Annotated in this window: 52 protein-coding genes and 4 tRNA genes; 12 read left to right on the top strand and 44 right to left on the bottom strand. The window is 35.6% G+C overall.

Going from position 1 to position 57,671, the window contains the following annotated elements; translation table 11 throughout:
- Positions 1 to 86: 86 nt before the first annotated feature.
- Both MKO96_RS27765 and lytS read right to left on the bottom strand, forming a co-directional pair.
- Entirely contained in the window at positions 87 to 827 is a 741-nt protein-coding gene (locus MKO96_RS27765) for a LytR/AlgR family response regulator transcription factor (RefSeq protein ID WP_048560483.1), read from the bottom strand.
- Complete coding sequence (gene lytS, locus MKO96_RS27760; protein ID WP_240589263.1) at positions 805 to 2,574, bottom strand: two-component system sensor histidine kinase LytS; 1,770 nt, start codon at positions 2,572 to 2,574, stop codon at positions 805 to 807. The genes MKO96_RS27765 and lytS overlap by 23 nt, the downstream gene beginning before the upstream one ends.
- Before the next feature lie 328 nt (positions 2,575 to 2,902).
- On the opposite strand from lytS, the gene MKO96_RS27755 reads away from it, so the two are divergent.
- A complete protein-coding gene (locus tag MKO96_RS27755) occupies positions 2,903 to 4,201 on the top strand; it encodes an MFS transporter (RefSeq protein ID WP_002166376.1) in 1,299 nt (432 codons plus the stop codon).
- 108 nt (positions 4,202 to 4,309) lie between these two features.
- Here MKO96_RS27755 and MKO96_RS27750 read toward each other — a convergent pair whose 3' ends face one another.
- Together MKO96_RS27750 and MKO96_RS27745 are read right to left on the bottom strand one after the other, a co-directional pair.
- The gene (locus MKO96_RS27750) at positions 4,310 to 5,878 is read right to left on the bottom strand and encodes a BCCT family transporter (protein WP_240589262.1); all 1,569 of its coding nucleotides are present in this window, start codon (positions 5,876 to 5,878) and stop codon (positions 4,310 to 4,312) included.
- 361 nt (positions 5,879 to 6,239) lie between these two features.
- Complete coding sequence (locus MKO96_RS27745) at positions 6,240 to 7,310, bottom strand: nitric oxide synthase oxygenase (RefSeq protein WP_087983454.1); 1,071 nt, start codon at positions 7,308 to 7,310, stop codon at positions 6,240 to 6,242.
- Between the two features lie 219 nt (positions 7,311 to 7,529).
- Between MKO96_RS27745 and sodA the strand changes: the two genes are divergently transcribed.
- On the top strand, positions 7,530 to 8,156 hold the full coding sequence (gene sodA, locus MKO96_RS27740) for a superoxide dismutase (RefSeq protein ID WP_240589261.1): 627 nt from the start codon (positions 7,530 to 7,532) through the stop codon (positions 8,154 to 8,156).
- Between the two features lie 88 nt (positions 8,157 to 8,244).
- On the opposite strand, the gene MKO96_RS27735 is transcribed toward sodA, so the two are convergent.
- The 4 genes from MKO96_RS27735 to trhA all read right to left on the bottom strand — a co-directional run bounded on the left by MKO96_RS27735 (position 8,245) and on the right by trhA (position 12,174).
- Positions 8,245 to 9,126, bottom strand: a complete 882-nt coding sequence (locus MKO96_RS27735; RefSeq protein WP_087983480.1) for an NAD-dependent epimerase/dehydratase family protein — start codon at positions 9,124 to 9,126, stop codon at positions 8,245 to 8,247.
- A 105-nt stretch (positions 9,127 to 9,231) separates the two neighbouring features.
- Positions 9,232 to 9,822: an AmiS/UreI family transporter gene (locus MKO96_RS27730; protein ID WP_000542569.1), complete on the bottom strand. Its 591-nt coding sequence runs from the start codon at positions 9,820 to 9,822 to the stop codon at positions 9,232 to 9,234.
- Between the two features lie 465 nt (positions 9,823 to 10,287).
- Positions 10,288 to 11,304 carry a UDP-glucose 4-epimerase GalE gene (gene galE, locus MKO96_RS27725; RefSeq protein ID WP_240589260.1) on the bottom strand — a complete coding sequence of 339 codons (1,017 nt, stop codon included), beginning with the start codon at positions 11,302 to 11,304 and terminating at the stop codon, positions 10,288 to 10,290.
- A 222-nt stretch (positions 11,305 to 11,526) separates the two neighbouring features.
- The gene (gene trhA / locus MKO96_RS27720; protein WP_000995376.1) at positions 11,527 to 12,174 is read right to left on the bottom strand and encodes a PAQR family membrane homeostasis protein TrhA; all 648 of its coding nucleotides are present in this window, start codon (positions 12,172 to 12,174) and stop codon (positions 11,527 to 11,529) included.
- 164 nt (positions 12,175 to 12,338) lie between these two features.
- Between trhA and MKO96_RS27715 the strand changes: the two genes are divergently transcribed.
- A complete protein-coding gene (locus MKO96_RS27715) occupies positions 12,339 to 12,899 on the top strand; it encodes a DUF1836 domain-containing protein (RefSeq protein WP_087983457.1) in 561 nt (186 codons plus the stop codon).
- Between the two features lie 42 nt (positions 12,900 to 12,941).
- Here the strand turns inward: MKO96_RS27715 and dbpA are convergent, their stop codons facing one another.
- Together dbpA and MKO96_RS27705 are read right to left on the bottom strand one after the other, a co-directional pair.
- Positions 12,942 to 14,387: an ATP-dependent RNA helicase DbpA gene (gene dbpA, locus MKO96_RS27710; protein WP_087983459.1), complete on the bottom strand. Its 1,446-nt coding sequence runs from the start codon at positions 14,385 to 14,387 to the stop codon at positions 12,942 to 12,944.
- A gap of 188 nt (positions 14,388 to 14,575) precedes the next feature.
- Positions 14,576 to 15,607, bottom strand: a complete 1,032-nt coding sequence (locus tag MKO96_RS27705; protein ID WP_240589259.1) for an acyltransferase — start codon at positions 15,605 to 15,607, stop codon at positions 14,576 to 14,578.
- A 240-nt stretch (positions 15,608 to 15,847) separates the two neighbouring features.
- On the opposite strand from MKO96_RS27705, the gene guaC reads away from it, so the two are divergent.
- On the top strand, positions 15,848 to 16,831 hold the full coding sequence (guaC, locus tag MKO96_RS27700) for a GMP reductase (RefSeq protein WP_087983463.1): 984 nt from the start codon (positions 15,848 to 15,850) through the stop codon (positions 16,829 to 16,831).
- A gap of 137 nt (positions 16,832 to 16,968) precedes the next feature.
- Complete coding sequence (gene pepF, locus MKO96_RS27695; protein ID WP_240589258.1) at positions 16,969 to 18,786, top strand: oligoendopeptidase F; 1,818 nt, start codon at positions 16,969 to 16,971, stop codon at positions 18,784 to 18,786.
- A 33-nt stretch (positions 18,787 to 18,819) separates the two neighbouring features.
- Here the strand turns inward: pepF and MKO96_RS27690 are convergent, their stop codons facing one another.
- From MKO96_RS27690 to MKO96_RS27575, 24 genes are all read right to left on the bottom strand, one after another.
- A complete protein-coding gene (locus MKO96_RS27690; protein ID WP_000713629.1) occupies positions 18,820 to 19,698 on the bottom strand; it encodes a radical SAM/SPASM domain-containing protein in 879 nt (292 codons plus the stop codon).
- A 182-nt stretch (positions 19,699 to 19,880) separates the two neighbouring features.
- Positions 19,881 to 20,360, bottom strand: coding sequence for a 23S rRNA (pseudouridine(1915)-N(3))-methyltransferase RlmH (gene rlmH / locus MKO96_RS27685; RefSeq protein WP_240589257.1), 480 nt, complete (start codon positions 20,358 to 20,360; stop codon positions 19,881 to 19,883).
- Positions 20,361 to 20,419: 59 nt separating this feature from the next.
- Complete coding sequence (locus MKO96_RS27680) at positions 20,420 to 20,605, bottom strand: CxxH/CxxC protein (protein ID WP_087983470.1); 186 nt, start codon at positions 20,603 to 20,605, stop codon at positions 20,420 to 20,422.
- A gap of 53 nt (positions 20,606 to 20,658) precedes the next feature.
- Complete coding sequence (locus MKO96_RS27675; RefSeq protein ID WP_098075873.1) at positions 20,659 to 21,834, bottom strand: S1C family serine protease; 1,176 nt, start codon at positions 21,832 to 21,834, stop codon at positions 20,659 to 20,661.
- Between the two features lie 63 nt (positions 21,835 to 21,897).
- A complete protein-coding gene (locus MKO96_RS27670; RefSeq protein ID WP_000522836.1) occupies positions 21,898 to 22,692 on the bottom strand; it encodes an MBL fold metallo-hydrolase in 795 nt (264 codons plus the stop codon).
- Positions 22,676 to 23,518 carry a two-component system regulatory protein YycI gene (locus MKO96_RS27665; RefSeq protein ID WP_240589256.1) on the bottom strand — a complete coding sequence of 281 codons (843 nt, stop codon included), beginning with the start codon at positions 23,516 to 23,518 and terminating at the stop codon, positions 22,676 to 22,678. The genes MKO96_RS27670 and MKO96_RS27665 overlap by 17 nt, the downstream gene beginning before the upstream one ends.
- Positions 23,499 to 24,815, bottom strand: coding sequence for a YycH family regulatory protein (locus tag MKO96_RS27660; RefSeq protein ID WP_240589255.1), 1,317 nt, complete (start codon positions 24,813 to 24,815; stop codon positions 23,499 to 23,501). Before MKO96_RS27660 ends, MKO96_RS27665 begins: the two co-directional genes overlap by 20 nt.
- Positions 24,812 to 26,653 carry a cell wall metabolism sensor histidine kinase WalK gene (gene walK, locus MKO96_RS27655; RefSeq protein ID WP_000755363.1) on the bottom strand — a complete coding sequence of 614 codons (1,842 nt, stop codon included), beginning with the start codon at positions 26,651 to 26,653 and terminating at the stop codon, positions 24,812 to 24,814. Before walK ends, MKO96_RS27660 begins: the two co-directional genes overlap by 4 nt.
- A gap of 3 nt (positions 26,654 to 26,656) precedes the next feature.
- The gene (walR, locus tag MKO96_RS27650) at positions 26,657 to 27,364 is read right to left on the bottom strand and encodes a cell wall metabolism DNA-binding response regulator WalR (RefSeq protein ID WP_000971866.1); all 708 of its coding nucleotides are present in this window, start codon (positions 27,362 to 27,364) and stop codon (positions 26,657 to 26,659) included.
- Positions 27,365 to 27,750: 386 nt separating this feature from the next.
- Positions 27,751 to 27,823: transfer RNA gene (locus MKO96_RS27645), tRNA-Phe, on the bottom strand.
- Between the two features lie 41 nt (positions 27,824 to 27,864).
- A tRNA-Asp gene (locus MKO96_RS27640) sits at positions 27,865 to 27,940 on the bottom strand.
- 21 nt (positions 27,941 to 27,961) lie between these two features.
- Positions 27,962 to 28,033 (bottom strand) — tRNA-Glu (locus MKO96_RS27635).
- A 13-nt stretch (positions 28,034 to 28,046) separates the two neighbouring features.
- Positions 28,047 to 28,122: transfer RNA gene (locus MKO96_RS27630), tRNA-Lys, on the bottom strand.
- Between the two features lie 142 nt (positions 28,123 to 28,264).
- A complete protein-coding gene (locus MKO96_RS27625) occupies positions 28,265 to 29,554 on the bottom strand; it encodes an adenylosuccinate synthase (protein WP_044740892.1) in 1,290 nt (429 codons plus the stop codon).
- A gap of 215 nt (positions 29,555 to 29,769) precedes the next feature.
- On the bottom strand, positions 29,770 to 31,119 hold the full coding sequence (dnaB, locus tag MKO96_RS27620) for a replicative DNA helicase (RefSeq protein WP_001286241.1): 1,350 nt from the start codon (positions 31,117 to 31,119) through the stop codon (positions 29,770 to 29,772).
- 27 nt (positions 31,120 to 31,146) lie between these two features.
- Positions 31,147 to 31,593: a 50S ribosomal protein L9 gene (gene rplI / locus MKO96_RS27615; RefSeq protein ID WP_000864225.1), complete on the bottom strand. Its 447-nt coding sequence runs from the start codon at positions 31,591 to 31,593 to the stop codon at positions 31,147 to 31,149.
- On the bottom strand, positions 31,590 to 33,563 hold the full coding sequence (locus MKO96_RS27610) for a DHH family phosphoesterase (protein ID WP_240589254.1): 1,974 nt from the start codon (positions 33,561 to 33,563) through the stop codon (positions 31,590 to 31,592). The genes rplI and MKO96_RS27610 overlap by 4 nt, the downstream gene beginning before the upstream one ends.
- Positions 33,564 to 33,641: 78 nt before the next feature.
- On the bottom strand, positions 33,642 to 34,577 hold the full coding sequence (locus MKO96_RS27605; RefSeq protein ID WP_240589253.1) for a YybS family protein: 936 nt from the start codon (positions 34,575 to 34,577) through the stop codon (positions 33,642 to 33,644).
- A gap of 80 nt (positions 34,578 to 34,657) precedes the next feature.
- Entirely contained in the window at positions 34,658 to 34,891 is a 234-nt protein-coding gene (gene rpsR / locus MKO96_RS27600; protein WP_000918874.1) for a 30S ribosomal protein S18, read from the bottom strand.
- A gap of 44 nt (positions 34,892 to 34,935) precedes the next feature.
- Positions 34,936 to 35,457, bottom strand: a complete 522-nt coding sequence (gene ssb / locus MKO96_RS27595; RefSeq protein ID WP_087983487.1) for a single-stranded DNA-binding protein — start codon at positions 35,455 to 35,457, stop codon at positions 34,936 to 34,938.
- 26 nt (positions 35,458 to 35,483) lie between these two features.
- Positions 35,484 to 35,774 (bottom strand): 30S ribosomal protein S6, encoded by a 291-nt coding sequence (gene rpsF / locus MKO96_RS27590; protein WP_001233781.1) that lies wholly within the window; start codon positions 35,772 to 35,774, stop codon positions 35,484 to 35,486.
- A gap of 191 nt (positions 35,775 to 35,965) precedes the next feature.
- Positions 35,966 to 37,066 (bottom strand): redox-regulated ATPase YchF, encoded by a 1,101-nt coding sequence (gene ychF / locus MKO96_RS27585; protein WP_064475174.1) that lies wholly within the window; start codon positions 37,064 to 37,066, stop codon positions 35,966 to 35,968.
- 114 nt (positions 37,067 to 37,180) lie between these two features.
- A complete protein-coding gene (locus MKO96_RS27580) occupies positions 37,181 to 37,378 on the bottom strand; it encodes a DUF951 domain-containing protein (RefSeq protein WP_000436051.1) in 198 nt (65 codons plus the stop codon).
- A gap of 20 nt (positions 37,379 to 37,398) precedes the next feature.
- The gene (locus MKO96_RS27575) at positions 37,399 to 38,256 is read right to left on the bottom strand and encodes a mechanosensitive ion channel family protein (protein WP_240589252.1); all 858 of its coding nucleotides are present in this window, start codon (positions 38,254 to 38,256) and stop codon (positions 37,399 to 37,401) included.
- A 260-nt stretch (positions 38,257 to 38,516) separates the two neighbouring features.
- Between MKO96_RS27575 and yyaC the strand changes: the two genes are divergently transcribed.
- Positions 38,517 to 39,113 (top strand): spore protease YyaC, encoded by a 597-nt coding sequence (gene yyaC, locus MKO96_RS27570; RefSeq protein WP_240589251.1) that lies wholly within the window; start codon positions 38,517 to 38,519, stop codon positions 39,111 to 39,113.
- Positions 39,114 to 39,133: 20 nt separating this feature from the next.
- Here the strand turns inward: yyaC and spo0J are convergent, their stop codons facing one another.
- The 10 genes from spo0J to rpmH form a co-directional block, all read right to left on the bottom strand.
- On the bottom strand, positions 39,134 to 39,985 hold the full coding sequence (gene spo0J, locus MKO96_RS27565; protein ID WP_001051814.1) for a stage 0 sporulation protein Spo0J: 852 nt from the start codon (positions 39,983 to 39,985) through the stop codon (positions 39,134 to 39,136).
- Complete coding sequence (soj, locus tag MKO96_RS27560; RefSeq protein ID WP_000516117.1) at positions 39,978 to 40,739, bottom strand: sporulation initiation inhibitor protein Soj; 762 nt, start codon at positions 40,737 to 40,739, stop codon at positions 39,978 to 39,980. Before soj ends, spo0J begins: the two co-directional genes overlap by 8 nt.
- Before the next feature lie 189 nt (positions 40,740 to 40,928).
- Positions 40,929 to 41,801 (bottom strand): nucleoid occlusion protein, encoded by an 873-nt coding sequence (gene noc, locus MKO96_RS27555; RefSeq protein ID WP_087983490.1) that lies wholly within the window; start codon positions 41,799 to 41,801, stop codon positions 40,929 to 40,931.
- Positions 41,802 to 41,906: 105 nt separating this feature from the next.
- Positions 41,907 to 42,626 carry a 16S rRNA (guanine(527)-N(7))-methyltransferase RsmG gene (gene rsmG / locus MKO96_RS27550; RefSeq protein ID WP_240589250.1) on the bottom strand — a complete coding sequence of 240 codons (720 nt, stop codon included), beginning with the start codon at positions 42,624 to 42,626 and terminating at the stop codon, positions 41,907 to 41,909.
- 21 nt (positions 42,627 to 42,647) lie between these two features.
- Entirely contained in the window at positions 42,648 to 44,537 is a 1,890-nt protein-coding gene (gene mnmG / locus MKO96_RS27545) for a tRNA uridine-5-carboxymethylaminomethyl(34) synthesis enzyme MnmG (RefSeq protein ID WP_087983494.1), read from the bottom strand.
- Between the two features lie 46 nt (positions 44,538 to 44,583).
- Entirely contained in the window at positions 44,584 to 45,960 is a 1,377-nt protein-coding gene (gene mnmE / locus MKO96_RS27540) for a tRNA uridine-5-carboxymethylaminomethyl(34) synthesis GTPase MnmE (RefSeq protein WP_240589249.1), read from the bottom strand.
- 226 nt (positions 45,961 to 46,186) lie between these two features.
- Complete coding sequence (gene jag, locus MKO96_RS27535; RefSeq protein ID WP_087983498.1) at positions 46,187 to 46,804, bottom strand: RNA-binding cell elongation regulator Jag/EloR; 618 nt, start codon at positions 46,802 to 46,804, stop codon at positions 46,187 to 46,189.
- Complete coding sequence (gene spoIIIJ / locus MKO96_RS27530; protein ID WP_000726758.1) at positions 46,801 to 47,568, bottom strand: YidC family membrane integrase SpoIIIJ; 768 nt, start codon at positions 47,566 to 47,568, stop codon at positions 46,801 to 46,803. The genes jag and spoIIIJ overlap by 4 nt, the downstream gene beginning before the upstream one ends.
- A 52-nt stretch (positions 47,569 to 47,620) precedes the next feature.
- The gene (gene rnpA / locus MKO96_RS27525; protein WP_000731505.1) at positions 47,621 to 47,968 is read right to left on the bottom strand and encodes a ribonuclease P protein component; all 348 of its coding nucleotides are present in this window, start codon (positions 47,966 to 47,968) and stop codon (positions 47,621 to 47,623) included.
- Between the two features lie 76 nt (positions 47,969 to 48,044).
- Positions 48,045 to 48,179 (bottom strand): 50S ribosomal protein L34, encoded by a 135-nt coding sequence (rpmH, locus tag MKO96_RS27520; RefSeq protein ID WP_000831901.1) that lies wholly within the window; start codon positions 48,177 to 48,179, stop codon positions 48,045 to 48,047.
- A gap of 565 nt (positions 48,180 to 48,744) precedes the next feature.
- On the opposite strand from rpmH, the gene dnaA reads away from it, so the two are divergent.
- The 6 genes from dnaA (at position 48,745) to gyrA (ending at position 57,409) form a co-directional block, all read left to right on the top strand.
- Entirely contained in the window at positions 48,745 to 50,085 is a 1,341-nt protein-coding gene (gene dnaA / locus MKO96_RS27515) for a chromosomal replication initiator protein DnaA (protein WP_000428027.1), read from the top strand.
- A gap of 179 nt (positions 50,086 to 50,264) precedes the next feature.
- Entirely contained in the window at positions 50,265 to 51,404 is a 1,140-nt protein-coding gene (gene dnaN / locus MKO96_RS27510; RefSeq protein ID WP_087983501.1) for a DNA polymerase III subunit beta, read from the top strand.
- Between the two features lie 131 nt (positions 51,405 to 51,535).
- On the top strand, positions 51,536 to 51,748 hold the full coding sequence (gene yaaA, locus MKO96_RS27505; protein ID WP_000821366.1) for a S4 domain-containing protein YaaA: 213 nt from the start codon (positions 51,536 to 51,538) through the stop codon (positions 51,746 to 51,748).
- A 12-nt stretch (positions 51,749 to 51,760) separates the two neighbouring features.
- On the top strand, positions 51,761 to 52,888 hold the full coding sequence (recF, locus tag MKO96_RS27500) for a DNA replication/repair protein RecF (protein WP_000470743.1): 1,128 nt from the start codon (positions 51,761 to 51,763) through the stop codon (positions 52,886 to 52,888).
- A 38-nt stretch (positions 52,889 to 52,926) separates the two neighbouring features.
- Complete coding sequence (gene gyrB, locus MKO96_RS27495) at positions 52,927 to 54,849, top strand: DNA topoisomerase (ATP-hydrolyzing) subunit B (protein ID WP_000435974.1); 1,923 nt, start codon at positions 52,927 to 52,929, stop codon at positions 54,847 to 54,849.
- Between the two features lie 88 nt (positions 54,850 to 54,937).
- The gene (gene gyrA, locus MKO96_RS27490) at positions 54,938 to 57,409 is read left to right on the top strand and encodes a DNA gyrase subunit A (RefSeq protein WP_087983503.1); all 2,472 of its coding nucleotides are present in this window, start codon (positions 54,938 to 54,940) and stop codon (positions 57,407 to 57,409) included.
- Positions 57,410 to 57,671 lie beyond the last annotated feature (262 nt).

The raw sequence follows: 57,671 nt of genomic DNA, 5'->3' as shown, positions 1-57,671 counted from the left end.
CAAAACTGTAAGCGTTTACACAAAGGAACGTCAAATATACAAAATTAGTTACAAAAATAGGCAGACGAAATACAAAAAGCTACTTCTTAAATACGAAGTAGCTTTTTGAGTTCTTTTGCATATGTACGGCTAACAGGTACTTTTGATCCTTCTTTCATAATTAAATTATATGTAGAATTGAACCATGGTTGTATTTCTGTAATATGATTAATATTTGCAATAAAACTACGATGGACACGCATAAAACTTGCTTGCGGCAACTTCTTTTCCAAAATGACAAGTGTATCGTGTGTTACATATGTTTCTCTCATCGTTTTTACTGTCACCTTTCCGTCCACAAGTCCTACATATATAATATCTTCAATATTCACGAGTACAATCGATTCTTCAATTGGTAATGCTAATTTATGCATCTCGGTCGTTACGTCTACACTCTTTACTTCTTGTTTTGTTTCTAATTTTATTTGTTTTTGCTTTTTATATTTCTTTAATGTCTGTACGATACGTTCTTCATCAAATGGCTTTAAAATGTAGTCTAACGCATCTACTTCAAATGCTTGCAACGCATATTGATCATAGGCAGTTGCAAATACAATTGCAGGTGGATTTTTCATCTTCTTTAATATATTTGCAATCTCAAATCCGTTATCATCTGATAACTGAATGTCTAGGAACACAATATCTGGTTTGTTTTGCATTAGCTCTTCTAATGCATCTTCTACACAATCAGCCTCACCAATTATTTCTACTTCTTTCGTTTGCTCTAATAAATATTTCAATTCATCACGCGCTAACATTTCATCATCAACTACTAATACTTTTAACACTCCGTTTTTCCTCCCCTACTTTTTTCGGAATTACAAAGAGGAACTTTGTCCCTTGTTCTAATTCACTTTCAATTTGAAGCATTGTCTCTTTCCCAAATAACCCGATAAGTCGTTCATTAATATTATATAAAGCTGTTCCAGTCCCTTTCTTTGATGGAACTACCATTTTTCCTAATTGTCCTAGACGTTCACTCTCAATTCCTTGTCCATTATCTTGGACTTCAAAATGCACCATCCCCTCCTTTTCAAACACATGTACTTCAACTTCGCACACCGGCTGCTTTTTCGGAAAAGCATGGCGCAATGCATTTTCAACTAATAGCTGCAGTACAAATGGTGGAACTAATGTCGTCTTTAACTCTTCCTCAATGTACATCTTCACTTCATACTTATTCGGAAACCTCGCTTGTTCTAACGATAAATATGCATGTACATGATTTAACTCTTGTTCTAATGGAATAAGCAATTGGCGTGCCCCTTGCAAATTACAACGAAAATACACGCTAAGCTGCAATAATAATTTTCTCGCTTTTTCTACATCTGTTCGGCATAAAGCCGATACGGTATTAATTGCATTAAATAAAAAATGCGGATTGATTTGTGCTTGTAACGCTTTTATTTCGGCATCTTGCAATAACTTACTTTGTAACTCTGCTTCACCTAACTCAAGTTGTGTAGAGAATATTTTTGCTAACCCTTCTGCTAATTCCTCTTCCACACGACTTAACTGGCTAGAATTTTTAAAATATAATTTTAATGTCCCAATTGTATTTCCATGTGAAGTTAGTGGAATAACGATTGCCGCCTGCAAAGGGCAGCCTTCATGTTGACAATTAATAACCTCACGCGATTTCGCTTTCATTATTTTTCCTGTGTTCAACACTTCTTTCGATAAACCAGTTATTAAACTATGTGAAGGAATATGGTGATCTGATGCTAATCCAACGTGAGCTAATATTTTCTCTGTATCTGTTAAGGATACCGCATCTGTTCCCGTAAAGCGGTGAATAATTTGTGCCACATGTTTACAAGAATCCTCTGTTAATCCGCGGCGAAAATATGGTAATGTTTTGTCAGCAATTCGTAATACTTTATGCGTTTGTAAAGCTTTCGCATTTTCTTCCTGGCGCAAAATAGCTTGTATCATAGAAAGTAAAATAAAACTCCCGAAACTATTTACAAGTATCATTGGTATCGCAATTGTTTTCACGATACTAATCCCATCCTCTACGATTAATAGGATCATAATCATCTCTAAAGAAACGATAAACACACTTAAAATCGCTGAAAATTTAGGCGTAATTGCACGATTATATTTTTTAAAAATGTATCCAATATACCCCGTTATAACACCTGCTAAAATTGATGAAATTGCACAGCTTAGCGCTGTCGTCCCGCCAAGCATATAACGGTGAATACCAGCAATAGATCCTACTCCAATTCCGACGATAGGACCACCAAGCAATCCACTAATTCCAACACCCATAATACGTGTATTCGCAATTGTACTAGATGACGAAACACCTTGTAGCCAATTTTCATTCATAATTGTATTCCCCGCAATTTCAATTCCCGTGTAATTGCTGACAATTGTAAACACTGAAAAAATACAAATAAGCTTAAGCTTATCTACATACCCATCTTGTCTATGAAGAAGGCGTCTGAACGTTCTAATATGAGAAAGTAAAAATCCTAAAATAACAATAAGTCCGACACGTTCAATCATCATAAGCACTAAATTTAGCATCTGTGATTCATTCCTTTTTATATGAGTTAGTTTTATTATGGGAAAATAATGAAGTGGGCGTCAAGAAGAATGCAATATCTTTTGAAATATTTTACATATAACTATCCCCTCTTTATTTGACAATCTAACAGAAGAGTGCTAAAAATAAAGTAATATAATACAGTCCTTTAACCCAACCCCGTGAGGTTGAGAAGGAAGTCGGAATATACTATACGTATGGTCTTTTTTAGGGATACGTATGCTTTTTTGGCCTTCTCATCATATCAGGTGAGAAGGCCTTTTGTTATTCTTCCATAGCGACTGTAGAAGAAAATAAGGAGGAGTAATGATGAACGTCACTACTGATGTACAATCAACAACAGAGGAAACGAAGGAGAAAAGATATAAAACATTATTTGGTTCTGCGCTAGGATATGCAGCAGAAGGTTTAGATATGTTGCTCTTATCTTTCGTACTCGTCTACATTTTAAAAGAATTTCATTTAAGCCCTGTTGAAGGTGGAAACTTAACTTTAGCTACCACAATAGGAATGCTAATCGGGTCTTATTTATTTGGATTTATTGCTGATTTATTTGGGCGTATCCGTACGATGGCCTTCACAATCTTACTATTCTCACTAGCAACAGCACTTATTTATTTCGCAACAGATTATTGGCAATTATTAATTCTTCGCTTTTTAGTTGGAATGGGAGTTGGTGGCGAATTCGGGATTGGGATGGCCATCGTAACTGAAACATGGTCTAAAGAAATGCGCGCTAAGGCGACATCCGTTGTTGCACTTGGATGGCAATTTGGCGTACTAGTCGCTTCACTCCTTCCAGCATTTATCGTCCCGCATTTCGGATGGAGAGCCGTTTTCTTATTTGGACTCATTCCCGCTCTACTAGCTGTCTATGTTCGCAAAAGTTTAAGTGAACCGAAAATATGGGAACAAAAACAACGATACAAAAAAGAATTGTTGCAAAAAGAAGCTGAAGGTAATTTAACAACTACTGAGGCAGAACAACTAAAGCAAATGAAAAAGTTCCCACTTCGAAAGTTATTTGCCAATAAAAAAGTAACGATAACAACAATTGGTCTTATTATTATGTCATTCATCCAGAACTTCGGATATTATGGAATTTTCACATGGATGCCAACTATTTTAGCGAATAAATATAACTACACATTAGCAAAAGCGAGCGGCTGGATGTTCATCTCTACGATCGGCATGCTAATTGGAATTGCGACTTTTGGTATTCTAGCCGATAAAATCGGTCGCCGTAAAACTTTTACAATCTATTATGTCGGTGGTACTATATACTGTCTCATTTACTTCTTCTTATTCACAGACTCAACATCATTGTTATGGGGAAGTGCATTGCTTGGATTCTTTGCAAATGGCATGATGGGGGGATTCGGAGCAATTTTAGCTGAAAACTATCCTGCTGAAGCTCGCTCGACAGCAGAGAACTTTATTTTCGGTACAGGACGTGGGTTAGCTGGATTTGGACCTGTTATTATCGGCTTACTTGCTGCAGGTGGTAATTTAATGGGAGCACTATCTCTCATCTTCATTATTTATCCAATTGGTTTAGTTACAATGCTATTATGTGTCCCAGAGACGAAAGATAAAGTATTAGAATAGATTGAAACTGTACAGGGTACTATCTCCTTCGAGAAAAGTAGTTAAATAAATAGTAAAGAGGAAGCATCTCAAATGAAATGCTTCCTCTTTTTATATAAATGCAATTATTTATTTTGATTTACTAGCTTTTTGGAACAAGAAGGAAGTTTTCTCTTCTTCTTTTACAATACCTTGTTTTAAGGCTAATTCCCCTGCAACTTTAGGCGCTAGCCATAGCATTGGGAATAACAGAATGGATACCGGAACAGCCGTTACTACAATGAAAGATTGTAAGGCGTTAATACTTCCCTCACCCATGTATAAAAGAATTGCTGCAACTGCACCCATAATAAGCGACCAAAAAACTCGCAAGCTAATTCTAGGATCTCCATCTCCAGTCACTGCCATTGAAATCGAATAAGCCATTGAATCTCCTGTTGTTACTACAAATAAAATTGTTAATAAAAGAAATGCAGGTCCAATAATATTAGCTAGTGGCAGTTGCTCTGTAATTGCAATCATAGCCGCTGGCATACCAGATTCACTCAATGCGGTCGAGATAGAACCAGGATTCATTAACTCATAAAACACACCTGATCCCCCTAGTATAGTAAACCAAAACGTTGTAATAATAGGTGCAATAATTCCAATTGCAACGATGATTTCTCGGATTGTTCTTCCTCTTGAAATACGGCTCACTAAAATTGCCATCATCGGTCCGTATCCAATAAACCATCCCCAGAAAAAGATTGTCCACGACCCTAACCAACCTGTATCACCACGATATGTGCTCATTGGAATAAATTCATTTATATAAAATCCAAACGAAGAAACAAATGAATCAATAATAAATCCACCTGGTCCAAACAGTAATACGAATACCATTAATAAAACTGCTAACCTAACATTTAAATTACTTATAATTTGAATCCCTTTATCAATTCCCGTTACCGCAGATATAGTAGAAACAGCTACTACACAAACAATAATGGCTAATTGAGTAGTAAACACATCAGGAATGTTAAACAATGCTTGTAACCCATAACTTGCTTGTAGTCCTAAAAATCCGATTGGACCAATCGTCCCTGCAGCTACCGCAATAATGGCAAATACATCGATCATTGTTCCAAGCCAACTCTTTCGCAATTTCTCCCCAAAGATAGGATATAAAAGCGTTCGAGGTTTTAACGGCATATCTTTATGATAATGCCCGTACATCATAACTACCGCACTAATTGTACCTAAAATCGTCCAAGCGAGGAAACCCCAGTGCATATAACTTTGTGCTAAAGCAGGCATGACTGCTTCTTGCGTTCCAGCAGATATACCCTCATGTATTGGTGGCACCGTCATCAAATGATACATCGGCTCTGCGGCTGCCCAAAAAACGCCACCTCCGGCAAGTAATGTAGACATAATAATAGCGAGCCATTTTGTCGTACTAATCTCAGGTTTTTCTAGCCCCCCAAGTTTAACTCTCCCATATTTCGAAAATGCCATACACATTGCAACAACAAATGTACCAATTAATAAAACCTGCCAAAAGGCACCAAAATATTTAATTGAAGCTGCAAAACCGCTATTAATGACTCCCTCTACGTAACTTTTATTTAAAATAACTGCAATTACAAATAATAAAAGTGAGCCACCACTAATAAGAAATACAGGCCAATCCGTTTTTCGACTCTTCATTCTCATTTACACTTCCTCCTTCCTCAGCAATCTAAAAAAACAACTTTATTATGTTTTATTGTTTACATCCAAAACACAATGATTATATAAGCATAATAATTCATCAATTTTCTACACACTTATGTTGTCCCTAAAAATATGCTAAATCCCTTATTTAAAAGAAAATTCCTATTCCTATTACATAAAAAAGCAAAACAAAAGACCTTATATTTCTATAAGGTCTTCGAAACAGAAATTTGATTATAACATAAGGAACTCCTTGGTTCAAAAAGCTCCTTCCAAAAATAACCGAGAGTAAAGGCTTCCATTTGCTACGTAACAGTAATTAAAAAAAATTATAATTTGCATAAAAAAACTATACTAAATATCATTTATGAAAGAAATTCGGCTTCAAAATTTCATTCGGATACGGTTTATGATAAATATGAGTGGTAGCTGGAGATAACGGTGGAATGAGCCACACCCAATTGCCTGTTACAACCCGTCCACATGATGCTTCTTGCTTCTCAAATTGTTGAAATTGTTGTGCAGCTGTATGGTGATCCACAATACTAACTCCTTGTTTTTTGAAGGAATGTAATACAGCAATATTCAGCTCAATTAGTGCCTTGTCTTTCCATAACGTACCGTTTCTCGATGTATCTAACTCTATCATCTCCGCAACAGCCGGAAGTAAATTATAGCGATCATGATCCGCTAAGTTACGAGCCCCAATCTCCGTTCCCATATACCATCCATTAAACGGAGCTGCCGTATAAGAAATACCGCCAATTTCTAAGCGCATATCTGAAATCATTGGAACCCCATACCATTTTGCTCCTAAAGATGAGATTGGGTACTCTGGATGTTCAATCGGTACCTCTTTCACTTCTTTTTTAGGAATTTCTTTATATACGGGTTCTTTTCCATCAACAGAAAACACAAGTGGCAATACATCGAAATTCGTACCTTCTCCTTGCCAGCCAAGTTCCTGACAAAAATCTGTAAACGCAGTGGAATGAGAGTCACCAATCACTCCCATTTCTGTTTTATATCCTGCATACCGAATCAATTGGTGATTATAAATTCGTATATTATTTTCTTCACCTTGATATTGCTTAAAAATTGTAATTGTCGGTTTAACTTTCCCATCGTTCGTTGCATATTTAATATGATGAATTAATGCATTATATACACCTTTCTCATCATTTACTTCACGTGCATCTAATATGTGCATCTTACTCCAAAACAGCCTTCCGATACATCGATTACTATTGCGCCATGCCATTCGCGATCCATGAACAAGTTCTTCAAATGTATGCTCATACGTCCCTGTCTTCTCTATCTCAACTTGAATTTCTTTCACACGCTCTTCTATGAATTGCTCTTTATTAAGCTCTTTATAGCAAATCGTAATAAACTGACTCGCTTCCTCTATTAATTGTTTCGTTTTACTCATAAACGATCTCCTTCTATTTCAACAAAACGTTACTACTTTACAGTATAAGCAAAAAGAATAAGAGTCACAAATGAAAGTCGAAGTGTTACTTTTATTGTAATATTTTTCAGAAAATTAAAGAGATTACTATTGACTTGTATAAAAAATAGGTGTATTTTTGACTCAGGTAAATTATTTTTACCTAGACCAACTTTTTTTAATGAGAAAGGAGGGAATGTTATGGCTTCATTTCAATTGCCAAAGCTTTCATATGACTATGATGAACTAGAGCCATATATCGACAGCAACACGCTTTCTATTCATCATGGAAAGCACCATGCGACATACGTAAATAACTTGAATGCCGCTTTAGAAAACTATACGGAATTACATAATAAATCTTTAGAAGAGTTACTATGTAATTTAGAAACTTTACCAAAGGAAATTGTTACAGCTGTCAGAAATAACGGTGGTGGACATTATTGTCATAGTCTTTTTTGGGAAGTAATGAGCCCACGAGGTGGCGGCGAGCCTAATGGAGACGTTGCAAAAGTAATTGACTATTATTTCAATACATTTGACAACTTAAAAGATCAACTGTCCAAAGCAGCAATTAGCCGTTTTGGAAGTGGCTATGGATGGCTTGTCCTTGATGGTGAAGAACTTATTGTTATGAGTACACCCAATCAAGATACACCTTTGCAAGAAGGTAAAACTCCATTACTCGTCATCGATGTATGGGAACACGCCTATTATTTAAAGTATCAAAATCGGCGTCCAGAATTTGTTACCAATTGGTGGCATACAGTGAACTGGGACCAGGTAAATGAAAAGTATTTACAAGCAATTCAATCACAAAAACATTAGTCGTGCGTATAAGGTAAGTTTGGTAATGTAAAATTAGTATTGTCGAAATCCTCCAGAATCCCTCGGATTGCCACCGGGGGATTTATGATTATTTCATTGCATGTATGTAATAACGTAATACTTGTTCTATTTCTATTTTCAACTCCCGGAACGGGAATCCTAATTCACTGGCTTTTCCATTATGTAATGTACAATTAATCACTTCATTATAAGGCGCTACATTACCTCCTACTTCTTGAACGAGTGCTTTTATTCCCGTATTTTCTTCTATGAAATGAATAACTTCTCGAGTAGAAACTACCCCATTGCTACAAGCATTAATTTGTCCTTCTATGTCCCTCATCCCGCACCAAGCTAAAAATTCTCCTGCTTCTTTTTCATGTATAAATGACAACTCTCCATCTAGATCATTCACCGCGACAGGCTCTTGCTTCACGATATGTTCAACGTAAAATTGTAACCTTTTCGTATAATCGTTTTCTCCAATAACAACTGGAAAACGCACTGCAACAACCGGGAATGTTGCTTGTTGAAATGAAACCGCTTCGGCTAATCTCTTTCCTTCACTATAAGTAAAATCCTTCCTACCACCATACGTAATAGCATACTCGTACGGATTAAAGTTCTCTTCTAACAAGCCTATTGCTGGCTCGTAAACAGCCATTGAAGATGTCATAACGTATTTCTTCGTTTTTCCTCGTAACACTTCACATATTACCTTCGCTGCATTCGAGCTATAGCATAAATTATCGTATACGATATCATAACTTTTATCTTCTAGACGCTCTGTTAGTTGTTTTTCTTCTTCTCTATCGACAATCAGCCTTTTTACTGCACTACCGAAAGAATCTTCGGTAACCCCCCTAGTCGCAATCGTTACATCGTGTCCATCTTGCAAAAGCGCTTCTACTAAATGTTTACCAAAAAATCTTGTTCCCCCTAGCACCAATACTTTTTTCAAATCCATCATCCCCATTTTGATAAATTGTAAAATACTACCTCTCCATTATAGATGCTAATATAGAAAAAGCATGGAATTAGTTTAACGATTCCATGCTTTTCTACAGAAAATATATTAACGCACTCGATATTTATAAATACAATAACAGAAGTATAAAATAGAAATTACGGATACATAAACCCATAGTTCATATACGAATCCCTCTCCCCATACTCCCATAAAATAAAAGAGTGAAGGCAACGTCAATGTTACCCATGATTGTACGAAGGCAATTCTTCCAAGATATTGATTGATATTCTTCTTTTGTGTATTTAATACAAAGAATAAATACCAAAGTAATGCCCACATAAACCACGTTAATGCATTAACAACATCGTGAAATTGAACAAATGAAACAACCATATAGAATAAAGCAATAATTGCTACCCAAATACAAAACCAACCTAGACCGCTACTATCCATTCCTTTTATAAAGGTAACACCTACATATAAATAGGTTAATCCAAATAAGAAAGTGGCTGCATATGAATACACTGTCCAATTGCTTTGATCAGAAATCATGATCAAATAGAACGGAATAATAATTTGTAGTGCACCCACAAATAAATTAAAAACACCCGCACTTTTCATCTCTGCTTTCCCTAATATAACAAGACTATTTAAAAACAAAGCTGCACCCGAAAGTAATAATCCTACGTACCCCATATATCCTCATGTGAAAATCTTACATTTTCACACTGTACCCTCCCCGTCTTGTAAAAATTATATTATTCCTTATTCTCCTTCTTACTTACAACTACATACAAAGTTTTTTCGAAAATAAGTCAGACTTCCTACCTTAAAAAACAATAGAAAATTTTTATACATGTCATACAGTAATGATGTCAATCAAAATATATCACGTAATAAAAACGCTTTCAATAATACGTAATTCAATCAAAAAGCTAATAAGATTATTTGATTATAAACGCACTTTAACAATGATACAAGTATTGGAATACTTTTCAATAGAACCGGTTACTATTCAAATGCTATGGTCAGTAATATTTTATTACATTCTCTTTTCTAAATTGAACATATTACTGACCTCAAGCAACATAATAAAAAATACAATTTATTATATACATAACATATCCTACAAAATAATAAGAGAATGCTTTACTAACTACCTTAAATCATTTGATAGCCATTTTTATTATTTACCTGCCATCTCCAAGAATCTACACACATCTCTTCTAACCCATATTCTGCTTCCCATCCTAATTCTCGTTTCGCTTTAGATACATCAGCAAAACATACTGCTATATCACCAGGACGACGCCCTATCACTTTATAAGGTATTTTTTTACCTGAAACCTCCTCAAAAGCCTTTATCATCTCCAACACACTATACCCTTTACCTGTGCCAAGATTATATGCCTCTATTCCTTTCGTCTCAAGTACTTTCTCAAGTGCCTTTACATGTCCTTTTGCAAGGTCAACAACGTGAATATAATCACGGACACCTGTCCCGTCTTTTGTTGGATAATCGTTTCCGAATATATTTAGCTCCTTTAACTTACCTACCGCCACCTGCGTTACATATGGCATTAAATTATTCGGAATCCCATTTGGATCTTCTCCAATACGCCCACTTTTATGTGCTCCAAATGGATTGAAATAACGAAGTAATGCAATACTCCATTCATCATCAGCTTTTGCTACATCACGCATAATTTGCTCAATCATTAATTTTGTTTGCCCATATGGATTTGTCACACTTAGTGGAAATTCTTCTGTAATTGGTGATGTTTTTGGAATTCCATATACAGTTGCAGATGAACTAAAAATAAACTTTTTAACATTATGTTTCTGCATCACATCACATAGTATGATTGTACTTATTATATTATTATAATAATACGTAAGTGGAATTGTAGTAGATTCCCCCACTGCTTTAAATCCAGCAAAATGTATAACCGCTTCAATATTATTTTCCAAAAAAATCTCATTCATTTTTTCACGATTTAAAACACTTTCTTTATAAAATTCAAATTGTTTTCCTGTTATTTCTTTTACTCGATTTAAGGACTCGATTGAACTATTTGAAAGATTATCTACGACTATAATTTTATAATTATTATTTAATAATTCTATACACGTATGACTACCAATATATCCTGCTCCACCTGTTATAAGTATCGCCATATATATAGTCCCCCACTGATTATTAATTATAAAATTTTATAACCTCAATACACATCTATCCTACCACAAAAGACTGATAATTTAGAATATTTATTTCAAATTATTATTTATATAAAAAAGAGCCACATAACCTTTAAGTTATGCAGCTCTTCAACATACGTATGTGTTTATATCTTTTTTATTAATCAAGAAAAATAAAAATCACTCGAAAATCTCATATTGTTAAATTACGTAGCAATATACACTTAAAAAGTGGGCAAGGCTTCCCAATAACACGAAAACGTGAAAAATTTCATGATGCCCCATATGTTTAAACTCTAACCATTTTGGCTTTGTTCCATAAATAAATCCACCGATTGTATAAAGAATGCCTCCAAGCACTAGAAGCACGATACCTCCTGCACTTAAGTTAGCAGCTAACGGTGCAAAGAACAGAACAATTAACCAACCCATTGTAATATAAATTGCTGTTGATAACCATCTCGGGCAACTAAACCAAAACATTTTAAAAACAATACCACAAATTGCAGTTGCATAAACTAAACAAAATAATAATAAACCGTTTGCGGAATGTAATGTAATTAAACAAAATGGTGCATATGTACCTGCAATCAATATAAAAATCATAGAGTGATCAAGCTTCCGAAAGAAATAAATAACACGTTCACTGGCTACAACACTATGATATACAGCTGATGCTGTATACAGAACCATCATTCCGATGCCAAACAAAATAACAGCTGTAATTGCCGCAAAAGATGGCATTTTAATAGAAACTTTTACAAGCATAGCTAATAATGCAATAAATGATAATACAGCTCCTCCCAAGTGGGTAAAAGCATTAACCGGTTCTCTTACATAAGCATTCATATATACACCCCTCATATAATTACATGTAGTTTTGATAACTACATGTAATTATATACGCATTATTATTAGAGGTCAACATTTACAATTCATTTGTTTCGTAATACCATATTTAGAGATAAACTAAACATTATGCTCCACTAAGTTATAAAAGTGAGGGGTTCTACGTGGAAAATATAAATAAATTGCTTGAAACATTACATTTAGAAAAAAATATTACGCTTGAGGATATTCCAAATGTCGACTTGTATGTAGACCAGGTTGTCCAATTATTTGAAAATACTTATGCGGATACAACAAGAACCGATGATGAAAAAGTATTAACAAAAACAATGATTAACAATTACGCAAAAGGGAAACTGTTTATTCCAATCAAAAATAAAAAATACTCAAAAGAGCATATGATTTTAATCAGCTTAATTTATCAATTAAAAGGAGCCCTTTCCATTAATGACATAAAAAGCTCCTTAGAAAATATAAATGAATCCTTATTAAACGATGATTCATTCGAATTAAATACACTATATAAAGATTATCTTTCTCTTACCGAAAACAACGTCGAAAGCTTTACACAAGACGTAAATAACCGTGTTTCAGAAGTAAGTGAAATTTCTTCCTTAGAAGATCCGAATCTAGAGAATTTTTTATTACTAACATCATTTGTGTCGATGAGTAATATGTATAGGCGCTTAGCTGAGAAGTTGATTGATGATTTAAAAGAATCTTAAATAAAAAAACTATCCACTCGTTATAGTGGATAGTTTTTTTGTTTACTTAATTGCCTCATGAACTTTTAATTGTTTACCTTTTATCGTTGTATTTCTCATAACCTTTAAAACAAGTGGTCCTTTTCCGTTTAATATTTCAACATACGAAACATTATCTTGTATTGTAATAATACCTATATCATCAGCAGAAACACCTTGAATTTTAGCAATGGTACCAACGAAATCTACCGCCCTAATTTTCTTCTTCTTTCCGCCATTAAAGTACAATTTCATAATTCCTTTGTTTAGGTCTGCATTTTTATCTTTCTTTATAATTGGTTTAGCATATATTTTTTCTTCAAATACTGCTTTCCCTTTTATAACTTCTTCTTTTGAAGGTGCCAGTTCCTTTGGAATTTCAAATCCGATATATTCCTCAATCTCTTCTAAAAATCTATTTTCATAAGGCGTTATAAATGTAATAGCTTTTCCATTATTACCAGCTCGTCCCGTCCTTCCAGTACGGTGTACATAGCTTTCTTTTTCTAATGGAATATCGTAATTAATAACATGTGTAATATTATCAATATCAATTCCTCTCGCAGCTACATCAGTTGCTACTAAATAACGGAACTTTCCTTTTCTAAAATCATCCATAACTTCAAAACGATCTTCCTGCACCATACCACCGTGTATTTTGTCACAAGGATAATTAACTCGTTTTAGCTGTCTATATACATGGTCTACGTTTTCTTGTGTACGACAAAAAATAATGCAACTGTCTGGATTTTCAATCATAGTTACATCCTTAAGAAGTGAAAGCTTCTCTTCTTCCCTTACTTCAAAAAGGGTATGTTCAATTTTATCTGTTGTAATCCCAGCTGCTTTAATTTCAATATGAGTTGGTGCATTCATATATGTACGGGATAACTTTTCAACATCTCCCGGTAGAGTTGCTGAAAATAGCATTGTCATTCTTTTTGTAGGTAATTCATCAATAATTGCCTCTACTTGATCGATAAAGCCCATATTTAGCATTTCATCTGCTTCATCAATTACTAAATATTTCAATCGATCTAAAGAAAGGGTCCCTTTTTCAATATGATCCAACACACGTCCTGGGGTCCCGACTACAATATGCGTCTTTTGCTTTAACTCTAATTTTTGACGTGCAAATGGAGATTTACCATAAATTGCAGCAGCTTTAATTCTTTTGAATCGCCCTATATTCGTAATATCTTCTTTCACTTGAACAGCAAGTTCCCTCGTTGGCGTTAAAACTAATGCTTGTGGTTTATTCTCTTCCCACTCTACCATTTCACAAAGTGGTATTCCGAACGAAGCCGTTTTTCCACTTCCCGTTTGCGACTTTACAACAAGATCCTTCTTTTGCAATGCAACTGGAATAACCTCTCCTTGCACTTCTGTCGGATGCTCATATCCTAAACCAGTAAGTGCTCGTCTTACTTCTTTACTTAATGCATAATTACTAAAGCTCTTTTCACTCATATATTAACCTCATTTGATTTTATATTTAACCTATTATGTTCTTCATACCTCACTTTAGACTATAGTAAGATACTATATTAATCCACTGTTTTCAATTCGTTTCAACCTAAATTTATCTAAGTATAATTTTAAAATAGGAAAAGGCAGCCTTAATAATAAGTCTGCCCTATCTATACTGTATTCATTTTTTACGGAACTAATTTTTTCACAACTGGTATTCTTTGCAATACTAACGTAATTACCAGACTAAGAACAATTGTAATCGTTACATTAATAGGTATTGCCAATATTGCATGTACACGCTCATTTACCTTAGGGAAAACCATGTACAACAAGTTATTTAATAAGAAGAAGTGAAGAATATAGATTCCAAGGCTTGCTTGATTTATAAAACGGAATAACAATGGTAATTCTCGTTCTGACTTTTGGAATGCATATTTGAAAAATATAAATAATCCAATCGCCATCAGTACAACACCTGGCGCAAAATATCCATACCAAAACTGCTCTAACTGTCCATTTGCTTTTACTGTATAGTAATATGTAATAAAGAATGTACTAATAAATCCTACAAGTCCTCCAATGTAAGAAATATTTCTCCATTTTTTTGAAATATCATAATTGGATAAATAATAACCAAGTAAGAAATACCCTACATAGTTTGTAACGTAAAATAATTCAATATTAAAGTTGATAGGATAATAATATTTCGCTAAATTGACTACTACAGATGCATATAGCCATAAAATTAAAAAGTATTCTATCTCTCTTTTTTTAGCATTCTTCACAAAGATTTTCAGTAGCGGGGTAATTAAATATATCCCTACAATCATATATAGGAACCATAAATGTCCCCCAATCGTATCTGTTAAAAAGTGCTTTATCCCTTGCTTTAAAGATGCCGGGAAATATCCTGCATATGCTCCATACGCGTAAAATATAGCACTCCAAGCTATAAAAGGTATAATTACTTTACTTGCACGCTTCTGTAAAAATTCCCCAACGGAAATATCTTTCGTTCCCTTTAACAATAAAGCTCCACTAATCATAACAAAGATTGGCACACTGGCACGTGAAATTGATTCAAACAGGTTACCAGCCATCCAGCGTGATACGTTATTTGCATCTAACATAGAAACATAACCAGCAGAAACGTGAATTGTAACCACTGCAATTGTTGCTAATACACGCAACCAATCCATATATACTAAGCGCTTCATTAACAGCCCCCCTAAATTTACCTATTTAACTTTTCTTTTCCAAACATCATTTTACATCAAATAATGCTATGTTTAAACACATTTTAATTACATGAACTTACAATATACGCAGCTAAATTTTAATTTTCAAATATAAACATGAAAACCTTTGACTTATGAGTGAAAATAATGTAAATTATCTTTTGGACGAACATTTTTTAAAAAATTAAATAAAATATTCGTATTTTAGGGGTGTAAATGATGGAAAACGTATTCGACTATGAAGATATTCAATTAATTCCTGCAAAATGTATTGTGAACAGCCGCTCTGAATGTGATACAACTGTCACTTTAGGTAAACATAAATTTAAATTACCTGTCGTACCTGCAAATATGCAAACGATTATTGATGAAAGAATCGCAACTTATTTAGCTGAAAACAATTACTTCTATATCATGCATCGTTTCCAACCAGAGAAACGTATCTCATTCATTAGAGATATGCAATCACGTGGATTAATCGCTTCTATTAGCGTTGGTGTAAAAGAAGATGAGTATGAATTCGTACAACAATTAGCTGCTGAGCAACTTACACCTGAATACATCACGATTGATATTGCACACGGACATTCTAATGCTGTAATCAACATGATTCAACATATTAAAAAGCATTTACCAGAAAGCTTCGTTATCGCTGGAAACGTTGGAACTCCAGAAGCAGTAAGAGAATTAGAAAACGCTGGTGCTGACGCAACAAAAGTTGGTATTGGACCTGGTAAAGTTTGTATTACTAAAATTAAAACAGGCTTTGGAACTGGCGGTTGGCAACTAGCTGCACTTCGCTGGTGTGCAAAAGCTGCAAGTAAGCCAATTATTGCTGACGGTGGTATTCGTACACACGGCGACGTAGCTAAATCTATTCGATTTGGGGCGACTATGGTTATGGTCGGTTCTCTATTCGCTGGTCATGAAGAGTCTCCAGGGGAAACAATCGAAAAAGACGGCAAGCTTTATAAAGAGTACTTCGGTTCAGCTTCTGAATTCCAAAAAGGCGAGAAGAAAAACGTTGAAGGTAAGAAAATGTTCGTTGAGCATAAAGGTTCTTTAGAAGACACTTTAATCGAAATGGAACAAGATCTTCAATCTTCTATCTCTTACGCTGGTGGAACAAAATTAGACTCAATTCGTACTGTAGATTATGTAGTCGTGAAAAACTCTATTTTCAACGGTGATAAAGTATATTAATTTTTAAATTTAACTCGAAGGACAAGCATTTTTATGCTTGTCCTTCTTTTTCATATATAGAAATGTAAAATATTTTCATTTTACTGAATTTTCTAGTATCATGTTTTTAGATACTTATAATAAGGGGGATATAACAAATGAAAAATGTAATTGAGAAACGCCATATTCGTGCAGAAGTCCCTACTGAACTAACATGGGACCTCTCTGATTTATTCGAATCTGATAAAGATTGGGAAACTGCATTACGTGTATTAACAGACGATATAAAAAAACTTGATGCGTTTAAAGGACAATTACATACTAGCGCCACTACCTTATTACATTGCCTACTTTTAGAAGAAGAGCTTTTAATGAAGTTAACAAAACTATACTCCTATGCAAATTTAAAAGAATCAACTGATCGTACAAATCCAGTTATTCAAGCGAACTCTTCCAAAATTGCTGCTTTATGGACGAAAGTACATACTGCACTATCCTTTATCCATAATGAAATCCTCTCATTCGACGAAGGAACAATTGAAAAATATTTAGCTGAAGAAACAAAACTCGAACCTTTCCGTAAATCATTACTAGACATCCTACAAAAAAGGCCGCACACGCTCTCTCCTGAAACAGAAGAAGCTCTTGCTGCACTTGGCGAAGTACATAGTTCTCCATACAAAATTTACGGTATGACTAAATTAGCCGATATGGATTTTACCTCCATACAAGACGAACAAGGAAACGAACTCCCTGTATCATTTGCATTATTTGAAAGCAAATATGAGTTCTCTCCAAGCGTAGACATACGTAGAAAAGCATACTCATCATTTGTTTCCACCTTGAAACGATATAAGAATACAGTGGCAACAACATATGCTACTGAAGTAAAAAAACAAGTAACACTCTCTCGTTTACGCAAATTTGAATCTGTTACTCATATGCTTTTAGAGCCTCAAAAAGTTCCACTTGAAATGTATAACAATCAACTTGATATTATTTATAAAGAATTAGCGCCTCATATGCGCCGTTTTGCAGATTTAAAAAAGAAAGTATTAGGACTCGATCAAATGCTGTTCTGCGACTTACATGCACCTTTAGATCCCGAATTTAATCCAACCATCACATACAAGGAGGCTGGTAAATTAATTCAAGATTCTTTAAAGGTATTAGGCGATGAATATAGTTCCATTATTGAAAAAGGATTCAAAGAAAGATGGGTTGATCTTGCAGATAACGTAGGCAAATCAACCGGAGCATTTTGTTCAAGCCCATATGGTTCTCATCCATACATTTTAATTACATGGCAAAACACAATGCGTGGATGCTTCACATTAGCCCATGAATTTGGGCATGCTGGTCATTTTTATTTAGCAAATAAAAACCAGCGTATTATGAATGTACGTCCATCCATGTACTTTGTTGAAGCACCATCTACAATGAATGAATTACTATTAGCCCAGCATTTATTAGCGACTACTGACGACAAGCGAATGCGCAGATGGGTGATTCTGCAACTACTTGGCACATATTATCATAACTTTGTTACTCACTTACTTGAGGGAGAATATCAAAGAAGAGTATATACCCTAGCAGACGAAGGAGAAGCACTTACAGCTACAACTTTAACTGAAATAAAAACAAATGTACTTTCTACATTCTGGGGAAATTCTGTAGAAATTGACGAAGGCGCTGGCTTAACTTGGATGCGTCAACCTCATTACTATATGGGCTTATATTCTTACACCTATTCCGCAGGCCTCACTGCATCTACTGCGGTAGCTCAAATGATTAAGGAGGAAGGGCAACCTGCCGTTGATCGCTGGTTAGATGTACTTCGCGCTGGTGGTACGATGAAACCACTTGAATTAATGAAGCATGCTGGAGTAGATATGTCAAAACCAGATGCAATCCGTAAAGCTGTTTCTTACGTCGGTTCCTTAATTGATGAATTGGAACGTTCTTATCGAGAATAAAAAATAAGCCCTCGCTTTATGAGGGCTTATTTTTTATTTTCCAAATCTTTTACGGTATCCACATTTCCTGCATAGCTCTTCGACTGCAACTCTTTTCGAAAATCCATCGACAATGTTTGTTGCTCTTTCACCTTCTATAATGTTAGAAAATGAGTCATTATTAATATTCCCAAGATTAATAATTCCCTCACCATCTAAACAACAAGGAATAACCGTTCCGTTCGCTAAAATACCGGCTTGATTTCGAAGACCATGACAGAATCCTTTTCCATCATCCTCTTCTTCATGTAATGCCGGCCACTGGAATTCATAGTCTTGATTAATAAAGACACGTTCCGCAATTTTTATACCTTTTCCTGGTGTAAGCTTCTCTTCGATTTGATAAGATAGACCAAACTCATTTTCAATGATGGATAATAAATCTCTATTTTTCTGGATTTCAGCATTTGTTTTATTATCCTGAGTTAAATTCCATAAACGTAGTGAAACAATTAAATCCGATTGGCTTGTCGCCTCTCTAATGAAGGAAAGTATACTCCTTACATAACCTTCTTTATCTTGCGAACCTGGATGTCCATCAAAACTGTGCAGTGAAAAATTCATTTGTCTTAACGCAGGCTTATTTAACAGTCTATGCCTTCTCTTATTAATTAACGTTCCGTTCGTTGTAATATTAACTTTAAACCCTTTTTCATGGCTCAAATCTAATAGTTGATCTATTTTTGGATGGAGCAATGGCTCACCCTTCACGTGCAAATAAATGTAGTCTGTGTGAGGTTTAATTTGGTCTAATCTTTTAGCAAAATCCTCCACAGAAATGAATTGCTTCTGCCTTTCCGTCGGCGGACAAAAGCTGCACGCAAGATTACATACACTCGTAATCTCCAAGTAAAACTTTTTAAACTTCTTCACCTTTAATTCCTCACTTCTATGACTACTTATACTTTTTTCCTCTTCATATTACAACACACTTTTTTATAAATAGAAACATACTTATTTTAGGAAACCTCCGTACTGCCTATTAATGTTTAAAAGACCATCGGTGTTTTTTGGCCAATGGTCTTTTTTACTCTTTTTATATACAAAAAGTAATTTTACTTATGATACGGTTCACCACGATTAATACGAAACGCTCTATACACTTGCTCAAGCAATACTAATCGCATTAATTGGTGTGGTAGTGTCATCTTTGAAAAAGAAAGAGATTCATTTGAACGCTTCATTACTTCTGAACTTAGTCCAAGTGATCCACCAATTACAAAGGCAACTTTACTCTTTCCATATGTAGCGAGACGATCTAAGCTTACTGCAAATTCTTCTGATGATTTTTGCTTTCCTTCTATCGCTAACGCAATGACATGCGTATCGTCAGAAATTTTATCCAGTATACGTATACCTTCTTTTTCTTTTACAATTAACATTTCTGCTTCACTTAAATTTTCTGGTGCCTTTTCATCTGGCAATTCAATTACTTCTACTTTTGCGTATGCAGATAATCGTTTTAAGTATTCTGCTATACCTTGTTTTAAATATTTTTCTTTTAATTTCCCAATTGAAATAACCGAGATATTCACACTTATTCCCCACCTTACAAACATGTTATCCACATAACTTATCCACATATCCACAATTGTTACCCACATATTGTGTGAGAATCTGTGTTCGATACAACATATGTCGCCTCATTTTGACAAAATTCACATGTTTTTTTCTCTTTTTCTGAGTTATCCACATTGTTGATAACTGGTGCAACTTCACACTCATCCACAATAATATCTAAAGCTAATTCAACATGTTCTAAACAACAAGGTAAATCCATATTCTTCACCTCACTTTTCTACAATAGAAAACAGGAGGTAGGCCCTCCTGTTTTCAATACTTTTGAATGCCTAGTTTAACCGTTGTTGTTGCTCGCTTTGTACCACGATAAAACGTAAGAGTCATTTTATCATTAATTTTTTTATCATATAAGGCCGTACGGAATCCGATAATATCGCGAACCGGTTTTCCATCTACTGCTACAATCACATCGTGTTCTCGTAAACCAGCATCTACACCTGGCGAAGGACTTTTCACATCTAAAATGCAAACTCCCTCTGTTACATTGCCTGGTAAATGCAATGTTTTTGACCAATGGTAATTTGGAATCTCATTTAACGATCTAAGTTCAATTCCAACATACGGTCTCCTTACTTTTCCGTACTTCTCTAATTCATTCATAATTGGAACAGCTCTAGTAACTGGAATAGCTAGTCCAATTCCTTCTACTTCTTTTGCTGCAATTTTCATTGAGTTAATGCCAATTAATTGGCCTGCCGCATTTACAAGCGCACCACCACTATTACCTGGATTAATTGCTGCGTCTGTTTGCAATACTTCTACTTGCCAATCGTAATGTCCATCTTGATCTAAATCTACAGGGACAATACGTTCCTTAGCCGAAATGATGCCTTGTGTGACGGTTCCAGAAAATTGCAGCCCGAGTGGGTTTCCAATCGCAATGACCGGTTCTCCTCTACGAACGGTATTAGAATCGCCAATCTCAATTATTTTTTTCACATGCTTTGCATCTATTTCTAGTACAGCTAAATCTGTGACTACATCGGTTCCTAATACTTTTCCCGGAACCTTCTTACCATCACTTAAACTTACTTCAATACGATTTGCTCCAGCAACAACATGATTATTCGTTACAATATAAGCTTGGCCATCTGCTTTTTTATAAATTACACCCGATCCTGTACCAGCTTCTGAATCTGCCTCTGAAAAATTATCTCGTTGAATATTAATAACACCAACAACAGCTTCAGACGCACGATCAACAGCATCAACAAAGCTAATCTGTTTAATTCCTTGAGCTTCGGCCATATTACTTCCACTTGCTTCAGCTTGCGGAAGCGCCCCCGCATCATTCGCAAATAAAGGAGCTCCAAATGCAAATAACGAAGCTCCTACAATTGTTCCTGCTATGCTAGAAATAACAATACCTTTATGCTTCTTTTTTCTTGCACGTTTCATACGATAATTTTCTTCATCAATAAAGGACATATTTGTTCACCCATCTTCCTGAAAACAACTATATTCACCTTTATTGTTTACTAAAATGAAGAATTATACGTATTGAATTTTTGTAGGCATTTTCGGATCTGTATCATGAATTTCGAAGGCTTCTCCCACTCCAAATCCTTTTTCCTCTAATACTTGTGATACTGACATACGTGCTAGTTCTTTCATGTTATTATCTAAACTTAAATGGGCTAAATAAATATGTTTTGTCTCATCTGTAATTACATCCGCCATCGCTAATGCAGCGTCCTCATTACAAACGTGACCCACATCACTTAAAATACGTCGCTTAATACTCCATGGATAACGTCCCATACGAAGCATTTCCACGTCATGATTACTTTCAAACACAAAAGCATTAGCACCCTTAATAACACCTTTCATACGGTCACTCACGTATCCCGTATCTGTAATAAGGGCTAACTTTCTATTATTATTATGAAAAGCATAGAACATCGGCTCTGCCGCATCATGAGAAACCCCAAATGACTCGACCTCAATATCACCGAATGTTTTCACATCTCCAACTGAGAAAATAAACTTTTGCTCAGTCGGGATATTTCCTATTAAATGTTCCATTGCATTCCATGTTTTCTCATTTGCATAAACAGGTAAATCATATTTACGTGCCAATACACCTAATCCTTTAATATGGTCACTATGTTCATGTGTTACAAGAATACCTGATACATCATTTATATTTAGTTCTGCCTGTTTAAATAAAGCCTCTGTTGCTTTACCACTTAAACCTGCATCGACAAGTAATTTTTTTTCATCTGTTCCTACATATAGCATATTCCCTGTACTTCCACTTGCAAGTACGCTAAAATGCAAACCCATTCTTTCTCACTCCAGTATGTTCATCAACCACTTGATTTTCCCTTTCCCCTAATTCCATAACTTGTCCTTCGATTGCATTTACAAAGAAGTCCTGCTTCTGCTCCGTTTTTAAATTCCATGTTGGAGCGAGTACTTGATTATTAGAAGTAGATGCGGTAAGGGTGGCATAACCAATTTGTGCTTCTTTTACATGTGTATTCCCATGAACTTTATTTTTTAAATACAGATTTTCTAAAGCTGTTTGAGGAGTAATAATTTCTTGCTGTTTCGTTTTTTCACTTTCGCCCATTTCTTTTAAATCAGTTAGCATCGTCTGTGTGTACGACACAAGTTCATTTTTTTCATTTAATTCCACAACAATCATTGCCTGATCGTTATAGAAAATAGGCTTATCTTTATATTTTTGGAAGAAGTAAATTTTAGAGTCTTTCATCGCCCCAAACTCATACTTTTGTCCATCCAATACATAGTTCTTCAAAAAATCACTATACTTATCTTTGGATAATGATTTTGTATTTAAAAAGGGCTCTTTTAGCTTACTTTCTACCTTGTACATATTTTGTATATGCGCCGTTTGATTCTTTAAAGACTGTACATCTTCTTCTTTAAATGCCTTGTTTTCCGCCCTAATAAATGATTCTTTTTTCGGTTCTTTAGGGAAATTACCCATAGTAATTTTGTTTGCTTTTAATTCTTGATCTATCTTTGTTTCTGCAATAAGCTCCAATTGATTACTATCTTGCTTTTGAATGAATTGAAAAATGAGAAAGAGGTCCAAAACAAAAAAGGTCACAATAAATATGGTTTTAATCCGATCCCAATCCATTTAGTCCTCCCTCACTCCACTCATATATTTTTTGTTTACCCGCTTCATCTTCAACAAACTTTACATACCAAATTGGCTGTAGTCGAGCTACTTGCCCATCTAGTGATAATTTGTATCCAATACCAATGTCTTTAATGAATCGTTTATCTACCGCGGCATTATTTTCTAAGGATGCTATTACAACGTGACCTGATGGAAGAGTAACCTTCTGTTCTATACCTTTCGTATTTAAAGACAACAACGGTCTTTCATATTCTATTACTTCTTCTGATCCCCATACTTGTCTCAATTCAGCTAATCCATCTGTATTGAATACGGAATATCCATCTTCATGTAAACGGAATACCGTCTGTCCTTTATTCATATAATCCAAACGATATGAATCCAAACTCCCACTGTGACCATTTACAAAATCAAAGCTTTTTTGTAAAAGCATTAAATTATCTGTCGTTTTCTCACTTGAAACAGAAGAATTTTTATACTTTAGCATATGATGATCGTTTTCAATCTCCATGGACCTAATACCATCTGTAAATGTTTCTTTCGATTTCTCGGTAATAGGGCTTAAATAACGTGGGTCACTAAAAAGAGCATTCTTAAATGTATCAACCGCTAAATTAGATGAAATATACGTTATATTACTTAATTCTGTCGTTCCATCTGGTAAAAATAGCTTTTTCATATCATTAATTTGATAATCAAAATAAGGTTTTGCCGATACTATAAATTGATTTTGTGCATTTACAATATCTTTTAAATACACACCACTTAATTTTGCTTCATATATTCTAGAGTTATCACCATCAGAAACAAAATTAATTTTAATTTCTTGATCCCTACTTCTAGAAGGGTCAAGAATAATTCGATTAAAATGTTTAGGCTTATCTATACTTTTTTCTTTCATATTAAACATAGATTTAACTGCATCAAATGGGATATTGGTAGGAAAAACAAGCTCAATTTTCCCTTCACCATGCACATAAGAAAGGAAATCAGCCTTAGCAATCGATATCTCTTTGAAACCATGTAATTCCCCTGCTTCCAAAGGTTTATAGATTGATTCTATATCTCCTTCTCTTTTGCTCCCATAATGATTTTTATCTTTATGCACGATGATAGAAGTAGGGCGGACAACATCAGCGATTTTAGTTTGAGTAGTTCCTTCATTCCCCTGCACAAATTTTGCGTTTTGCATAGACGTGGAATCTGGCACATACGTCCATAAGTTAAAAGTAAGAAATAGGCTAATTACAACTAAATTAATTAAAACTATCGTTTTAACATTTTCCATACTCATTCCCAATCGTCCTCTTCATCCGCTGCCATTGGCAATGTGAAATAAATAGTTGTCCCTTTTCCTTCCTCACTCTTCGCCCAAATCGAGCCACCATGTGCCTCAATCATTTCTTTCGCAATTGCTAATCCAAGTCCTGTACCACCCATTTGTCTTGAACGTGCTTTATCTACGCGATAAAAACGTTCAAAGATTTTATCGACGTTTTCTTTTGGAATACCCATTCCTTGGTCACTTACACTAATCTCTAATAATTCCCCTCGATCACGTAAGCGATATGTTACTGTTCCACCTTCTGGCGAATACTTTAATGCATTCGAAATAATGTTATACAAAACTTGCGTAATTTTATCCGTATCCATATCAATAAATCGGGATTTCTTAGAGAAAGATCGTTTGAAACTTACGTTTTGCTCTTTAGACATTTCAAAACGATCAATAATGTTATTAAAGAAGTCAGTAAAGTCGACCCATTCTTTCATTAAACGATGTTCTGTACTATCGAGTTTAGAAAGTTGCAATAACGCATTTACAAGTCTAATCATTCTTTCTGTTTCTTCTTGTGTAACTGTTAAAAATTGCGGTGCAATATTCGGATCTTGCCACGCGCCGTCCGTAAGTGCCTCTAAGTAACTGCGCATCGTTGTTAATGGCGTTCTTAACTCATGGGAAACGTTTGCCACAAACTCACGGCGTTCCCTTTCTATACGCTCCTGCTCAGTTACATCATATAATACGGCAATTAAACCATTTGCTTTCCCTGTCTCTTTTTGAATAACAGAGAAACTAGCACGTAAAATATATGGCTCATTTCTCGTACTAAAATCTAATAAAACGGAATCAGGCTCTTCGTATAAATGATCGAGCGTAAATTCTTCTTGTATCCCTAATACTTCTAAAACAGATTGATCGAGCGCTGTTTCACGCGAAACATTTAGCATCTTTTCCGCAGGATCATTTAATAAAATAATATCCCCTTTTCGGTCAGTAGCAATTACTCCATCTGTCATATGTGATAAAACGGATGATAATTTACGTCTTTCACTTTCCGTTGAAGAACGAGCTTGTTGTAATTTTTTTGATAAATTATTGAAAGATAATGCTAATTGTCCAATTTCATCATGGCTATGCACTTTTACTTTTCTTGAATAGTTTCCTTTTGCCATTTCAATCGCTTGTCTTCGCATATCTGAGATTGGTCTCGTAATCGTTTGAGCTAACAAAATTCCAAGTACAGCTGTTACGAGTAATGCAATAACGGTTCCAGTCGCAAAAATTTGATTAATATCCTTCATCTGTTTATAAACATCTTCCATAGATGCAACAATGTAAATAACACCAAGTGCATCCTTGCCGTTATCATCTAGAATAGGAGTAAGCATAACTTGTACACGATGGCCTGTACGACCATCCTTCTCAATTTTCACTTCTGGCTTTTTTTGTACCAATACCCGCTGAACAGCTATATCAGTTGATGTTCTATTTACCTTATTTTGCTTTGACTCATCTGAAATAGCGAGTAACTTTCTATGCGAATCAAATACACTTACCTCTTGGATATCTTTCTTTCGATCAGAGGCAAATTTTCGAATTGAAGTTTTAATCGTTTCATCTGTTGATTCTGTTTCTGCTTTTGTATAACTTTTTTTAAACTCTTGTTTCAAGTTATATGCTAATAAGTTCGTTTGCTGCGTTAAAGAATCTCTAAAGCCTTGTACAAGACTCTTTTCTAACTCTCTTACAAAATATACCCCAATCACTTGCATAGCTATTAATATTAATAGCATATATATGAGTACGAATTTTAAATGAATAGATTGAAAAAAACCAACTTTCTTCATATACTATTCCTGCTCTGGGTCACGCAAGTAATACCCTACTCCACGTCTAGTTACAATTAAAGTAGGATGACTTGGATTATCTTCAATTTTTTCACGTAAACGACGCACTGTTACATCCACTGTACGTACATCTCCAAAATAGTCATAACCCCAAACTGTTTGCAATAAATGTTCACGAGTCATAACTTGTCCTAAATGTTTGGCTAAATAATGTAGTAGCTCAAATTCACGATGTGTAAGTTCAATATTTTCCTCACGTTTCGTTACACTATACGCATTTGAATTGATAACGATTGGTCCAATAACCATTTCCGTATTTTCTTCTTTTTCTGCAGCACCACCTTGTTGATGGCGACGTAAATTCGCCTTCACACGAGCAAGTAATTCCCTCGTACTAAATGGCTTCGTTACATAATCATCTGCTCCAAGCTCAAGCCCTAATACTTTATCAATTTCAGAGTCCTTTGCTGTAAGCATAATAATCGGCATTTCTGAGCTTTTACGTATTTCACGGCAAACCTCTAAGCCATCCTTACCTGGTAGCATAATATCTAATAAAACCATATCTGGCTGCTCTTCATTCGCTTTTTCAATCGCTTCATCACCATCATGCGCCATTACAATTTCAAAACCTTCTTTTTCTAGGTTGAACTTCAAAATATCCGCAATCGGCTTTTCATCATCAACTACTAAAATTTTCTTTCCCATCATCGTCTATTTCCTCCTTATAAAGTGAAACTTTAATCGGGCATTTACGTGCAGTTGATCCCGCACCTAACTTCTTTACTTCGTTGAATTTTTGGGTGGGGTCTTACTGCCCGGCAAATAGCGGGTAAAAATATGGTCAATATCCCTAAACACATTGATGTCTACATAGTATGCCCCTATATGGCCGCATCTTTTGCTTAAGTACTTTCTCCTCTATTCTCACAGACTCATGTATAATCCACTTTTACACGGAATCCTATACGATCTATAGAAAAACCTCTAGCTTCAACTGCTAGAGGCTTCTCATTCTATTTTAAAATAACTACTCAATTTTGTAAAATTACACAAATAAAAAGGATATTAAGTGGGCCCACTTAATATCCTGAGAGTGGCTCGGGACGGAATCGAACCGCCGACACGAGGATTTTCAGTCCTCTGCTCTACCGACTGAGCTACCGAGCCAAAACTATATATAAAACCACTAATGGTGGTATAAACAAAAGTGGCGGTCCCGACCGGGGTCGAACCGGCGATCTCCTGCGTGACAGGCAGGCATGTTAACCACTACACCACGGGACCAAAAATGAACATAAAAAAACATGACCCGTACGGGATTCGAACCCGTGTTACCGCCGTGAAAGGGCGGTGTCTTAACCACTTGACCAACGGGCCACGAAAAATAAAATGGTGAGCCATGAAGGATTCGAACCTTCGACCCTCTGATTAAAAGTCAGATGCTCTACCAACTGAGCTAATGGCTCATACTCACCAACGTCATATTTTCGTGACGACAAGATTTATCATAACATATTTTCTTTATTTTTTGCAATACCTTTTTTTATTTTTTTTATAAAAGATAAGAAAAAACTCATGAGGACATGAGTTTTTTCTCAAAAATATTAATTAAGCTTCGTATACGTTACGAACGATATTTGTTTGGTTACGATCTGGTCCAACTGAGAACATAGATAATTGAATTCCTGTTAACTCAGAAACACGTTCTACGTATTTTCGTGCATTTTCAGGAAGCTCGTCTAATGATTTTACACCAGTAATATCTTCTGTCCAACCTGAAAGTTCTTCGTATACAGGCTCACATTTCGCTAAAATGTTTAAGTTTGCTGGAACTTCATCGATAACTTCGCCATTGTATTTGTAAGCAACACAAATTTTAAGAGTCGGAATACCTGTTAGAACGTCGATAGAATTTAATGATAAATCTGTTAAACCACTAACACGACGTGCATGTCTTACAACAACGCTATCGAACCAACCTACGCGGCGTGGACGACCAGTTGTCGTTCCATACTCACGACCAACTTCACGAATTTGATGACCAATTTCATCATGAAGCTCAGTAGGGAACGGACCATCACCTACGCGGCTTGTATATGCTTTACACACACCTACAACGCGAGTAACTTTCGCAGGACCAACTCCAGTTCCAACTGTTACACCACCAGCAATCGGGTTAGAAGATGTAACGAACGGGTACGTACCGTGGTCGATATCAAGCATAACACCTTGTGCACCTTCAAATAATACACGGTGATTGTTATCTAGTGCATCATTTAATACAACAGACGTATCACATACATATTGCGCGATTTGTTGTCCGTACTCGAAGTACTCTTCGAAGATTTCTTCTACACTGAAACCTTCTGTATCGTACATTTTTTCAAATAAACGATTTTTTTCTACTAAATTGCGCTCCAGCTTTTCTTTAAATGCTTCACGGTCTAAAAGATCAGCCATACGAATACCAATACGAGCAGCTTTATCCATATATGCAGGACCGATACCTTTTTTCGTTGTACCGATTTTGTTATCACCTTTACTTGCTTCTTCTAACTCATCTTGTTTTAAGTGATAAGGTAAAATAACGTGCGCACGGTTACTTACACGTAAATTATCAGTACTTACACCACGATCGTGTAAGTATTTTAACTCTTCAAGTAATGCTTTCGGATCTACTACTAAGCCATTTCCGATTACACAAATTTTCTCTTTATAGAAAATACCAGATGGAATTAAGTGTAATTTATATTTAACTCCGCCGAAAACAATTGTATGTCCCGCGTTATTTCCACCTTGATATCTTGCAACTACTTCCGCATGCTCAGAAAGAAAATCAGTGATTTTACCTTTTCCTTCGTCGCCCCATTGTGTTCCTACAACTACTACTGAAGACATTATTAAAGCACCTCCGCGATTTTCAAACGATCTATTCAAACAATATAATTGTACCAAAACCGAAAAAGAAGTCAACCAAAAAGCGAACATTTTTTTATTAAAAAACATTTTCGTTCGTAAGAATTATATTTTCACATTATGAAAGCCTTATCTTTTCTATATAAAAAAAGAAACACATCTTATTATAAGAAATGTGTTTCTTTTTTATACTGCCTTTATGCCCCATCTTCAAAGCGTCGTTCTAAGTTGACGAATTTATTAAATTCCTTAACAAACGCAAGCTCTACTGAACCTACGGGACCGTTACGCTGCTTTGCAATAATAATTTCAATCGTATTTTTATTTTCCGTTTCTCGGTCATAGTAATCTTCACGATATAAGAAGGCTACAATATCAGCATCCTGCTCGATACTTCCCGATTCACGAATATCAGACATCATCGGACGTTTATCTTGACGAGATTCTACACCACGAGATAACTGTGACAAGGCAATAACAGGTACTTGCAATTCACGTGCAATCCCTTTTAATGTACGAGAAATCTCAGATACTTCCTGCTGACGGTTTTCTCCTGATTTCCCACTTCCTTGAATAAGCTGTAAATAGTCAATCAAAACCATCCCAAGGCCTTGTTCTTGCTTTAATCTACGACATTTCGCTCGAATCTCATTTACTTTAATCCCTGGTGTATCATCAATATAGATACCAGCATTAGAAAGGCTACCCATCGCCATTGTTAATTTCGCCCAATCATCAGAAGTTAATGAACCGGTACGAAGTCTTTGTGCATCAATATTTCCTTCTGCACAAAGCATACGCATAACAAGCTGATCGGAGCCCATCTCCAGGCTAAAAATCGCTACATTTTCATCCGTTTTCGTCGCTACGTTTTGTGCGATATTTAATGAAAATGCGGTTTTCCCTACTGACGGACGTGCCGCTACGATGATTAAATCATTTCGCTGGAAACCTGCGGTCATCTTATCTAATTCAGTGAATCCAGTTGGTATCCCAGTAACTTCACCTTTTTGATTATGCAAAAGTTCAATTTTATCGTAAGCATCTACAAGAACATCTTTAATGTTTTGGAATGCTTTTGCATTCGTTTGGTGAGATACTTCTAATATTTTTTTCTCAGCCTCATTTAAAAGGCCATCCACGTCATCTTCTCTCTCATACCCATCAGATACGATATGAGTCGCCGTTCGAATCAAACGACGTAACAGCGCCTTTTCAGCGATGATTCGTGCATAATATTCTACGTTAGCAGCAGTTGGAACAACTTCTGCTAATTCTGCTAAGTAAGAAACCCCACCAACTTCTTCTAATAATCCTTGATCAGCCATTGCTGATGTCATTATTACTAAGTCAATCGGTTCTCCTTTATCAGATAATCCAAGCATGACTTCAAAAATCTTTTGATGTTTCGTTCGATAAAATGAGTCAGGTACCAATAGTTCCGATGCTGACGTTAATGCATCTTGATCAATTAATATGGCCCCTAAAACTGCCTGCTCAGCCTCTATATTATGCGGAGGGGTACGATCAGCCATTACATCACTCATACGCAATCCTCCTTGCTTAACTTATTTTTATTGTTCACTAACATGAACTTTTACTGTTGCTGTTACTTGCGGATGCAACTTCACAGTAACGTTTGTATAGCCTAATGCACGAATCGCATCGTCCATTTCAAATTTACGTTTATCAAGTTTAATTTTATGTGATTTTTGCATTGCATCTACGATTTGTTTACTTGTGATTGAACCGAATAGACGGCCACCTTCTCCAGATTTCGCCTTTACTTCTACAGTTAGTTTCTCTAACGTTTCTTTCAACTCTTTTGCATTTTCAACCTCTGCTGCTGCATCTTTTTCTTCTTTTCGCTTTTGAGCTTCTAAAGTTTTCATACTGCTATTTGTCGCTTCAGCAGCTAGTCCTTGTTTTAGTAAGAAGTTATTTGCATAGCCATCTGGTACGTTTTTTATTTCCCCTTTTTTCCCTTTACCTTTTACGTCTTTTAGAAAAATTACTTTCATGATTGTGTGCCTCCCTGTAAATAGTCATCAATAACAAATCGAAGCTTCTCCTCAGCTTCATCTACTGTAACATTTTTCATTTGTGTGGCTGCATTCGTTAAATGCCCGCCACCGCCTAAATTCTCCATAATTAGCTGCACGTTCACTTCACCTAAAGACCTGCCGCTAATTCCAATGAAATTCTCGCCACGTTTTGCAATAACAAATGACGCAATAATTCCTGTCATTGTTAATAATGTGTCCGCTGATTGCGCGATAAGCACTTGATCGTAGTAATCATTACTATCAACTTTTGCAATCGCAATTCCATTTGTATAAATGTACGCATTTTTAATAGCTTTTGCAACCCGTAAATACTGATCCATATCCTCTTTTAAAAGCTCTTGTACAAGTACAGTATCTGCACCATGCGAGCGTAAATAAGAAGCGGCATCAAACGTACGAGCACCCGTACGGAATGTAAAACTTTTCGTATCAACAATAATACCAGCTAACAATGCTGTTGCTTCTAACATTGTCATTTTTAAATTTTTCGGTTGGTATTCCAGTAACTCTGTAACAAGTTCTGCCGTGGAAGAAGCGTATGGCTCCATGTAAACAAGCAATGGATCTTCAATAAAATCTTCTCCTCGGCGATGATGGTCAATAACAACTACGTTTTCAATTTTGTGTAACAGCTTTTCTTCCATCACCATTGAAGGTTTATGCGTATCAACAACAACAAGTAAAGAATCATCATTTGCAAATTCCATCGCTTGTCCTGGTGTAATAAAGTGCGACCATAACTCTTCGTTTTGTTTCACTTTATCCATCAAACGCTTAATTCCCTTATCAGAATCATTTTCATCTAACACAATATATCCTTTGCGCTCATTTAATTGGGCTACCTTTAAAATACCAATCGCAGCACCAATTGCGTCCATATCAGGAGCCCTATGCCCCATTATAATGACATTACTACTTTCTAATACTAAATCCTTTAATGCATGCGAAATAACTCTAGCACGTACACGAGTACGTTTTTCAACTGGATTTGTCTTACCACCATAAAACTTAACTTTACCTGTCGCTTGTTTAATAGCTACTTGATCTCCACCACGGCCGAGCGCAAGGTCTAAACCGGACTGAGCCATTGCTCCAAGCTCGGATAAAGGTAAATCACCTGATCCAACACCTACACTTAAGGTGAGTGGTATATTCCTTTTGGATGTTTCTTCACGCACCTGATCTAAAATGCTAAATTTCCCTTTCTCCATCTGTGCTAAAATACTCTCATTTAGTACAACGAAGAATCTTTCTGAAGATGCACGTTTTAAATATGCCCCATACTTAACGGCCCATTCATTTAGTCGTGACGTTACAAGACTTGTTATATTCGTACGTAATTGATCATCTAACCCTTGTGTAACTTCATCATAATTATCTAAATAAATGACAGCTAAAACAGTACGTTGATCCTCGTACATCTTTTCAATCTCTGTTTGTTCCGTTACATCAAAGAAATAAATTAACTTTTCTTCTTTCCTTACAAAAACGCGAAACTTTCGGTTATTTAAAGAGACTATATCGTCGGAAGTCTCTCCCTTAATAAAAAGAAGTAACGTTTCTGATACATCATAAAGGTGCCATCCAGCTAATGCATGCTGTCCTAGACATGAAGATAAATAAGGATTCGCCCAATCAATCCCATAATCCTTATTGTATAACAAAATACCAATTGGCATTTGGTTAAATGCTTCATTACTCACTTTCTTTACTCTTGTAATCATATCTGTCGTATGTTTTTCAAAATTCTTTTGAAAGGTAAGTTCAAATCGCACAACAACAAAAAGGACGATACAAAAAATTAAAAAGGAGACCATCCCCATCATTAAATGAAAATAACAAAGGATCGAAATGAGCACAAACACAAAAAATGCCAATACATAAACAGGATATAAAAACCACTGTTTCTTATAAAATTCAGGCATGTATACAACTCCTATAAAGTAAAACTAACTCATCTTCCAGTTAGTTAAACAGATTAAAATAGTATAAGGAATATTACTTTATCCTCCTATTTTAGAACGCAATGAAATCCCTAAATCAATTATACCTAAGATTGTCACAAGAGGAAACAGCATCGGAATAAACATGCAGACAATAAAACTAATAATAGGAACCCCTTTCGTAAAACCTTTGCTATGCGCTATAAAAGCGATAAATGTCAGACCTTGCAGTACTAGTAGTAAAGCAAATATGACATATAGGTTAGAAAATACCATATGTAAATATGATGTCGGTTCTACTTTTATAAAAGTTGATAGCAAAATAAATATAACGTAATACCAAACAATACTCTTTGGTAATTGTATATCTTTAAATTTAGGCCAAGGCGTAACGTCATGTTTTAGTTTTCTCAAAACACTACCTGATATCATAACTGTAATCCAAGAAAAACATACCGAGACCATTACAAGTAAACTTGGGAATAAAGTTTGTAACACATCATTAAATTGTGAAAATAAATCTTTTTGTTCTTTACTAATAGGCATACCCGCAGCATTAACTATCTTTTCACTTTGCGCCATACTTTCATTAAACATATTTTGCATTTGCTTCATTAAATCTATGTCAAAAAACTTTATACTCGCAACATAAATGAGCATAATACCAATTAAGTACGCAAGCGTCCCCGCCATCAAAATTTCTACCGGCCTTTTTTGTTTTTTATACATATATCCTAAAACGATACCTATCAATCCAAACATAGTTGTCTTTACTAGGTTCATCGGTTGACTGACAATAACAGTAATAAAAAGTGCCGCCGTAAAAATTACAAAGGCGTTAGATAATCTATATCTTATCGTTAGCAATATAAATGGCAATGGCAACACAAACGTTACAACTGTGCCTAAAATCGGAACATACATAGATATAAGCAATAACATTGCATATATCGCTAACAGTGCTGCACCCTCAGTAATAAATTTCGTGTTTTTCATTATCTAACCTCTCTTTCAAAAAAGAAAAGCATAGCAAAATGCACAGTAGAGTCCGACTCTACTGTGCATTTCATACGCTATTATTCACCAACATATGGTAAAAGTGCCATTTGACGAGCACGTTTAATTGCAACTGTAAGTTTGCGTTGGTATTTTGCGCTTGTCCCTGTTACACGACGAGGTAAAATTTTACCACGCTCAGAAACGAAACGTTTTAATAAATCAACATCTTTATAGTCAATGCGAGTGATGCCGTTAGATGTGAAGAAACACACCTTACGACGTTTCGCACGTCCACCTTTGCGTCCTGCCATGTCTATTCCCTCCATTCTTTGTTAAAACTAACTAATTTACTGTATTAGAACGGTAAATCGTCGTCGGAAATGTCGATCGGTTGACCTACATTTGAAAATGGATCGTCATTCTTCGTAAATCCAGAGTTACCTTGGTTACCTTGGTTGCCTGGATTACTAGATTGACCAAATGGGTTAGAGCTTTGGTTACCGAAACCAGCTCCTGATGGTTGCTGATTAAATGAACCACGTTGCTCCCCACCGCCACTACGCGGCTCTAAAAATTGTACGCTTTCCGCAAGAACTTCTGTTACATATACACGTTTACCATCTTGTCCATCGTAATTACGAGTTTGAAGACGTCCATCTACGCCTGCTAAGCTACCTTTTTTCAAATAATTTGCTACGTTTTCTGCTTGTTTACGCCATATTACACAATTAATAAAGTCAGCTTCACGCTCACCTTGTTGATTCGCAAATGCGCGATTCACAGCTAACGTAAAAGTAGCTACTGCAACACCATTGGGCGTGTAACGTAAGTCAGGGTCCTTAGTTAAACGACCAACGAGGATAACACGATTCATCAATCGAACCACTCTCCCTTATATATCAATTATTTTTCTTCTTCTTTAACAACGATATGACGAAGGATGTCTTCGTTGATCTTAGCTAAACGGTCGAATTCGTTAATCGCTTCTGCGTTAGAGTTCACGTTTAAGATCATGTAGAAACCTTCACGTAAGTCGTTGATTTCGTAAGCTAAACGACGCTTACCCCACTCTTTCGTGTTAATGATTTCTGCACCATTGTTTGTTAAAACACCTGCGAAACGTTCAACTAAAGCTTTTTGAGCTTCTTCTTCAACGCCAGGACGAATGATGTACATAATTTCGTACTTTCTCATTACACTTTCACCTCCTTTTGGTCTAAACGGCCCATAATGGGCAAGGAGCAATTAATTTATAGTAATTACTCACGAGTTTAGATTATATCATAGTAAGTTAGATGAATCAACTCACCCATGCATAAAAAACTTGGCAAACACATAATATATTTGCCAAGCTCATATCTTTATTTTTCCTAGGAAATATTAAATTAAACGTTGAAGCGGAAGTGCATAACGTCTCCGTCTTTTACGATATACTCTTTTCCTTCTAAACGAACTTTACCAGCTTCTTTTGCAGCTGTCATAGAACCGTTTGTCATTAAGTCTTCGTAAGAAACTGTTTCCGCACGAATAAATCCACGCTCAAAGTCTGTATGAATTACGCCAGCACATTGTGGTGCTTTCATACCTTGTTTAAACGTCCATGCACGTACTTCTTGCACACCAGCTGTGAAGTAAGTAGCAAGTCCTAATAAATCATATGCAGCACGAATTAATTGATCTAAACCAGATTCTTCAATGCCTAGTTCTTCAAGGAATACTTTTTTCTCTTCCTCATCTAGCTCAGCGATTTCTTCTTCGATTTTTGCACATACAACGATTACTTGAGAATTTTCATTTGCAGCAAATTCTTTTACCATTTGTACATATTTATTTTCAGAAGGATCCATAATATCATCTTCACTTACGTTTGCTACGTATAGCATTTCTTTCGTTGTAAGTAAATGAAGGCCTTTAACAATTTTCATTTGCTCTTCTGCAAATTCAACAGTACGAGCTGGTTTACCCTCTTCAAAAGCTTCTTTTAAACGAACTAAAATTTCATGCTCATATACTGCTTCTTTATCTTTTTGTCTTGCTAACTTCGCAACACGCTCGATACGTTTATCAACAGATTCTAAATCCGCTAAAATTAGCTCTAAGTTGATTGTTTCAATATCATCGATTGGATCTACTTTCCCTGAAACGTGTGTAATATTTTCGTCTTCAAAACAACGAACAACTTGGCAAATTGCATCTACTTGGCGAATGTGAGATAAGAATTTATTTCCTAAACCTTCACCTTTACTAGCACCTTTTACGATACCTGCAATATCAGTAAACTCAAATACAGTCGGAACAGTTTTTTTCGGTTCTACTAATTCCGTTAATTTATTTAAACGCTCATCTGGTACTTCTACAATCCCTACGTTTGGATCAATTGTACAGAATGGATAGTTTGCAGATTCTGCTCCTGCTTGTGTAATTGCATTAAATAAAGTTGACTTCCCTACGTTAGGTAATCCAACAATCCCAGCCGTTAATCCCATATTTTTCACTCCTATGTCTCAATCTTTCATCATTATAGATAGTAACGAAAAAAATGACAAGTTTCCTCCAAACGAAAAAAGTAACAGCTACCCATTGCAACTGTTACCTTCTCTCTATTCTTCGTGCTTCACAAGTATTTTTTTCACCTTACGATCAAATTCTCTTCGAGGAATCATTACTGAATGGTCACATCCCTCGCACTTAATGCGGATATCCATTCCCATACGAATAATCTTCCAGCGATTCTCACCACATGGGTGGGCTTTCTTCATTTCCACAACATCGTACAAGTTATACTGCTTTTGCTCCATTCTCCAAACCCCTCTCCATACTAAAGTGCTTTTCCACTCACCAATTCTTCACGATTATATAAAACCATACGTGGATATGGAATTTCAATTCCATGTAAATCTAGACGGTTTTTAATTTCTTTACGAAGGGCTCTTGCAACAACCGCATGTTGCATCGGCTCTACTTCCGCAATAACACGTAATATAACTTCTGATGCAGCCAATGTTTGCACACCTAATAACTGAGGCTTTGTTACCATTTGCGCATACTGTGCAGGTAATTCTTCTAATAACTCTTCAATGACTTGCTCCGCTTTCGCTATGTCAGCCTCATACGAAATGGATACATCAACAAATGCTACGCTATTACTAACTGAATAGTTCGTAACTTGAATGATACTTCCGTTTGGTAAAGTATGAATTTCACCTGTCCAACTCTTTACTTTTGTTGTACGAAGTCCAATTTCTAGAACGACACCTTCAAACTGACCGATTTTTACATAGTCACCTACTGAAAATTGATCTTCTAGCAAAATAAATAATCCCGTAATAACATCTTTCACTAAACTTTGAGCACCAAATCCGACTGCTAAACCAATTACCCCGGCACCCGCTAATAAACCAGATGCATTAATATTAAACACACCCAAAATCGCAATTAACATAATGAACATAACAACGTATGCCACAATATTTTCAAGTAACTTCGCTACTGTAACTGTACGACGTTCTGAAATTTGAATTGGCGAACGGCTTCCCATACGAAACGCATTTCGTACAATTGCACGCGCAACTCGCACAATAATTGCACCAAGTATTAAAATAACGACTATTTTTAGTGATTTCACACCTATATTCGTCCAATCAATGGACTCAAACCATTTCAACGCTAAATCCATGTACCTCTACCTCTCCAGCTAAAATTCCTTTTTAATTATCCTTCTCATTGTATCAGAAGTCACCCTGATTTCCGCAAAATTTTTATGACTTTAATTGCATTTGTTAACTTCCGTGCAGGTATAAAATGGAACGAATATATATATACTAGTACTATTATTTCCGTTTTCACTCAAGTTTTACAGGAAATACGCACTTATAGTTTTCCATTTTACTCACCATATAACAAACTTTGAAAATTTATTAAAAGGATGGATGCTTCATGAATATTGGAAGTTTTCGCTTACCCTTTTTCGAAAAAGAAACTCAAAATGTTATGCACCAAGACGTAGAAGCCTCCGAGACAATTAGTAACTTCTTACTTTCTCATATCCCTATTAAAACAAATATACCGATTATTCTCGTTTGTATCGGAACAGATCGTTCTACAGGCGATGCACTCGGTCCGTTAGTCGGTACGAAACTAGAACAAGTAGGAATTAAAAACCTCCAAGTGTTCGGCACACTAGATGAGCCAGTGCATGCGCTAAATTTAGAAGAAAGAATTCAAAATATACAGAAAGATAATCCTACTTCATTTATAATTGCGGTTGATGCCTGTTTAGGAAAGTCTCAAAGCATCGGTTCCATCACTACCGGAATGGGGCCTAGTAAACCTGGAGCTGCGATGAACAAAAAATTACCTGCAGTTGGTGATTTACATATTCATGGCATCGTAAATCTAAATGGTTTTATGGAGTTTTTCGTCCTGCAAAATACAAGATTAAGTTTAGTCATGAAAATGGCTGATGTAATTGCACAAAGCATAAAAGAAACAGACCAAAAATTATCTGTATTAAAAAAAGCAAACCATCTATAAATAATAAGATGGTTTGCTTTTTAGTTTTTCTGCGCTAATAATTCTAAAATACGATTTAAATCTTCTTTATTAAAAAATTCAATTTCGATTTTACCTTTTTCTTTTTTCGTTTCTTTAATTTTCACATCTGTGCCGAACTTTTCTCTTAAGAACGTTTCGCGTTCTACGAAAAATATGTTTCTCTCTTTTTTCACTTGTTTTGTTTCACGTGAAACGCGTTGATTAATCTCCTGAACAATTTTCTCTAATTGACGAACGTTTAACCCTTCTTTTTCGATTCGTTTTAATAAAGATTTCAATTGTTCTTCATCTTTTATCGTAAGCAAAGTTCTCCCATGGGCCATTGAAAGTTGACCATTTGCAATCATATCTTGCACAAAAGAAGGGAGGCTTAATAACCGCGTATAATTTGCAATGTAAGGTCTACTCTTACCAAGACGTTTTGCTAATTGTTCTTGCGTTACATTTAGCTCATTCATTAACATTTGATATGCCATTGCTTCTTCCATCGGGTTTAAATCTTCTCGTTGTAAGTTTTCAAGCAATGCAAACTCCATCATTTGCTGCTCATTTAATTGTCTTACAACAGCAGGTACCTTTTCGAGCCCTGCCTCTTTGGCAGCACGATACCTTCTTTCACCTGCAACAATTTCATATCCTTTAATACTCTTCCTAGCAATTAACGGTTGCAATATGCCGTGTTCTTTAATAGAGGCCGATAATTCTTGAATTGCCTCTTTATTAAAGTGTTTACGTGGTTGATATGGATTCGGTCTTAATTCAGTTATCACAATCTCCTGAATTGCCTCTTCTTCTTTCACATCTAAATCAGGAAAAAACACATTAATTCCTCTTCCTAATCCTTTAGCCACCTGCAATCACTTCCTCTGCTAAATCTATATATACTTCTGCCCCTCTTGATTTAGCGTCATACTGCATAATTGGTTTCCCATGACTTGGTGCTTCACTTAAACGAACATTACGAGGAATAATCGAACGGTATACTTTATCCCTAAAGTATTTTTTCACTTCATCTATAACCTGAATCCCTAAATTCGTACGGGCATCCAACATCGTTAGCAATACACCTTGAATTGCTAGATTTTTATTTAAGTGCTTTTGCACAAGTCGAACTGTATTTAATAGCTGACTTAATCCTTCTAGTGCGTAATATTCGCATTGAACAGGAATAATAACAGAATCTGCTGCGGTTAATGCATTAATCGTTAATAACCCTAAGGACGGGGGACAGTCGATAATAATATAGTCATATTCATCACGAACTGGCTGTAATGCCCTTTGTAAACGTACTTCCCGGGAAATAGTCGGTACCAATTCAATTTCAGCACCTGCCAATTGAATTGTAGCGGGTAGAACATCTAAGTTTTCAGTTGCGGTTTTACGTATAACCCCTTGAACATCTGCATCTTCCACAAGAACATTGTAAATACATTGATCTAATTCGGATTTTTCAATTCCCACACCAGTCGTTGCATTTCCTTGAGCGTCAATATCTACAAGAAGGACTTTTTTACCTACTTGTGCCAATCCAGCCCCTAAATTAACAGATGTTGTTGTTTTTCCAACGCCACCTTTTTGATTGGCAATAGCAATGATTTTTCCCATGATGTCACCTACTTTCAACCTTTCTATCTTATTCTAGTAACAATTACGTTTATTGTAACATGAAATAAAAGTTTTTCTTTTACGTCCTTATTAAACTTCAAAATTTATTTCTAAACTCCTTCTTCATCTAACAAGAAAATATAGTAAAAGAGACCTATCCAATAGGATAAGGTCTCTAACACGCCATTATTATTTTTTCTTCGGAATTTTAATTGTAATTTGATAGTACTCATCAAATTCTTCTTCCGCAGAATTAACATTTAAACCACTGTCAGCAACCATTTGTAATGACTGCCTAATTGTATTCATGGCAATTCTCGTATCTCGACTTACTGCTTTTTGCTTTGCCTTACGCTTCGGTTTGGCTTCCTCTAGTAATTTCGCAATTCGTTCCTCTGTTTGCTTTACATTCAGTTGTTTCTCCACAATTTCCTGTAAAACCTTCAGTTGTAATTCCTCATTCTTTAAAGGAATGAGCGCGCGGGCATGACGTTCTGTAATACTTTTTTCTAATAACGCACGTTTTATTTCTTCAGGCAACTTTAACAATCGCAACTTATTTGCGATTGTGGATTGTCCTTTTCCAAGTCGTTGTGCCAATGCTTCTTGTGTTAAATTATGTAACTCAATTAGCTTTTGATATGCCACAGCTTCCTCGATTGCTGTTAGTTCCTCACGTTGCAAGTTTTCAATTAAAGCTACAGAAGCTGTCTCTGTATCATTTAAGTTCTTTATAATTGCAGGAACTTTTTCCCATCCTAACTTTGTTGCCGCACGGAAACGCCTTTCTCCAGCGATAATCTCGTACTTGTCATCTTCATATTGCCTCACAACAATCGGCTGAATCAGTCCGTGTGTACGAATCGTTAGTGCTAGCTCTTCAATTCGCGCATCATCAAAAACTGTTCGTGGTTGATAACGGTTAGGGGTAATATTTACTATCGGAATTTCTTGTATTTCTTCATATACCTTTTTATCTGTTTCTTCATGGCTTTCGTCTTGTAATTCGAATTCGCTCTCTTTATCTCCAAAGCCAAATAAACGAGAAAACGTATTTTTCATACATATTCCACCACCTTTTAGGCCTATTGACTATTCTCCATAAAATGTTTCCTATGAAACATTTACGTTTTCATTTATATAATTTAATCTTACGTCTAATAAGATTTATTTTTCAATAGGTAATTTATTGGGTGTTCCCGGTTTGCGTGGATATTTCTTTGGTGTCTTGCGCTTTTTCTCGATTAATAAAATATTACGTTCGCTTTCTTCAAACGGTAATTGGAACGTAGACATTTCTTTTAAATTCCCGCCTAGCACCTCTAAAGCATACTTGCCATTTTCAATTTCTTCGTTTGCTGCGGCACCTTTCATTGCAATGAACGTTCCCCCAACTTTTACAAGTGGTAAACATAGCTCACTCAATACCGAAAGACGCGCAACTGCACGTGCCATTACAATATCGTACGATTCACGTACATCTTCTTTTTTCCCAAATGTTTCAGCACGATCGTGACAAAATGCAACGTCACTTAATTCCAACTTTTGTGCTAAATGATTTAAGAAATTAATGCGTTTTTGCAATGAGTCTACAATTGTTATTTTTAAGTGCGGGAAACAGATTTTTAAAGGAATACTTGGGAATCCAGCTCCTGCACCAACATCACAAATTGAGAATGGTTTTGAAAAATCATAATAAAAAGCAGCTGTAATGGAATCAAAAAAGTGTTTTAAATATACTTCTTCTTTCTCCGTAATAGCCGTTAAATTCATTTTTTCATTCCACTCTACTAATGTTTCGAAGTAGATTTCGAACTGCTCTAACTGTCTAGAAGAGAGGGTGATACCCTTCTCTTCTAGCATAGATTGAAATTGTTCTATGTTCATCTAACAATATCTCCTTACTATTTATTGGTTCGATACTCGCGCAATTTTTCCTTGTTCAATATACACAAGTAAAATAGAAACATCCGCTGGATTCACGCCAGAAATACGTGAAGCCTGCCCCATTGAAAGTGGACGAACATCTTTCAATTTCTGTCTCGCTTCTGAGGCAAGACTAGAAATCGCATCATAATCAATATCCACAGGGATTTTTTTGTTTTCCATTTTCTTCATACGCTCTACTTGCTGTAAAGATTTTTCGATATATCCTTCGTACTTAATCTGAATTTCAACTTGTTCTGTAATTTCATCACTTAATTCTATTTCACTTGGTACTAAAAGATGAATATGCTCATATGTCATCTCTGGACGACGTAATAAGTCACTTGCACGTATTCCATCTTTCAATTCACTTCCACCAATACTACGAATTAATTCTTGAACTTCAGGACGTGGTTTAATAATAATGCTACTTAAACGTTCCTTTTCCTGTTCAATTTTTAATTTTTTATTTGTAAATCGCTCATAGCGCTCTTCTTTAATTAATCCAATTTCACGACCAACTTCAGTTAAACGAAGATCAGCATTATCGTGGCGTAATAATAGGCGATATTCTGCACGAGACGTTAATAAGCGATATGGTTCATTTGTACCTTTCGTTACAAGATCATCAATTAAGACACCAATATAAGCATCCGCGCGACCTAAAATAACTTCTTTTTTACCTAAAGAACGACATGCTGCATTAATCCCAGCCATAAGCCCTTGTCCTGCCGCCTCTTCGTAACCAGAAGTTCCGTTAATTTGTCCTGCTGTATATAAATTTTTAATTTTTTTCGTTTCAAGTGTTGGCCATAGTTGTGTTGGCACAATTGCATCATATTCAATTGCATAACCTGTACGCATCATTTCAACGTTTTCTAGGCCAGGTATTGTTCTAAGCATATCACGTTGCACATCTTCTGGTAAGCTTGTGGATAAACCTTGTACATACACTTCTTGTGTATTACGTCCTTCTGGCTCTAAGAAAATTTGATGACGTGGTTTATCATTAAATCTTACTACTTTGTCTTCAATTGAAGGACAATATCTAGGTCCTGTTCCCTTAATCATACCAGAATACATAGCTGAGCGATGTAGGTTTTCATCTATTAAACGATGTGTTTCCGTACTTGTATACGTCAACCAACATGGAATTTGATCCATAATAAATTTTGTCGTTTCAAAAGAGAAAGCTCGTGGTTTATCATCACCTGGCTGAATTTCTGTTTTACTGTAATCAATCGTATTACTATTTACACGCGGAGGCGTACCTGTTTTAAATCTAACAAGATCAAATCCAAGCTCCTCTAAATGTTCGGATAAAGTTATAGATGGTTGTTGATTATTCGGACCGCTCGAATATTTTAAACCTCCCATAATAATCTCACCGCGTAAAAATGTTCCAGTCGTAATTACAACTGTTTTGGCTGTATATTCAGCACCAGCTTGCGTAACTACCCCTTTACATTCGCCATCTTCGACGATTAAACGCTCAACCATTCCTTGGAACAACGTTAAATTTGGTGTTTCTTCAATTGTTTTCTTTAATTCATGCTGGTAAGAGAACTTATCTGCTTGTGCGCGAAGCGCGCGTACAGCTGGTCCTTTACCTGTATTTAACATACGCATTTGAATATACGTTTTATCAATGTTGCGTCCCATTTCTCCGCCTAATGCATCAATTTCCCGAACAACAATCCCTTTTGCTGGTCCACCAACAGAAGGGTTACATGGCATAAACGCTACCATATCTAAATTAATTGTTAACATTAATGTTTTGGAGCCCATTCGTGCTGCCGCAAGACCAGCTTCACATCCTGCATGACCTGCACCGATTACTATGACATCGTATGAACCGGCATTGTATCCCATTGTTTATTCCTCCTAATAATCTCTATCCTTCTAAAACATCGCTATATTATTTTCCTAAACAAAATTGAGAGAACAACTGGTCAATTAGGCTTTCATGAACGGTATCACCAGTAATTTCACCAAGTATTTCCCACGTTCTTGTTAAATCAATTTGCACCATATCAATTGGAACACCATTTTCTATCGCCTCAATTGCATCTCCAATTGTTTTTCCTGCTTGTGTTAATAATCCAATATGTCTCGCGTTAGAAACATATGTCACATCTGCAGAATCAATTGTTCCTTCAAAGAATAAATCAGCTATTGCCTTTTCAAGCTCATCTATTCCTTGTTCCTCAATTAACGATGTTGTAATAATACGATTTCCCGCTGCCAATTCTGCAACACGTTCCATATCGATTACTTGCGATAAATCTGTCTTATTTACAATAACAATGAAATCTTTTCCTTGTACGGCACGGAATAGATCTTCATCCTCATGCGTTAAAGCCTCGCTATAATTAACGACAACTAACACTAAATCAGCTTGGCTCATCATTTCTTTTGAACGCTCTACACCAATTCGTTCAACAACATCTTCTGTTTCACGAATCCCGGCTGTATCTATAAGTTTAAGTGGTACACCACGCACATTAACGTACTCTTCAATAACATCACGAGTTGTTCCTGCAATATCAGTTACAATTGCCTTTTTCTCCTGAACAAGACTATTTAATAATGATGACTTCCCAACGTTAGGTCTACCGATGATTGCAGTAGCAATACCTTCACGTAAAATCTTTCCTTGCTTCGATGTTTCTAATATTTTTGCAATTTCTGTACGAACATGTGTAGCTTTCTCAATTAAAATATTATGTGTCATTTCTTCCACATCATCATATTCCGGGTAATCTATGTTTACCTCAACATGAGCCAACGTTTCTAATATGTCCTGACGCAGACGGCCGATTAATTTAGATAATCGTCCTTCCATTTGATTAATCGCTACGTTCATTGCACGATCTGTTTTTGCACGGATTAAGTCCATAACAGCTTCTGCTTGTGATAAATCAATACGGCCATTTAAAAAAGCACGTTTTGTAAATTCACCAGGCTCCGCTAATCGTACTCCTTGTGCTAAAATAAGCTGCAATACTTTATTTACCGAAACAAGTCCGCCGTGACAGTTAATTTCCACTATATTTTCACGTGTAAAAGTCCTTGGTGCACGCAGAATAGATACCATCACTTCTTCAATAACCTGATTTGTATCTAAATCGACAATATGACCATAATGAATTGTGTGAGAAGGAACTTCTGTTAAATCCTTCCCTTTAAAAATACGATTAACTTTTTCAACCGCATCATCTCCACTTACTCGAACAATGGCAATTGCACCCTCTCCAAGCGCTGTGGAAATCGCGGCAATTGTATCAAATTCCATGTCCTTTCACCTCACTTGCTTATTTATCTCTATTTCAACATGATTATTTTCTTCACTAAATTATTAGAATACCATAACGAACCTATCTACAAAAGAATAATAACTCATTTTATTATGTCCTCATGTAAAAAACACTAAACTTATTCACAGTGGATAAGTTTAGTGTTTTTTAGTTATCCACACCTATTTTCCGCTCAAAAAAACCGGCACTCAATTGAGTAACCGGTCACTTGGAAGATATTACAACATGTCGATGTGGTTCTTTTCCTTCAGAAGTTGTAATGATATTTTGATGATTAGATAATGCTTGGTGGATAATCTTTCGTTCAAAAGATGGCATAGGCTCCAACACAACTCTTTTTTTTGTACTTACTACTTGTTTTGCTAATCGATAAGAAAGTGCTTCTAATGTACCTTTTCTTTTACTACGATAATTTTCAGCATCTAGTGTGATACCAATATACTGCTTCGTACTACGATTCGCCACAAGTTTTGTTAAATACTGTAAAGAATTCAAGGTGTTTCCTCTTTTCCCAATCAAAACACCTATATTTTCGCCAGAAATTGTAAATTCAACTTCGCGTCCTTTTACAATTTTACTAATCTCAGCTTCCACACCCATATTGTGAATAACATTTTTTAAATATTCTTCACATTCTTGAATTGGATCTTTCTTCAATACAACTTCTACTACTGCAGGTCGATTCCCAAATAAACCTAGGAACCCTCTTTTACCCTCATCAATAATATTTATATCTACTCGGTCTTTTGGAACATTTAGTTGTCTTAAAGCATCTTGTACTGCCAGCTCGACTGTTTGTCCTTTAGCAGTAATTACACTCACTTGCTTGATCCTTCTGCCTTACTAGCCTTAATTTCTGGCCCCTTGATCAAGTACATTTGAGCGATACCAAAGATATTACCAACAACCCAGTAAAGTGATAATGCAGCTGGGAAGTTAATTGCAAAGACTAAAATCATAATTGGCATAAGCCAAATCATCATTGCCATTTGCGGATTTTGACCAGCTGTTCCTGCCATTGCAAGCTTTTGCTGAATAAATGTCGTAATTGCCGCGACAACCGGCAAGATATAGTACGGATCTGCCTGCCCTAAATCGAACCATAAAAATGTATGCTTACTAATTTCTGCTGTTCTCATGATCGCATGGTAAAACGCGAATAAAATAGGCATCTGAATAAATATCGGTAAACATCCTGCTAATGGGTTTACACCATTTTTTTGATATAACTGCATCATTTCTTGTTGTAGTTTTTGCTGTGTTGCTTGATCTTTAGAACTATATTTCTCTTTTAACTTCACCATTTCTGGTTGTAACGCCTGCATTGCTTTCGTACTCTTCGTTTGTTTAATCATTAATGGTAATAATGCAAAACGAATGATAAGAGTTGTAACAACGATTGCTAAACCGTAATTACTACCAAATAAGTTGGCAAAATACGTAATTAACTGAGAAAGCGGATATACGAAATATTCATTCCAAATTCCAGTACTTTTCGGTGTAATCGGCTGATTCACTTCACTACAGCCAGTAGCAATTGCCATTAATGCAATAACCATGGCTAGTAAACCTATTTTCTTTTTCAAAGCCTGCTCCTCCTTGTTTCGGTATGTATATAGTGTAATTCATTTCCTTACGCTACTTTTTTATTCTTTTCATACCAGAGCGTTTAAAGACATGAATTAAGCTTTTCTTTAATTCTTCATATGTCATCTCTGCACAAGGCTTCCTTGCTATTATAACAAAATCTTTTCCAGAATCTATCTCATCTTTTAATTCTGTGATCGACTGGCGAATCATACGTTTAATTCGGTTACGCACTACTGCATTTCCTATTTTCTTGCTGACAGAAAGGCCAATACGAAAGTTTGGCTGCTCTCCCTTATCTAGTTGATAGACAACAAGCTGACGGTTGGCATTCGATTTTCCTTTTTGAAAAACCGTCTGGAATTCATCATTCTTTTTTATACGATATTTTTTCTTCATATCAATTGACACTCCTGTAGTTCATCAGTGGAAATTCACTATTATTAGAAAAAAAGACCACTGAACGATCAGTGGTCTACGCAGATAATACTTTTCTTCCTTTACGACGACGAGCTGCTAGCACTTTACGTCCGTTCGCTGTGCTCATACGGCTGCGGAAACCATGTACTTTGCTGCGCTTACGTTTATTTGGTTGGTAAGTTCTTTTCATTATATGACACCTCCCTGAGGAATATCTGTTAAAGACAGTCCTATAAATTATAGTTAATCAACTAGGAAAATGTCAATGGTTCTCGAAATTTTCATCAAATATTCATTTTGAACCTATTCACATACTTTTTCACAGACCCTATATTTCCTTGTGGATAAATGTTTTTTTCGGTTTTTTATATCCACAAACCCTTTTCGTACTTTTACACAGTATATCGTGTTGTGGACAAGTTTATTCCACAAGGTATTGATTTTGTGGATAACTTTCTTAAATTCATTGCTATAGCTACTTTTTTTTGATATTATAGTTGTGTTTTCACTTTGAATAAGTTTTCCACATCTTTATCTTATCCACAATTTGTGTATAACATGTGGACAGTTTTAATCACATGTGGGTAAATGATTATCCACATTTGCTTTTTTTGTCGAAAACCCTATCTCATATACAAACGACGTTTTTAGGTTTTAAAAAACGTTTCGTATAAATATACATTTTATATTTATTTAGGTTGTACATTTGTTGCGCAACCTTATTCTTTTACCATCTTAGTAAAGGAGGGACACCTTTGGAAAACATCTCTGATTTATGGAACAGCGCCTTAAAAGAACTAGAAAAAAAGGTCAGTAAACCTAGTTATGAAACTTGGTTAAAATCAACAACCGCACATAATTTAAAAAAAGACGTATTAACAATTACGGCTCCAAATGAATTCGCTCGTGATTGGTTAGAATCTCATTATTCAGAGCTAATTTCGGAAACACTTTATGATTTAACGGGGGCAAAATTAGCTATTCGCTTTATTATTCCCCAAAGTCAAGCTGAAGAGGAGATTGATCTTCCTCCTTCTAAACCAAATTCAGCACAAGATGATTCTAATCATTTACCACAGAGTATGCTAAATCCAAAATATACGTTTGATACATTTGTTATTGGCTCTGGTAACCGTTTTGCCCACGCTGCTTCATTGGCCGTAGCCGAAGCGCCAGCTAAAGCATATAATCCACTCTTTATTTACGGGGGAGTTGGACTTGGAAAGACCCATTTAATGCATGCAATTGGTCATTATGTAATTGAACATAACCCAAACGCAAAGGTTGTATATTTATCATCAGAAAAATTTACAAATGAATTCATTAATTCTATTCGTGATAACAAAGCGGTCGATTTTCGTAATAAATACCGTAATGTAGATGTCTTATTGATAGATGATATTCAATTTCTAGCAGGAAAAGAACAAACTCAAGAAGAGTTTTTCCATACATTCAATGCACTACACGAAGAAAGTAAACAAATTGTAATTTCAAGTGATCGGCCACCAAAAGAAATTCCAACTTTAGAAGATCGTCTTCGTTCTCGCTTTGAATGGGGACTCATTACAGATATTACGCCACCAGATTTAGAAACACGAATTGCAATTTTACGTAAAAAAGCAAAGGCTGAAGGACTCGATATACCAAATGAGGTTATGCTTTATATTGCAAATCAAATTGATTCAAACATTCGTGAACTAGAAGGTGCACTTATCCGAGTTGTAGCTTATTCATCTTTAATTAACAAAGATATTAATGCTGATTTAGCAGCTGAAGCACTTAAAAATATTATTCCAAATTCTAAACCAAAAATTATCTCCATTTATGATATTCAAAAGGCTGTCGGGGATGTTTATCAAATAAAACTGGAAGATTTCAAGGCGAAAAAGCGAACAAAATCAGTTGCCTTCCCTCGCCAAATTGCAATGTATTTATCACGGGAACTTACAGATTACTCCTTACCTAAAATCGGTGAAGAATTTGGTGGACGTGATCACACAACAGTTATCCATGCTCATGAAAAAATTTCTAAGCTGCTTAAAACGGATACGCAATTACAAAAGCAAGTTGAAGAGATTAACGATATTTTAAAGTAGTAGCTGAATAGTGTGAATAACTTACCTTGTTTTACGCACAGTCTATCCACATGTAGATAGACTGTTTTTACATCCTTCAACGGGGTTATCCACATATCCACAGGCCCTATTACTATTACTACTATTTTTTTATCTTTATTAATTAAATAAAATATTATACTTACCGGAGGTTTTTCTTTATGCGTTTTACAATACAAAAAGACTATCTTGTAAGAAGTGTACAAGATGTAATGAAGGCTGTTTCTTCTCGTACAACAATTCCAATCCTTACAGGAATTAAAGTTGTTGCTACGGAAGAAGGAGTTACGTTAACAGGAAGCGATGCTGATATTTCTATTGAATCTTTTATCCCAGTTGAAGATGCTGGAAAAGAAATCGTAGAAGTAGCACAATCAGGAAGTATTATTTTACAAGCAAAATATTTTAGTGAGATTGTAAAAAAATTACCTAAAGAGACTGTCGAAATTTCTGTGGAAAATCATTTTATGACAAAAATAATTTCTGGAAAATCAGAGTTTAATTTAAATGGTTTAGATTCTGCTGAATATCCATTGTTACCACAAATTGAAGAACATCATGTTTTTAAGATTCCAACAGATTTACTGAAACATATGATCAGACAAACTGTATTTGCAGTTTCCACTTCTGAAACAAGACCGATCTTGACAGGTGTAAACTGGAAAGTATATAACAGCGAATTAACTTGCATTGCTACAGATAGTCACAGGTTGGCTCTTCGAAAAGCAAAAATCGAAGGAATCGCAGATGAATTTCAAGCGAATGTTGTTATTCCAGGTAAAAGCTTAAATGAATTAAGCAAAATTCTAGATGAGTCTGAAGAAATGGTAGATATCGTTATTACGGAGTATCAAGTATTATTCCGTACAAAGCATTTATTATTCTTCTCAAGATTGTTAGAAGGGAATTATCCGGATACAACTCGTTTAATTCCAGCCGAAAGTAAAACAGATATTTTTGTAAATACAAAAGAATTTTTACAAGCAATTGATCGTGCATCTCTATTAGCAAGGGATGGTCGTAATAATGTTGTGAAATTATCAACTTTAGAACAGGAAATGCTAGAAATTTCTTCGAATTCACCAGAAATTGGGAAAGTGGTAGAAGAAGTTCAATGTGAAAAAGTAGATGGGGAAGAGTTAAAAATATCTTTTAGTGCAAAATATATGATGGATGCACTAAAAGCTTTAGATAGTACTGAAATTAAAATTAGTTTTACTGGTGCGATGAGACCATTCTTAATTCGTACAGTAAATGATGAGTCCATTATTCAATTAATTTTACCGGTTCGTACTTACTAAGTAAGAAGTGAGTGAGGGTTGCTAGTTTTCAGATACTAGTAGCCCTTATTTGATTTTTGGGTATTACTTTCCTAATGTTAGTTTATTTAGTACAATGAAAGAATGAACACTTTCAGAAAGTGAGCGATTTTATGAAACGTATTAAAATTTCAACAGAGTATATTACACTAGGACAATTTTTGAAGTTAGCCGATGTAATTGATACAGGTGGCGCTGTAAAATGGTTTTTACAAGAATATGAAGTGTACGTGAATCAAGAACTTGAAAATAGAAGAGGTCGCAAATTATATGCGAACGATATAATTGAAATTCCAGGAAGCGGAAGTTTCCAAGTTCAGGCATAAAGGGGGAGCCCTTTGTTTATTTCAGAAATACAATTAAAAAACTATCGCAATTATGAAAAGTTAGAGCTTTCCTTTGAAGATAAAGTGAATGTGATTATCGGTGAAAACGCACAAGGGAAAACGAATTTGATGGAAGCTATTTATGTTTTAGCGATGGCGAAATCTCATAGAACCTCTAATGATCGCGAACTTATCCGTTGGGATGAAGACTTCGGTCAAATTAAAGGGAAATTACAAAAGAGAAATAGTTCTTTGTCTTTGGAATTAAATATTTCGAAAAAAGGTAAAAAGGCAAAATTAAATCAACTTGAACAACAAAAATTGAGTCAGTATATTGGCATGATGAATGTTGTCATGTTTGCCCCAGAAGATTTAAATCTTGTAAAAGGAAGCCCTCAAGTAAGAAGACGCTTTTTAGATATGGAATTAGGCCAAATAGCTCCAGTCTATTTGTATGAATTGAGTCAATATCAAAAGGTGCTCACGCAACGAAATCACTTGCTGAAAAAGATGCAAGGGAATAGTAAGAATGAGGAAACGATGTTGGATGTATTTACACTTCAACTTATTGAGCATGGTGCAAAAATATTGCAAAAACGGTTTGAGTTTTTGCATTTACTACAAGAATGGGCAGCTCCAATTCATCGCGGTATAAGCCGTGGATTAGAAGAATTGGAAATTGTCTATAAACCAAGTGTAGATGTATCAGAATCAATGGATTTGTCGAAAATAAAAGAAGTATACTATGAAAATTTTCAATCTGTGAAACAACGTGAGATTTTCCGTGGTACGACTTTAATTGGTCCTCATCGTGATGATTTACAATTCTTCGTTAATAGTAAAAATGTTCAAGTCTTTGGTTCGCAAGGACAACAACGAACGACCGCACTGTCCCTAAAATTAGCTGAAATTGAATTGATTTACTCAGAAGTTAAGGAATATCCGATTCTTTTATTGGATGATGTATTATCAGAATTAGATGATTATCGTCAATCGCATCTGTTAAATACAATTCAAGGAAAAGTGCAAACATTTGTGACAACGACGAGTGTCGACGGAATTGAACATGAAACATTAAAAGAAGCGAAAACAATTCATGTAACGAACGGCACGGTAGATTGTGAAATAGATAGGGCGTAATCCCTATTTAAATGGAAAAGTAGGTGATCTTTGTGTCAATGGAACAAAAGCAAATGGAAGAAAACTCATATGATGAAAGTCAGATACAGGTACTTGAAGGATTAGAAGCGGTTCGAAAACGTCCTGGGATGTATATTGGATCTACAAGTGGAAAAGGACTTCACCATCTTGTGTGGGAAATCGTCGATAATAGTATTGATGAAGCACTTGCAGGGTATTGTGATGAAATTAACGTTAGTATCGAAGAAGATAATAGTATTCTTGTAACGGATAATGGACGTGGTATTCCAGTTGGTATACAAGAAAAAATGGGACGTCCTGCTGTAGAAGTTATAATGACCGTTCTTCATGCTGGTGGTAAGTTTGGCGGTGGCGGTTATAAAGTTTCTGGTGGTTTGCATGGTGTTGGGGCATCTGTAGTAAATGCTCTATCAACAGAACTAGAGGTATTTGTACATCGTGAAGGCAAAATCCATTATCAAAAATACGAAAGAGGTATTCCGGTTGCGGATTTAAAAGTCATTGGTGACACAGATCAAACAGGAACGATAACTCGATTTAAACCAGATCCAGAAATTTTTCAGGAAACAATAGTATACGAATTTGATACGTTAGCAACTCGTATGCGCGAATTAGCATTTTTAAATCGTAATATTAAATTAACAATTGAAGATAAACGTGAACATAAACAGAAGAAAGAATTCCATTATGAAGGTGGAATTAAATCATATGTTGAACATTTAAATCGTTCAAAACAGCCAATTCATGAAGAACCTGTATATGTAGAAGGTTCAAAAGATGGTATTCAGGTTGAAGTTGCGCTTCAATATAACGAAGGATACACAAATCATATTTACTCATTTACAAATAATATTCATACGTATGAAGGTGGTACACATGAGGTAGGATTTAAAACAGCCTTAACTCGTGTGATCAACGATTATGGTCGTAAAAATAATATTTTAAAAGATGCGGATAGTAATTTAACTGGTGAAGATGTTCGTGAAGGTTTAACAGCGATTGTGTCAATTAAACATCCAAATCCACAATTCGAGGGACAAACGAAGACAAAACTTGGAAATAGTGAAGCAAGAACAATTACAGAGTCAGTATTCTCAGAGGCATTTGAAAAGTTCTTACTGGAAAATCCGAATGTTGCACGTAAAATTATAGATAAAGGGACGATGGCAGCGCGTGCGCGTGTAGCAGCTAAAAAGGCTCGTGAGTTAACTCGCCGAAAGAGTGCTTTAGAAGTTTCAAGTTTACCAGGGAAATTGGCAGACTGTTCTTCTAAAGATCCAGCAATTAGTGAAATTTATATCGTAGAGGGTGACTCTGCGGGTGGGTCTGCAAAACAAGGGCGCGATCGTCATTTCCAAGCAATTTTACCGCTGAAGGGTAAAATTATTAATGTTGAAAAGGCACGCTTAGATAAGATTTTATCAAATGATGAAGTTCGTACAATTATTACGGCGATTGGTACAAATATCGGCGGAGACTTCGCTATTGAAAAAGCACGCTATCATAAAGTTATTATTATGACGGATGCCGATGTTGATGGTGCGCATATTCGTACCCTATTATTAACGTTCTTCTATCGCTATATGCGTCAAATAATTGAGTGCGGTTATATATATATCGCACAGCCACCTTTGTTTAAAGTACAACAAGGTAAGAAAATTCAATATGCTTACAACGATAAGGAACTTGAAAAAATCTTAGCTGAATTACCAGCCCAACCTAAGCCGGGGATTCAGCGTTATAAAGGTCTAGGGGAAATGAATCCAACTCAGTTATGGGAGACGACAATGGACCCAGAAGTACGTTCATTACTTCAAGTTTCACTTCAAGATGCAATTGAAGCTGATGAAACATTTGAAATTTTAATGGGAGATAAAGTAGAGCCACGTCGTAACTTTATCCAAGAAAATGCAAAATACGTGAAAAACCTTGATATTTAAATGGGTAATGACAGGAATCTAAGTATTCCTGTCTTCTACATATAAATCAATGTATGTGTAACGGAAATGTAAGAGGAGGTGCTCGTTGATGTCAGACAATCAACAACAAGCACGAATTCGAGAAATTAATATTAGTCATGAAATGCGTACCTCGTTTTTAGATTACGCAATGAGTGTTATCGTATCTCGTGCATTACCAGATGTTCGTGATGGATTAAAACCTGTGCATCGTAGGGTTCTATATGCGATGAATGATTTAGGAATTACAGCTGATAAAGCGTATAAGAAATCAGCGCGTATTGTCGGTGAAGTAATCGGTAAGTATCACCCTCACGGTGATTCAGCTGTTTACGAGACGATGGTACGTATGGCGCAAGATTTTAGTCAACGTTATATGCTTGTTGATGGACATGGTAACTTTGGTTCTGTTGATGGTGATTCAGCAGCAGCAATGCGTTATACAGAAGCAAGAATGTCTAAGATTTCTATGGAATTAATACGTGATATTTCAAAAAATACGATTGATTATCAAGATAACTATGATGGTTCTGAAAGAGAGCCAATTGTATTGCCAGCGCGTTTCCCTAATTTATTAGTGAATGGTACGACGGGTATTGCAGTTGGTATGGCAACAAACATTCCGCCGCATCAACTTGGTGAAGTAATTGATGGTGTATTGGCACTAAGCCATAATCCTGACATTACGATTGCGGAATTAATGGAGTTTATTCCAGGACCAGATTTTCCAACAGCAGGTTTAATTTTGGGACGAAGTGGGATTCGAAGAGCATATGAAACAGGTAGAGGCTCTATTATGCTTCGAGCTAAAGTTGAAATTGAAGAGAAGTCAAATGGTAAACAATCTATTCTCGTAACTGAACTACCTTATCAAGTTAATAAGGCGCGATTAATTGAAAAAATTGCAGAATTAGTTCGTGATAAGAAAATTGAAGGTATTACGGATTTACGTGATGAGTCAGATCGAAACGGTATGCGTATTGTTATGGAAGTACGCCGTGATGCCAATGCCAATGTACTATTAAATAATCTATATAAACATACAGCACTTCAAACAAGTTTCGGTATTAATATGTTGTCTCTTGTAAATGGAGAGCCACAAGTACTAAATTTAAAACAAAATTTATATCATTACTTGGAGCATCAGAAGGTAGTAATTCGTCGACGTACTGCTTATGAATTAGAAAAAGCAGAGGCGCGTGCTCATATTTTAGAAGGATTACGAATTGCTCTAGATCATCTTGATGAAGTTATTACGTTAATTCGTAGTTCGAAAACAGCAGATATTGCAAAGCAAGGCTTAATGGAACGTTTCGGTTTAAGTGAGAAACAAGCACAAGCGATTTTAGATATGCGTCTGCAACGTTTAACAGGATTAGAACGTGAAAAAATTGAGCAAGAATATCAAGACTTAATGAAGTTAATCGCTGAATTAAAAGCAATCTTAGCAGATGAAGAGAAAGTTCTTGAGATTATTCGTGAAGAATTAACGGAAGTAAAAGAACGCTTCAATGATAAGAGACGAACGGAAATCACAATTGGTGGCATGGAATTTATTGAAGATGAAGATTTGATTCCAGAGCAAAACATCGCTATTACGTTAACTCATAATGGTTATATTAAGAGGTTACCGGCTTCTACGTACAAAACACAGAACCGTGGTGGACGTGGTGTGCAAGGAATGGGAACAAATGATGATGATTTCGTAGAGCATTTATTAACTACTTCTACGCATGATCACATTTTATTCTTTACTAATAAAGGGAAAGTATACCGTACGAAAGGATATGAAATCCCAGAGTATAGTCGTACAGCAAAAGGTATACCTATTATTAACTTATTAGGTGTAGATAAGGGTGAATGGATTAACGCCATTATTCCAATTCGTGAATTTGGTGATGATGAATTCTTATTCTTCACAACAAAACAAGGTATTTCTAAGAGAACGCCACTTTCATCATTTGCAAATATACGTACGAATGGTTTAATCGCCATCTCTCTTCGTGAAGAGGATGAAGTAATATCTGTACGTTTAACATCTGGTGATAAGGATATTATTGTAGGAACAAGCAATGGTATGTTAATTCGCTTTAACGAGCAAGATGTGCGTTCTATGGGACGTAATGCGGCTGGTGTAAAAGCAATTACATTAGGTGTTGAAGATCAAGTTGTAGGCATGGAAATTGTCGAAGAGGATGTAAATGTTCTAATCGTAACGAAAAACGGTTATGGAAAACGTACACCTATTGATGAATACCGTCTACAAAGCCGTGGTGGTAAAGGTCTGAAGACTTGTAATATTACAGATAAAAACGGTAAATTAGTAGCTGTTAAATCTGTAACAGGTGAAGAAGATATCATGTTAATTACGGCAGCAGGTGTTATTATTCGTATGCCAGTTGATCAAATCTCTCAAATGGGACGTAATACACAAGGTGTTCGTCTAATTCGATTAGAGGATGAGCAAGAGGTAGCGACGGTAGCAAAAGCACAGAAAGATGAAGAAGAGGAATCTAATGAAGAGGTTTCTTCTGAAGAATAAGAGAGGGGATTTTTCCTCCTCTTATTTTTTTATAATAATACTTGCATAGCAATGGGAAACTCTATATAATAGGCAGAGTCAGCAAATGAGAGATGCAAATTATCTTAAAAAACTTGTTGACGAAAATAATATACTATGATATATTATGGAAGTCGCTAAAACGCGATGTTGAACTTTGAAAACTAAACGAAACAAACAACGTGAAACGTCAATTTTTATTTTTAGATGCTAGACAAACTAACTTTATTGGAGAGTTTGATCC

Source organism: Bacillus sp. ES1-5 (assembly GCF_022487605.1).
GTDB lineage: Bacteria > Bacillota > Bacilli > Bacillales > Bacillaceae_G > Bacillus_A > Bacillus_A wiedmannii.
Note: the sequence above shows the minus strand (reverse complement) of the source record. Positions and strands in the feature narration are given on the sequence as shown.

Coding starts and splice junctions, on each gene's coding strand:
- rsmG (WP_240589250.1), bottom strand. CDS start 42,626: ATGAACATAGAACAATTTCAATCTATGCTAGAAGAGAAGGGTATCACC.
- MKO96_RS27625 (WP_044740892.1), bottom strand. CDS start 29,554: ATGTCTTCAGTAGTAGTTGTAGGAACACAATGGGGCGACGAAGGAAAA.
- MKO96_RS27755 (WP_002166376.1), top strand. CDS start 2,903: ATGAACGTCACTACTGATGTACAATCAACAACAGAGGAAACGAAGGAG.
- MKO96_RS27670 (WP_000522836.1), bottom strand. CDS start 22,692: ATGGGTTTGCATTTTAGCGTACTTGCAAGTGGAAGTACAGGGAATATG.
- dnaB (WP_001286241.1), bottom strand. CDS start 31,119: ATGAGTGATGTAATGGCTGATCGTACCCCTCCGCATAATATAGAGGCT.
- MKO96_RS27730 (WP_000542569.1), bottom strand. CDS start 9,822: ATGGGGTACGTAGGATTATTACTTTCGGGTGCAGCTTTGTTTTTAAAT.
- rpsR (WP_000918874.1), bottom strand. CDS start 34,891: ATGGCAGGACGCAAAGGTGGACGTGCGAAACGTCGTAAGGTGTGTTTC.
- sodA (WP_240589261.1), top strand. CDS start 7,530: ATGGCTTCATTTCAATTGCCAAAGCTTTCATATGACTATGATGAACTA.
- walR (WP_000971866.1), bottom strand. CDS start 27,364: ATGATGGGAAAGAAAATTTTAGTAGTTGATGATGAAAAGCCGATTGCG.
- walK (WP_000755363.1), bottom strand. CDS start 26,653: ATGAAGAAAGTTGGTTTTTTTCAATCTATTCATTTAAAATTCGTACTC.
- dnaN (WP_087983501.1), top strand. CDS start 50,265: ATGCGTTTTACAATACAAAAAGACTATCTTGTAAGAAGTGTACAAGAT.
- mnmE (WP_240589249.1), bottom strand. CDS start 45,960: ATGGAATTTGATACAATTGCCGCGATTTCCACAGCGCTTGGAGAGGGT.
- pepF (WP_240589258.1), top strand. CDS start 16,969: ATGAAAAATGTAATTGAGAAACGCCATATTCGTGCAGAAGTCCCTACT.
- soj (WP_000516117.1), bottom strand. CDS start 40,739: ATGGGAAAAATCATTGCTATTGCCAATCAAAAAGGTGGCGTTGGAAAA.
- mnmG (WP_087983494.1), bottom strand. CDS start 44,537: ATGGGATACAATGCCGGTTCATACGATGTCATAGTAATCGGTGCAGGT.
- MKO96_RS27580 (WP_000436051.1), bottom strand. CDS start 37,378: ATGGAGCAAAAGCAGTATAACTTGTACGATGTTGTGGAAATGAAGAAA.
- yaaA (WP_000821366.1), top strand. CDS start 51,536: ATGAAACGTATTAAAATTTCAACAGAGTATATTACACTAGGACAATTT.
- trhA (WP_000995376.1), bottom strand. CDS start 12,174: ATGAATGCTTATGTAAGAGAACCGGTTAATGCTTTTACCCACTTGGGA.
- MKO96_RS27605 (WP_240589253.1), bottom strand. CDS start 34,577: ATGAAAAACACGAAATTTATTACTGAGGGTGCAGCACTGTTAGCGATA.
- yyaC (WP_240589251.1), top strand. CDS start 38,517: ATGAATATTGGAAGTTTTCGCTTACCCTTTTTCGAAAAAGAAACTCAA.
- guaC (WP_087983463.1), top strand. CDS start 15,848: ATGGAAAACGTATTCGACTATGAAGATATTCAATTAATTCCTGCAAAA.
- noc (WP_087983490.1), bottom strand. CDS start 41,801: ATGAAAAATACGTTTTCTCGTTTATTTGGCTTTGGAGATAAAGAGAGC.
- MKO96_RS27735 (WP_087983480.1), bottom strand. CDS start 9,126: ATGATGGATTTGAAAAAAGTATTGGTGCTAGGGGGAACAAGATTTTTT.
- rpmH (WP_000831901.1), bottom strand. CDS start 48,179: ATGAAAAGAACTTACCAACCAAATAAACGTAAGCGCAGCAAAGTACAT.
- MKO96_RS27745 (WP_087983454.1), bottom strand. CDS start 7,310: ATGAGTAAAACGAAACAATTAATAGAGGAAGCGAGTCAGTTTATTACG.
- MKO96_RS27750 (WP_240589262.1), bottom strand. CDS start 5,878: ATGAGAATGAAGAGTCGAAAAACGGATTGGCCTGTATTTCTTATTAGT.
- ychF (WP_064475174.1), bottom strand. CDS start 37,066: ATGGGATTAACGGCTGGGATTGTTGGATTACCTAACGTAGGGAAGTCA.
- rnpA (WP_000731505.1), bottom strand. CDS start 47,968: ATGAAGAAAAAATATCGTATAAAAAAGAATGATGAATTCCAGACGGTT.
- rpsF (WP_001233781.1), bottom strand. CDS start 35,774: ATGAGAAAGTACGAAATTATGTACATCATTCGTCCTGGCGTTGAAGAA.
- gyrA (WP_087983503.1), top strand. CDS start 54,938: ATGTCAGACAATCAACAACAAGCACGAATTCGAGAAATTAATATTAGT.
- rplI (WP_000864225.1), bottom strand. CDS start 31,593: ATGAAAGTAATTTTTCTAAAAGACGTAAAAGGTAAAGGGAAAAAAGGG.
- MKO96_RS27680 (WP_087983470.1), bottom strand. CDS start 20,605: ATGGATTTACCTTGTTGTTTAGAACATGTTGAATTAGCTTTAGATATT.
- MKO96_RS27675 (WP_098075873.1), bottom strand. CDS start 21,834: ATGTCCTTTATTGATGAAGAAAATTATCGTATGAAACGTGCAAGAAAA.
- lytS (WP_240589263.1), bottom strand. CDS start 2,574: ATGCTAAATTTAGTGCTTATGATGATTGAACGTGTCGGACTTATTGTT.
- MKO96_RS27665 (WP_240589256.1), bottom strand. CDS start 23,518: ATGGATTGGGATCGGATTAAAACCATATTTATTGTGACCTTTTTTGTT.
- MKO96_RS27705 (WP_240589259.1), bottom strand. CDS start 15,607: ATGAAGCGCTTAGTATATATGGATTGGTTGCGTGTATTAGCAACAATT.
- MKO96_RS27575 (WP_240589252.1), bottom strand. CDS start 38,256: ATGGATTTAGCGTTGAAATGGTTTGAGTCCATTGATTGGACGAATATA.
- dbpA (WP_087983459.1), bottom strand. CDS start 14,387: ATGAGTGAAAAGAGCTTTAGTAATTATGCATTAAGTAAAGAAGTAAGA.
- gyrB (WP_000435974.1), top strand. CDS start 52,927: ATGGAACAAAAGCAAATGGAAGAAAACTCATATGATGAAAGTCAGATA.
- galE (WP_240589260.1), bottom strand. CDS start 11,304: ATGGCGATACTTATAACAGGTGGAGCAGGATATATTGGTAGTCATACG.
- MKO96_RS27660 (WP_240589255.1), bottom strand. CDS start 24,815: ATGAGTATGGAAAATGTTAAAACGATAGTTTTAATTAATTTAGTTGTA.
- MKO96_RS27610 (WP_240589254.1), bottom strand. CDS start 33,563: ATGCCTGAATTTTATAAGAAACAGTGGTTTTTATATCCTGTTTATGTA.